Genomic DNA, 57,348 nt, shown 5'->3' on the forward strand with positions numbered 1-57,348 from the left:
CCGGGTGACCACGCAGCGCGAGTTCGCTGCTACGGTCGACCACTATTTCGGCAGCTTTTCCGGGGGCGGCTCGGTCGATGAGCTGCTGTCCGGCATGGACGAACCGGAGGCGGCGACGGAGAGCAGCGACGATGTTTCCGCAGCGGCCGACAACGAGCTGGTCCGTCTGGTGAACAAGATCATCGTCGATGCCTTTCAGCAGGGCGCCTCGGATATCCACATCGAACCCCGGCCAGGCAAGGAAAAGACCGTCGTCCGCTTCCGCAAGGACGGCACGCTGGTCAATTACATCGAGGTCCCCGCCGCCTACCGGGCGCCGCTGATCACGCGCCTGAAGATCATGTGCGATCTCGATATCTCCGAGAAGCGCCGGCCGCAGGATGGCAAGATCAAGTTCAAGAAATACGGCCCGCTGGATATCGAACTACGGGTGGCGACGATCCCGACAGCCGGCGGGGTCGAAGACGTGGTGATGCGCATCCTGGCTGCCGGCGAACCCATCCGGCTCGACCAGCTCGGCCTGTCGCCGCGCAACCACGAGAACCTGCTCAAGTGCATCGAGAAGCCTTACGGACTGTTTTTCGTCTGCGGCCCGACCGGTTCCGGCAAGACGACGACGCTGCATTCCGTGCTCGGCCACCTGAACACGCCGGACACCAAGATATGGACAGCCGAGGACCCGGTTGAAATCACCCAGAAGGGCCTGCGCCAGGTGCAGGTCAACAAGAAGGCCGGGCTTGATTTCGCGACGGTGATGAAGGCCTTTCTGCGCGCCGATCCGGACATCATCATGGTCGGTGAAATGCGCGATCCGGAAACCACCGGCATCGGCATCGAGGCCTCGCTGACCGGCCACCTCGTTTTCGCCACGCTGCACACCAATTCGGCGCCGGAATCGGTGATCCGCCTGCTCGACATGGGCATGGACCCGTTCAATTTCGCCGACGCCCTGCTCGGCATCCTCGCCCAGCGCCTGGGCAAGCGACTGTGCAAGGAATGCCGGGAAGCCTACACGCCGGACGCCGGTGAAATCGAGCATCTGCTCGACGAATACTGTGACGAATTACGCCACACCGCACACTGGCAGCGCGACCCGGTCGCCGCCCGCGAAGCCATCCGCAACGAGTGGCTGAGTCGTCATGCGTCGCCGGACGGCCGGTTCACGCTGCATCGCGCCAGAGGGTGCCCGGCCTGCAACGACAGCGGCTACAAGGGACGGGTTGGCCTGCATGAACTGCTGGTCGGCAGCGACCCGGTGAAGCGGCTGATCCAGGAGAAAGCCAGGGTTGCGGAAATTCTCGCCTGCGCGCTAAATGAAGGCATGCGCACGCTGAAAATGGACGGCATCGAGAAGGTCCTGCAGGGCATCACGGATCTGAAGCAGGTCCGCTCGGTCTGCATCAAATAGGAGAGAACATGGACACATTGAGCGATCTGTTCCGTCGCCTGGAACAACTCAACGACATCGGTGCCTCGCTCTCCGTCGAGCGCAATATCGATCACCTGCTGGAGAAGATACTGCTGGCCGCCAAGGGCATCACCCTGGCTGACGGCGGAACGCTTTACCAGCTCTCCGATGATGGTCAGCGACTGCATTTCAAAATTGTCCGCACCGACTCCCTGAACATCGCATTCGGCGGTTCGTCCGGTCAGCCCATTTCGGGCAGCTTCCCCGATCTGCCGCTGTACAAGCCGGATGGTTCGGCGAACGAAAGCATGATTGCCGCCTACGCAGCGATCACCGGCAAGACCGTCAATATTGCCGATGCCTACACCGCCGAAGGCTTCGACTTTTCCGGCACGCGCCGCTTCGACGAACGTACGGGCTACCGTTCGCAGTCTTTCCTGACGGTGCCGATGAAGAATCACGAAGGCGAGATCATCGGTGTACTGCAGCTGATCAATGCCATCGATCCGGTTAGCGGCAATGTCACCGAATTCTCGCCGGCCGACCAGCGTCTGGCCGAATCGCTGGCTTCGCAGGCCGCCATCGCCCTGACCAACCGGCAACTGATCGAGCAACTGGAAACGCTGTTCGAATCATTCATCCAGGTCATCAATCTGGCGATTGACGAAAAATCACCGCATACCGGTGGTCACTGCCAGCGCGTCCCGGCACTGACAATGATGCTGGCCGATGCCGTCGATGCCGTTGAAAAAGGACCGCTGGCCGGGTTCAAGCTCAGCGACAAGGACCGCTACGAACTGCGCATCGCCGCGCTGATGCACGACTGCGGCAAGGTTACGACGCCGGTGCACGTGGTGGAAAAAGCCACCAAGCTGCAAACCATCTTCGACCGCATCCAGTTGATCGACACGCGATTCGAAGTCCTGCGGCGCGACGCGGAAATCCGCAAATGGCAGGAAATCGCCGCCGGTGTTCCCGCCGCCGAAGCCGAACAGCGGTGCACCGAATATTGCGGTCAACTCGATGTCGACCGCGAATTCCTGCGCAAGGCCAACATCGGCGGCGAACGCATGCGCGACGAGGACGTCGACCGCGTCCGTCAGATCGCCGCCGCCTACCGCTGGCGCAACCCGGCCGGCGACGACGTGCCCTGCCTCGACGACGACGAGATCCTCAATCTGACCATCCGTGCCGGCACGCTGACTGCCGCCGAGCGCGAGATCATCAACCACCACATCGTCGCCACCATCCGCATGCTCGAACAGCTACCGTGGCCGAAACACCTGAAGAACGTCCCGGAATACGCCGGCGGCCACCACGAGCGCATGGACGGCAAGGGCTATCCGAAAGGCCTGAAGCGCGAGGAAATGAGCTGGCAGGCCCGGATGATGGGCATCGCCGACATCTTCGAAGCCCTGACGGCGAAGGATCGCCCGTACAAGGAAGCGATGAAACTGTCGCAGGCGCTGTCCATCATGGAAAACTTCCGCCAGAACGGCCACATCGACCCGGACCTGTTTGAAGTCTTCCTCCAGCAAGGCGTGCATCGCCGCTATGGTGAGGCGTTTCTCGGCGAAGGGCAGGTGGATTGCTGAGTATTGTCTGACTGCCGAAATTGGCGAGTGTCGACTGCCGAGAATTGTCAGTTGTTCGGCGTTGCAGGTCTGTTGAAACGTTCGGCTTGTTTATTAGGTCGTTGAATTTAATGGGGTTGTAGAAGGGCGCTTTGGGCTGGCACGGAATCTGTATGGTAATGATCAGCGGTTTTTCCCGCCTTTCCCAAAAAGGAGATTCAAATGCAAAAAGCTCAACAAGGTTTCACCCTGATCGAACTGATGATCGTTGTTGCGATTATCGGTATTCTGGCTGCTGTCGCGTTGCCGCAATATCAGAGCTACACAAAGAAGGCTGCTGAGAATGCTTGTTTGGGTGAGGCTGCGGCCTATACCAAAGCTACTGCAGCACTCCTGCAGGATATTCCTCCAGGTCCCACCGCTATTCCCACCGCTTCTTCGTGTGCGAGTTTCAGCTTGGCGGCAGCTCCGACCGCAGTAGCAACTTTTACCGCGGCTGCAAAGAGCCCTGGTACGAAGGGTGTGACTTGCGACCTGGGTACGGGTGCTTGCTCATTGACCGGTAGCTGATAGCAGAGTATCAGTCGGGGAAGGCCTTGTGGTATAGCTCGTTGCCTTCCTCTCTCCTGAAACCCCGGCCTAATCCGCTGGGGTTTTGTTTTTTATGGTTCGTAGAACTAAGCAAATTCAACCGGCGAGCTTCTACTCTTAAGCGCTTTCGCCAGATTCGAATTTTTCGGGAACAGTTGTCAGTACCTGCATGTCTTGCAGACAGAGGGCTTCCCTGAGTACGTTGGGTGCATGGTTATCAGGGCTGTGTCTGGACGCTGTGGTCGGTCTGTTAAAGGCCACAAGTGCCGTCAATTTTGCCAAATCCGAGCAGATTGATGTCGGCGCCAGCCACACGGAGTGTCAGCTTGTGTATTTCGCGGCATTTTGACAGCTGTTTTGCCTGCGCGTAACTTGTACTTTCACGAAAGGGTGACCATTTAAGGTAAACTCGGGATTTACTCATTTGGCATCAATTCATCACTCGCGATGATGTGGAATTACAGGTCGCGTAGCGCGAAACAGACGGTCTCATGAACATCCTTGGATTGAATATTAAACTAGATTTTTTGCCAAAAATAAACTTGGCAAATGCCAGGGTTTGTTTAAATTTCTGGCATATCAAAGATTAGTCGGGCTAAATATTCAAAATGAAGTTTCTCATTCGCCGAGTTGGTACGCACGTTTTAACTGAAGCGAGATGGAGACCGAAAGAGCTGGGGCTGATTTTGTTCATGCTGGGTGCCTGGTTGGCTGCACGGCCCTATGACGGAATCTGGCACGATAGTATTCTTTATACCGCCCAGGCCCTGAAAGTACTCAATCCGTCAACGTTTTCCAGAGATCTTTTTTTCTTTTATGGATCACAAGACCAATATACTATCTTCCCCGTTTTGCACGCCTACGCGATTGACGCGTTTGGAATTTACCCGGCAGCAAAAATTCTGACTGTTTTCGGGAAATTTCTGTGGTTTTTGTGCCTCGTTGTTTTCTATTTGTCATTCCTTTCTGGCGCTGCGTTTTGGACTGCTCTGGCCATCGCGACAAGCTACTCTCCATTTTTTGACGGGCACGAGGTTTTTTCCTACGGCGAACAGTTTCTGACCAGTCGCCTTTACGCTGAAGCTTTTGTGATGGGTAGCCTGGCTCTGTTTCTCAGGAATAGAATGCTGGCAGGCGCTATTGGAATTATTATCGCAGCTTTGTTGCATCCACTAATTGCGCTGATTGCTCCTGTTCTTGTGGGAATAATGGTTTTATTTCGCTCGGAGCGGAAAGCGGGAATCCTGCTTTTGTTTTTTATTTTTGCGGGCTTGATCATGGTCTTGGCAGCTTGCGGAATCTCTCCCTTCGAGCAATTGCTAAAAACCCATGATAGCGCATGGCTTACTGTTGTTAAAAATCGAAATCCCTATGTTTTCATTGGCGAATGGAGCGTAGAAGGAATATCACGTGTCGTAATGCTTGCGGTAGTGCTGTTGTTAACTTTCATGACCGTTGAACGTGGCAAAGGGGGGTTACTCGCACTTGCTGCTTTGGGTGCTCTATCACTGTTGCTGTTTGCTACATGGCTGGGCAGCGACGTCCTCAATAATGTTTTACTGACACAACTACAACTGTGGCGCGGTCTGTGGTTGATTCAACTTGTTGCTTGGGCTGGGCTTGGACATGTGATTATTTCCATGGCCAAAGGAGGCGATAATCAGAAAATGTTGGTTATTCTTCTGGTTAGCGCCCTCCTGCTTGCGGGGGCGGGGTCTGGTCCCCTCGCAATATTGGCCCTTCTATTGTATTTATGGATTGAGCGATACCATCAAAACTGGAAAGCTTCTGTTATTGCCAAGACCATCGTGCTGTTTGTTTTGGTGGTGTCGCTGTTAGTCAATATCCTGATGATGGAACTCTCTTTTCGCATATGGGATGGACCTTCTTGGCACATGCTGTTTTTCAATATGCTCAGCGTTGTTTTTATCGTAGGCGTTTTACTGATAAATTTCCGGAAAAAAATTGCAACGCTGATTTTCCCCGTTGGTGTTAGTGTTTTTTTTGTCGGTGCGGCATCCTTTATTGGAGAGAAGCCGAGTCACAATGCCACTGATCTTGCGGCAGTGGAAGAATTGCAGCGAGTTATCCCGCCGACGGCGACGGTATTCAAGCCGGGGGGGCTTGCATATAACTGGTTTTATTTGCAGCGTGCAAACTATGCCAGTGGCTTGCAGGCGGCGGGGGTGTTGTTTTCAAGGGAGACCGCAATCGAGTCAAATCGGAGGCTTGATCTCCTGTGGTCTGCAGGGTTTCATGATGGGAATCCCTATTGGCCCGGAATGAAAGAGTGGTCAACCGTGCTCTCGCAACTACCTGATGAGTTGCCGGCCCGGGAGGTAATCGAACACTTGTGTCATGACGATAAACTTGATTACTTGATTTTGCCGAGATCGGGATTGCATGAGCAGGTTTCTATGTACACCGCAAGCTATGAAGATAAACATCTTCGCTTATATGATTGCGCTCTGTTTCGAACTGGTCTTGATCTGAAAAAATCGACTTGACTCTGTATGCCAAAAGAATTTTTAAGGTATTTTGTCTCAAGTGGTTTGGCGTTTGTTGTTGACTATTTAACGCTCTATTCCGCGGTCCAGTTGCTGGGCTGGCATTATTTGGTTGGAGCGGCCATGGGTTTCTCTTTTGGGATTGTCTGCATATATTTTCTTAGCACTTGCTGGATTTTTGAGGCCCGGCGTTGCAGTGATCCCCGCCGCGAATTCTTTATTTTTATCATGATCGGTTTGCTTGGGTTGTTGCTGAATGTTATTGTTATGTTTCTAGGTACGGATATTTTTGGCGTTCACTACTTGTGGACGAAGCTATGGTCAGTTGCTGTTGTTTTTTTCTTCAATTTTGGCATGCGTAAGTATATTTTGTTTAGGAAGTAAAATGTCTCGGGATGCAGCTGGTAAAAAAAATGTGATAGTTATCGGTGCAGGTCCTGCTGGATTGACCGCCGCTCTGGAGTTGATGAGAAACTCCAATTTGCATGCCATTGTTTTTGAGGCGCTTGAAGGAACCGGAGGGATTTCCCGAACAGTTAACTACAAGGGAAATCGCATGGATATTGGCGGACATCGTTTTTTTTCCAAGAATGATTGGGTGATGGCTTGGTGGGGGAAGTTAATGCCAATCGCTCCTGTGTTTCTGAACGATGGAACGACGGAAATTCCAGAAGCAGATCGCTTCTTGTTGGTGCGTAATCGCCTGTCTAGAATTTATTTTCTGCGAAAGTTTTTTGACTACCCGATATCGTTGTCACTGAATACAATAAAAAATCTCGGTGTTTTCCGACTTTCCAAAATTGCCATTTCTTATATAAGGGCGTCAATATTTCAGAGAAAGCCGGAGCGTAATTTAGAGGATTTTCTGTATAACAGGTTTGGCAGCGAGTTATATCGCACATTCTTTAAAGACTATACAGAGAAGGTTTGGGGGGTTCGTTGCAAAGAAATATCACCGTCCTGGGGGGCTCAGCGTATAAAGGGCTTGTCGATTTGGAAGGCGATTGCACATGCCATAAAGGGCATGGTTTCTCGGTCCGGTACGGGAGTTAAACAGGAAAATATCGAAACCAGCCTGATTGAGCGGTTTTTATACCCTAAGCTGGGACCAGGGCAGATGTGGGATATTGCGGCTGAAGAGTTACAGAGTTTAGGTGGGGAAATCCATTTCCAACATCGAGTTATCCGACTGCGTCTTGATGGCTCACGGATTGCCGGTGTCGAAACGGAAACTGGCGATGGCCGGCGACAGTGGTGGGAGGCTGATCAAGTTATTTCGAGCATGCCGGTACGCGAACTGATTGACGCGATCACGCCGGAACCACCAACTGTCGTTCGAGAAGTGGCCAAGGGCCTGGTTTATCGAGACTTCATTACAATGGGTTTGCTGGTAAAGCGATTGAAAGCCCATGCCTCGGTGGAAAGCGCTCTAAATCTATTGCCTGATACTTGGATCTACGTTCAGGAGCCTGATGTACGTATCGGGCGGCTGCAGATATTCAACAATTGGAGCCCTGCTTTGCTCAAGGACCCGGAATCAATCTGGCTGGGTTTGGAGTACTTTTGTCAGGAGGGCGATGATTTGTGGTGTTTGGGCGACGAAGATTTTTCACGAATGGCCGTCGATGAGCTTTCCAGAATAGGAATTTTAGATTCTCGCGATGTGCTGGATTACCATGTGGTGCGAGTTCCAAAGGCTTATCCGGCGTACTTTGGAAGTTATGACCGGTTTGATGAAATTACGAGTTGGACGGATAGCATCCATAATTTGTTCCTGATCGGGCGAAATGGTATGCATCGTTATAATAATCAGGATCATTCGATGCTCTCTGCCAAGCATGCCGTCGATCTAATTCTTTCTGGTTCTGTAGACAAAAGCCAGATTTGGAACGTGAATGCCGATGAGCAGTATCACGAAGAGAAATGAAATATTCGATTGGTTGCTGCTGAAGTCCGCCTTTCTGAATACTATTGCTCAGCCATCCGGTCATGGGCTTTCAGCCAGTCGGCCAGCGCTGCCGGGATGTAGGTCACGAGGATTTCCTGTCTTCCCGCCACCCAACCGTGCGCGGCGGTGGCCGATTTTTGCCCGAGGGCTTCGTTGATCAGCAGTTCGGCGGTGACTTGGTCGTTGATCAGGCCGAGGGCTTCCTGCAGGCGGCCGAGTGCGGTGAGGTAGGTTTTCATGTGGCGGGTCGGCAGCAGCGGCGCCATGAATTCCATCGCGTAGCGTAGTTTCTTGAAGCGCAGGCGCATGATGTGCCGTTCTTCGGCGTTGAGGTCGGCGTATTGCTCGGCCATCTTGCGCGCGCTGCGGGTGTGGGCGGCGATGCGCTCCTTGGCGAAGGTTTTCAGGGCGACCGGGCGGCTGTCGGTGAGCGCGTGTACGGCGGCGGTGAATTCGACCATCAGGCGCGGATATTCCTTGACGGCGAGCAGTCTGACGATGGAGCGGCGAGCGGCCTTGACGCGCCGGCGGGCTTCGTTGCGCAGGCGATGAATGTCATGGTTGTGCGGGAAGGCGGCGTGGATCGGGGGCAGGGTTTCTTCGAGGAAGACGTCCCAGTTGCGGGCTTCGCCGAGGGCGCCGGCGAGTGTTTTCCAGCTTTGGCCATAGGCGGCGACGAAGTCTTCCGGCAGGACCGGGGCGAACAGTTTGATCGCCGAGCGCAGGCGGCGCAACGCGACGCGGGCCTGGTGGATGAATTCCGGCGCGCCGCCGGCGAGCAGCGCGGATTCGTTGCGCTGGAAGTGTTCGAGACAGCCGAGGGCGATGGTGCGGAAGGCTGCGACCGGTGTTTGTCCGGCGTGGATGGGCAGGGGTTTGGCGCGGAACGGGCGTTCGGGTTCGTTGAGGAACAGCCGGTAACCCCGCTCGGCCTTGCTGGCGATCGCCGGGTGCAGGTTAATGTGTTGCTGCAGTTGGCGGGTCAGCGTGAAGATGTCCTCGATGCGACCAGACAGCAGTTCGAGTTCGACTTCGCAAATGGCTTCGCGGCGGCCGCGGGCGGCAATGCCGCCGCGGTCGACGGCCATTTCGATCAGCGATTCGCCGCAGGGTACTTGCCACAGCTGACGGCGGAAGTCGGTGGTGAATACCGCTTCCAGGTCGTCGCGGGCCGTTTCCAGCATGGTCCTGAGTTCGGGGGCGTCGACATGGCTGAAGTCGAAAACGCCCGGCGTCGCGTTGGTTTCCCATTCGTTGCGTATCGCCAGCCCGCCGCTGGCCGGCTCCGCCGATTTTACGGTCAACAGCCATTGCCAGCCTTTTTTGCGGAAGCGCATGGCAATGCGTCGGGCACGCAGGGCGAGTTCCGGGGTGTCGTAATAGGTGTTGAGCAGGTGCTGCTTTTGCGAGGCGATGCCGGCAAGTACCGGGTGCGCCAGTAGTTTGCGGACGTTTTTCGGGTCGAGCCGGAGCTTGAGTTCGATTTCGGTGGCCATCGCGTCAGCCTCTCGGGACGGCCGGGCCGGTTGCGCCGTCGAAACCGAGTTCGGGCAGGATGTTCAGCTCTTCCACGCTTTGTACGCCTTCGGCGATGACGGTCAGGCCGATGTTGTGGGCGATGCTGCACAAACCCTTGAGGAAGGCCTGGTTGCCCGGTTGGCTGTCGATGGCGCGGATGAAGCTGCCGTCAACCTTGAGGTAATCGAGGCCGATGTCGTGCAGGCGGCCGATTTGGCTGAACTGGCGGCCAAAGTGTTCGATGCCGAGGCGGCAGCCGAGCGGGCGCAGCAACTGGGTGTAGGTGATGAATTCGTCGAAATGCTGGAAGGCGCCGGTTTCGGCCACTTCCAGCCAGAGTCGCGGCGCCAGTTCGCGCCGGCTGGCGATCAGGTCGTGCAGGCGCTGGCGGAAGCTGCGGTCGAAAACCGATTCGCCGGACAGGTTGACCGCAACCGAGGGGATGCCGATGGCCAGCCGCTCAAGCGCCAGGTTGACGGCGGCCAGATCGAGTTCGCTGGTCATTGCCAGGCGCGAGGCAACCGGCATGAAGCTGCCGGCGGCCAGCCATTCGCCATCTTCAACGGCTTGCAGGCGCAGCGGGCATTCGAGGTGGAGCAGCGTGCCGCTGCTGTTGGCGACCGGGAATTCGATCAGGCGCAGGCGGTGCGACTCGATGGCGCATTCGAGCACCTTCTTCCAGTCGGCATTGTTGTTGGCGCACTGCGCGTCGCCACTGTTGGCGCAACGCCAGCCCAGGCTGCCTTCGCCTTCGGCCGTGGCGATCGCGGCATCGACGCGGGAGAGCAGGCTGGCCAGGCTTTCGCCGTGACGATAGACGCCGCTGCCGATATGACCGATCTGCTCGCCGTCGATCAGGCCGGCCGAGACGAGGTCGCGCAGCAGCGCCAGCAGTCGGTCGGCAAAAGGTTCGGGATTGTCGTTGCCGGGCAGCAGCAGCGTGAAGTCGGCGCCGTTCAGGCGGGCGGCTGCGGCGCCGGGGTTTTCGGCGGCCATGGTGGTCAGGCTGGTGCCGATGCGGCGCAGCAGTTCGTCGGCGCTTTCGCGGCCGAGGCGGCGGTTGACGCCGGCCAGGTCGGCCAGCCGCAGCATGATCAGGCTGCCGCTGGGCGGTGCATCGTCGTCGTTGAGCGAAGCGGCCAGCTGGTTCATGAAATAGGATCGGTTGGCCAGCCCGGTCAGGCTGTCCAGCGTCGCTTCGCGGCGGACCTGTTCGAGGCGCGCCGCTTCTTCGTCGAACATGGCCTTGACCCGGCCGACCATGGCGTTCATCGCGCGCGCCAGGCTCTTCAGTTCCGGCGTTGCCGGTTCATCGATGCGGGTGAAACGGCGTTCGCTGATGGCTTCGGCCTGGCCGACGACGGCATCGAGCGGGCGCTTGATGCGCAGCAGGATCTGCATGCCGATCAGTCCCATGAGAACGCCGCCGACACCGAACCAGAGCAGCAGCTTGAAGGCGCCGTTCCATAGCTCGCGATAGGCGAACTGGCTGTGGCTGATCAGTTCGACGGTGCCGAACTGGGTCCAGCCGGTGGATACCTGAGCGCTGCCGGGATGCGACTCGATCGGGAACAGGCGGCTGAACCAGGCCGGAACGTCGCCGGCGGCCGGTGGGCTGATTTTTTCGATCATCGTTGCGCCGTTGGGGTCGATGACCCGGACGGCTGCGTACTGACCACTGTCGAAGACGGCTGCAACCTGCAGCTCGACTGTGACCGGGTCCTTGTCCAGTTGCGACATCGAGAGCGCCAGCGAGGCGGCGTTGTCGTTGTTCTTGATCGCCAGTTGCTGTTCGAGATAATCGCGCGCGGTCACCATGCTGACGATGAAGCTGCCGGCAAAGGCGATGATGGTGCTGGCGATGACCGCAAGCCAGAGTTGTCGGAACAGGGACATGGATTACCTCACTGGAAACCTTCGGCCCGGGCGCGTGCCAGCAGGTCCTGCCAGCGCGAGAGGTTGCTCTTGCTGGACTGGTTGCCGGTGCCTTGCCAGAGGCCTGCACTGTTGAAACTGAAAACCGGGGAAAGATCGTGCCGCTGCGATGCCGGCAGGATCTGCTTGTTCAGGTTGTCGAGAACCAGCGGGTCGGCATTGGGCCGGGCGTAGTAGGCCAGGACCATGTGCGCCTGCTGGATCGTGCCGCCGCCGGCCATCGGCTGCGTTGCCCGGACATAGACCAGGCGGAGTTTGTTCACCGGGACACCGAGATCGAGCAGGGAAAAATACTTGATGATCGAAAAGTCTTCGCAATCACCACGGCCCTGCGCCATGGTTTCCAGCGGCGTCGCCCAGTAGTCGCTCTGGCTCCACAGCGAGAAATCGTCGTCAAAGGCGATGCGTCGGTTGATGAAGTCGTTGACCCGACGAATCTTGTCCTGCTCGCTGCCGCCCTGACTGCTGCCAAGCATCTGCCGCCAGTCATTGAACAGGGCTTCGGGAGCCTGGCCGAAGCGGCTGGTCAATGATTGGTGGAGGCGCTCGAAATCCAGGCCGAGCGCCGACCCCAGCCCGATCCAGACGAGCAGGAAAAGTGTCGGGATGCGTAGCCGTTGGGGCATGGCGGCGCCCGGTGCTTACCCTGCCAGCGCCGGGTTGAGCGTGTAGGTGCCGGTCAGGCTGGCCTGGCCGAGGATGTGGCCCTGCATCGCCTGGCGGACTTCTGGTCCACCGAATTTGCCGTCAATCGGCAATTTTTCAATATCCAGGGCGTAGACCGTAAAAATGTAATGATGGACGATTTCATCGTTCCACGGCGGGCACGGACCGTCGTAGCCGTAGTAATCGCCGTTCATGTCGTGATCGTTGGCAAACCAGTCGGTGTAGTTGTTGATTCCCTGGCGGGCGCCGTGTGGAGCCTGCGGTCCAGGTTTGCCGCGCGGCGTGACCTGGTGGCTGAATTCGCCCTCGGCGATGGTATCGAGCGTGGCCGGCAGGTCAGCCAGCACCCAGTGGAAAAAATCGACACGTGGCAGCGATGCCGGCACCGTGCGACCTTCCTGATTGACGTCGTCGCCCTGGCTCGGCACATCGGGGTCGTGACAGATGACGACGAAGGATTGCGTACCTGCAGGGACCTCGCTCCAGGTCAGTTGCGGATTGAGGTTGCGACCCAGGCAGACGTGGTGTGCCGGGTCCGGTGTGCAGAAGGAATAGTCGCCGGGAATACGCTGGCCGTCGGCAAAGCTGGTGCTGGTCAGTTTCATGGGTATGTCTCCTGTCATTCTGCCGCCCGGCGGGTAAAGTCGCGCAAGCGGAAACCGAGTAACCATAGTGTAGCGAAATATGCCGTTGCGCCAAGGACTACCAGCCAGCCAAGGTGCAGGATTCTTGCGGTCAACGTGCTGCTGAGCCAGTTTTCTGCCGGGCCCATGGCAAACCACAATGCGCCGCCCATGATAAGCATGGCGACAGTCAGTTTGATGAAAAATGCCATCCAGCCGGATTGCGGCTGGTAGATGTTGGCCTGACGCAGGCCGCGGTAGAGCAGTCCGGCGTTCAGGCAGGCCGCCAGACCGATCGATAGCGCCAGCCCTGCGTGGGCAATCCAGCCGACGAAAGCGAGGTTCATGGCCTGCGTCGCTGCCAGGGAAATCAGCGCAATCTTCACTGGTGTCCGGATGTTCTGCCGGGCATAGAAACCCGGTGCCAGCACCTTGACCAGGATCAGGCCGAGCAGTCCCAGCGAATATGCCACCAGTGCCTGGCGGGTTTGCAGCACGTCGTGAGCGGTGAAGGCGCCATGGAAAAACAGTGTCGTGATCAGGGGTACGGCCAGGATCGCCAGCGCCAGCGCCGCCGGGGCGGCAAGCAGGAAGGTCAGGCGCAGGCCCCAGTCGAGCAGGCGCGAATATTCGGCGAAATCCTGCCGGGCGTGACAGCGCGACAGCGATGGCAAGAGGATGGTGCCGAGCGCCGCCCCGAGCAGGCCGGAGGGGAATTCCATCAGGCGATCGGCGTAATACAGCCAGGAAACGCTGCCGGTTTGCAGGAAGGAGGCAAAAATGGTGTTGATCAGCAGGCTGATCTGCGACACCGAGACGCCGAGCAGAGCCGGCAACATCAGCGTGGACACGCGGCGGACGCCGGGGTCGGCCCAGGCGGCCCGCCAGTTGATGCTCGGTCGCGGCAGCATCGAAATCCGGCGCAGTGCCGGGATCTGAATGAGCAACTGGAGCAGGCCGCCGATGAATACCGCCCAGGCCAGCGCCATGATCGGCGGCTCGAAATACGGGACGGCGAACAGCGCCATGCCGATGAAGGACAGGTTAAGCAGGACCGGCGTGAAGGCCGGCAGCGCAAAGCGGCTCCAGGTGTTGAGAATGCCGCCGGCGAGGGCGACCAGAGACATGAACAGGATGTACGGGAAAGTGACCCGGGTCAGGGCGACGGTCAATTCGAACTTGTCGGCATCGGCGGCAAATCCGGGGGCGGACAGCCATACCAGCAAGGGCGCCGCAGCGACGCCAATGGCGGTGATGAAAAACAGTGCTATGGCCAGCAGGCTGGCGACATGGTCCACCAGTGTCCGCGTATCTTCGGGGGTTCGCTGATTCTTGTATTCGCCGAGAATCGGGACAAAGGCTTGCGAGAAGGCGCCTTCGGCAAACATCCGGCGGAGCAGGTTGGGCAGTTTGAAAGCGACGAAGAATGCATCCGTCGCCGCACCGGCGCCGAAGGCGCGGGCAATGACGAAATCGCGGACAAAACCAAGAATGCGGGAAAGCAGGGTCATGCCGCTGACCGTGACCAGCGCGCGCAGCAGATTCATTTGTAAGAGCCTTGTTGCCTGATGGCAGGGGGAAAAGCTATAATTCTACGCTGTGCTGCTCGCAAGGGGAGTCACAGTGCCGTTGTAGCTCAGTTGGTAGAGCAACTGATTCGTAATCAGTAGGTCGAGTGTTCGATTCACTTCAACGGCACCACAAGCATTCAGCAGTCAGGCCAGTTCTTCGGGGCTGGCCTTTTTGCTTTCCGGCTCCGCCAGCTTTTCAGGCGTCGGGCCCATGTAGCTCAGTGGTAGAGCACTCCCTTGGTAAGGGAGAGGTCGGAAGTTCGATTCTTCTCATGGGCACCAGCCCCTTCAGGTTCGCCATGTTGGGTTCAGCAACACCATGTTGCGCCCCGCATGTTTGGCGGCGTAAAGACTGCTGTCAGCGGCTTGCAGCAGTTCCTGGGCATTCCGTTCCGGGGCCGGATGCGTACTGGCGACGCCAAAGCTGCAGGAAATCAATCCTTCGATGCCTTTTTCGTGCGGAATGCGCAATTCCCGCGTTGAAGCAAGCATGCGCTCGGCTACTGCAACGGCGCCAGCCGCATCTGTGCCGGGCAGGATGGCGGCAAACTCTTCGCCACCGTAGCGGGCAACGCTGTCTTCGACCCGGAACAGGGATTCGTTCAGTGCACTGGCAACGGCCTTCAGGCACTGGTCACCGGCCTGGTGTCCATACCCGTCATTGAACTGCTTGAAAAAATCGACATCGATGAGGATCAGGCTCAGCGGCGTTTCGGTGCGCAGGCAGCGTTTCCATTCGATGTTCAGGGTGTCATCGAAGTAGCGCCGGTTGGGCACGCAGGTCAGTCCGTCGAGTGTCGAGATCTGCTTGAGCCGCCGGTGTGCCGCGTGGATGTCGCGCTGCATGCCGACGATGCGCAGCATGGCGCGGATCTTTGCCAGCAGGATGACTTCGGAGACCGGCTTGTGCAGGAAGTCGTCGCCGCCGGCGATGATGCCCTGGGCGACGATGTCGTCATCCATGACCGAGGACAGGAAAATGACTGGCATCCACAGGGTCAGCTCGTCACTGCCGAGCAGTTCGCGATTACGGATCTTGCGGACGAGGTTGATGCCGTCCATGTCGCGCAGGTTCATGTCGACCAGGATCAGGTCCGGATGCGCACCGGCTATCAGGTCAATTGCCTCGCCACCGTCGGCTGCGAGCAGTACATCGACGTCATCGAGCTGGGCGAGGCATTCGCCGATCAGCGTACGGTTGGCGCTGGAACTGTCTACGACGAGAAGTTTGTACTTGCCGGCGGGCATCAAATGCTGAGGAAGATGATATGGGCAAATCATAGCATCGGGATGTGTCAGCTGGATTCAGCTTTTTTTACGACGCCCGGCCGGTTAATATGCTGTCTCGGTCCATACGCTACCGTCTGGTGTGGGCTGGCTGATAATTAAAGGAGAAAGCATATGCAGTTGAATAATAAAGTTTTTGTGGTGACCGGTGGTGGTTCTGGTTTGGGTGCGGCGACGGCGCGAGGTCTGGTCGAGGCTGGTGCCCGCGTGGTGCTTGCGGACGTCAATCGTGCTGCCGGTGAGGCGCTGGCGGCGGAGCTGGGTGCTGCCGCGTTGTTTGTCGAGACTGACGTCAGCAGCGAGACTTCTGCGGTCAACACCATCCAGACGGCAATTTCTTCCTTTGGCGCCCTGCATGGTCTGGTCAATTGCGCCGGTATCGCGCCGGCGGAGAAAGTAGTCGGCAAGGAAGGGCCGCATCGTCTGGAAAGTTTCTCCCGGGTGATCAACATCAACCTGGTTGGCACCTTCAACATGATCCGCCTGGCAGCTGAGGCGATGATGAAGAATGAGCCGGATGCCGGCGGCGAGCGTGGTGTGATCGTCAATACCGCGTCGGTGGCCGCTTACGAGGGGCAGCTCGGTCAGGCCGCCTATGCGGCATCGAAGGGCGGTATCGTCGCCCTGACGCTGCCGGTAGCACGTGAGCTGGCACGTAGTGGCATCCGCTGTCTGACGATTGCCCCGGGGATCATGGAAACCCCGATGCTGCTTGGCATGCCGCCGGAAGTGCAGGATTCGCTGAACAAGATGGTTCCCTTCCCGACGCGCATGGGCAAGCCCGCCGAGTACGCCGCACTGGTCCGGCACATCGCCGAAAATTCCTATCTGAACGGTGAGGTCATTCGCCTGGATGGGGCGATCCGGATGGGCGTCAAATAATCTATACTAAGCACCCGTCCTAATCCAAAAAGGCACTCCGGTGCCTTTTTTGCTGCATGTTCCAAGCTTCCTGCTATCACTGTGGTCTGCCAATTCCTGAAGAAGTCGATCTGCCGGTTGTCGTCAATGGCGAGCAGCGGGCAATGTGTTGCTATGGCTGTCAGGCAGTGGCGCAGTCCATCGTGGATAACGGCCTGGAAGACTACTACCGCAGTCGTGATGCCCTACCGGAGTCGCCGCGCGAAGCCATGCCGGCGATCCTGGAACAGATGGCATTGTTCGATCATGCCGATTTCCAGAAGAGTTTCGTCAAGGATCTGGGCGAGAACGAGCGCGAAGCTTCGCTGTTGCTCGAGGGAATCACCTGTGCTGCCTGCATCTGGCTGAACGAGCAGCACATCGGCAAGTTGCCGGGGGTGACCGCGGTAGACATCAACTATGCATCGCGCCGTGCCCGTGTCCGCTGGGACGAGTCGCGCATCAAGCTGTCCGATATTCTGCGCGCCGTGGCGGCGATCGGCTACCGGGCCTATCCCTACGATGCAGCGAAGAACGAGGAAATTTCCCGCAAGGAGCGACGTGGCGCAATGTGGCGCTTGTGGGTGGCGGGTTTCGGGATGATGCAGGTGATGATGTACGCCTATCCGGTGTACATTGCCGACGGCGACATGACGGCGGACATCGAGTTGCTGATGCGCTGGGCGAGCCTGATTCTGACGCTGCCTGTCGTGTTTTATTCTTCCGCACCGTTTTTCCGCAATGCCTGGCGTGATCTCAAGCTGCGCCGGGTCGGCATGGACGTGCCGGTGGCGCTGGGGGTCGGTGTGGCATTTGCCGCCAGTTGCTGGGCGACGCTAATCCAGGGAGGCGAGGTCTATTTCGACTCCGTGACCATGTTCGTTTTCTTCCTGCTGGGCGGACGCTATCTGGAAATGACAGCGCGCCAGAAGGCACTCAGCGTCACCGAGGCGTTGACCAAGTTGCTGCCGGCTTTCGCGCAAAAACTGCCGAATTTTCCGGTCGACCGCGAAACCGAGCAAAAAGTGGTCGCTGATCTGAACGTGGGCGACTACGTTCTGGTTCGGCCTGGTGATATCGTCCCGGCGGATGGGCGGGTTATCGAAGGTGTCAGTTGTGCCAACGAGGCGCTGCTCACCGGCGAAAGCCTGCCGGTACCGAAGCAGCCGGGAGATCCGGTGACCGGCGGTTCGATCAACGCGGAGAGCCCGCTGGTGGTTCAGGTCGAAAAGGTCGGGCAGGGCACGCGCCTGTCGGCGATCATCGAATTGATGGAGCGGGCTTCGCTGGAGAAGCCGCGGATCGTCGAAATGGCGGACCGGATTGCCAGTTATTTTGTCGCCTCGCTGCTTGTTGTTGCCGCCTTGACGGCAATCGGCTGGTATTTCGTCGATCCCTCGCGGGCGCTATGGATTACCGTCTCCGTGCTGGTCGTGACCTGTCCATGTGCGCTGTCGCTGGCGACGCCGATTGCCTTGACCGTTGCCGCCGGGTCGCTGGCGCGCGACGGTTTGCTGGTGACGCGCGGGCATGCCATTGAAACCCTGGCCCGGGCAACGCATTTTGTTTTCGACAAGACCGGTACGCTGACGACGGGGCAGATGCGCCTGCAGGACGTTCGGCCCCTGGGGGGCATGTCGCGGGACGATTGTCTGAACCTGGCTGCCGCATTGGAACAGGCTTCGGAACATCCGCTGGCCATGGCGCTGCGCCATGCGGCACCAGGCGATGCGCGTTTCCAGGCAGTCGACTCGCTCAGTGAGCCGGGGCAGGGGATCGAGGCGGAGATCAGCGGGCAGCGTTATCGTATCGGTCGTCCGCATTATGCCTTGGCACTGAGTGGCACTGTCTTGCCGGATTCTGCGGTCGACTGGCTGGAAAGCGGCGATACCGTGGTCTTGCTGGCCGATGCGCAGGGGGCGCTGGCGCTGTTCCGCATCGGTGATCAATTGCGGCCGGAGGCCAAAGGCCTGGTTGACGAGTTGCAGAAGGCCGGCAAGCACGTGGTGTTGCTGACCGGCGATGCGCCGGCGGTGGCTGCTCGGGTGGCCGCCGAGTTGGGTATTGTCGATGTCCGGGCTGGCGTAACGCCGGCCGGCAAATACGCGTGTGTGACCGGCTTGCAGTCCGAAGGTGCCGTCGTGGCCATGGTTGGTGACGGCGTCAACGACGCGCCGGTGCTCGCCCAGGCCCAGGTGTCCGTGGCGATGGGGAGCGGTGCTCAGTTGGCCCGCACGCAGTCGGATTTCGTGCTGTTGTCGGAAAACCTCGGGCATCTGCACAAGGGCTTGGGGCGGGCAGGGTTCAGCCTAGTCGTCATCCGCCAGAACCTGTGGTGGTCTTTCGCCTACAATATTGTCGCTCTGCCGGCAGCGATTGCCGGATACGTCACGCCCTGGATGGCCGGCATCGGCATGTCCCTGAGTTCCGTGCTGGTCGTTGTCAATTCACTGCGTATTCAGCGTCTGGAGAATGATTGATGGAAAGTGTTTACCTGCTGGTGCCGATTTCTGTCCTTCTTGTTTTCGGGATTGCTGCCGCTTTCTGGTGGTCGGTGAAGAGCGGCCAATTCGATGATCTCGAAGGGCCTGGGTTCAAGGTCTTGATGGATGACGATGAGGCGCCTCAGGGCAAGATCGCTGAACAAGAAGAGAAATCCGGCAAGATTTGACCTGCGTCAACGCAGCGGGCGTTGGTCGCTGGCAATATCCGACCCCATGTGAGGCGAGTGCCTCGCGATGATTCTCTGTTGGGGTTGGGGTGCGTTGCGACGCACCCTTTTTTTGTCTACCGTTTTCTGCTTTTTCTGGTTCCTGGTAGCAAGGGGCTGCGCATGACGATTACTTGTTGTTGGCGCACTTTTGCTGTTTTTGAAAATTCCGCCGAGGCCGGAAAACGCTTGTCTGGTGTAGGAATATCACCCATTCACACGCCAGATAGTCGGTACCTTGATCTAGGTCAAAACGCCCCTCATCAACTAGAATACCATCCGCTTTTATGTGCCCCCTTGGGTTCAGGGAGGTGGGCATTCCGTTTTTCACTAACGAGAGGTGGGTTCATGTCTGGAACACAAACCACATACAACGATAAGGTCGTACGGCAATTTGCCGTCATGACTGTCATCTGGGGCATCGTCGGCATGCTTGTCGGTGTCATCATTGCGGCACAACTGGTCTGGCCGGAGTTGAATATCGGTCCCTGGTTGACTTACGGGCGTCTGCGCCCGCTGCATACCAACGCGGTTATCTTTGCGTTTGGTGGCTGTGCGTTGTTTGCAACATCCTACTGGTGCGTTCAGCGTACCGGTCACACCCGCCTGTGGGGCGGCCCGCTGATTCCCTTTACTTTCTGGGGTTGGCAAATTGTCATTCTGCTGGCAGCCATTACTTTGCCGTTGGGTATCACCCAAGGTAAGGAATATGCCGAGCTGGAATGGCCGATCGACATTCTGATCACCTTGGTCTGGGTGTCTTATGGTCTGGTCTTCTTCGGTACCATCGCCAAGCGTACGGTTTCCCATATTTATGTGGCCAACTGGTTCTTCGGCTCCATGATCATTGCCGTCGCCCTGCTGCATCTGGTTAACAGCGCTGTCGTTCCGGTGTCGCTGACGCGTTCCTACTCGGCCTACTCCGGCGTTCAGGATGCAATGATCCAGTGGTGGTACGGTCACAATGCCGTCGGTTTCTTCCTGACTGCAGGCTTCCTTGGCATGATGTACTACTTCGTGCCGAAGCAAGCTGGTCGTCCGGTCTATTCCTACCGACTGTCGGTTGTGCACTTCTGGGCACTGATCTTCACGTACATGTGGGCGGGTCCGCACCACTTGCACTACACCGCACTGCCTGACTGGACCCAGTCCGTCGGCATGATCTTCTCGCTGATCCTGCTGGCGCCGTCTTGGGGTGGCATGATCAACGGCATCATGACCCTGTCGGGTGCTTGGCACAAGCTGCGTGACGACCCGATCCTGAAGTTCCTGATCACCTCGCTGTCCTTCTACGGTATGTCGACCTTTGAAGGTCCGATGATGTCCATCAAGACCGTCAATGCCCTGTCGCACTACACGGACTGGACCGTTGGTCACGTGCACTCCGGTGCTCTCGGCTGGGTGGCCATGGTTTCCATCGGTTCCATCTACTACCTGCTGCCGCGTCTGTTCGGCAAGAGCGAGATGTACAGCACCAAGCTGGTGACGACCCACTTCTGGATCGCAACCATCGGTACGGTTCTTTATATCGCTTCCATGTGGATCGCCGGTGTGATGCAGGGTCTGATGTGGCGTGCTGTCAATGCTGACGGTACCCTCGCGTACAGCTTCGTCGAATCGGTCAAGGGCTCCTATCCGTTCTGGGCGATCCGCTGGTTGGGTGGTGTGCTGTTCCTGAGCGGCATGCTGTTGATGGCCTACAACATGTTCAAGACCATGGCGGGCGGTAACACCAAGGATGCGCCGGTGATCGCTCCGGTTGCTCATCACGCCTGATTAGGGAGAGAAAACAATGCTTAAGCATGAGCAAATTGAGAAGAACGTAGGCCTGCTTTTCGTTCTGACCTTGTTTGTGGTTCTGTGGGGCGGGCTGCTTGAAATCGTGCCGCTCTTCTTCCAGAAATCCACCACAACGCCGGTCGAAGGCCTCAAGCCTTACAGTGCGGTTCAGCTCGCAGGTCGCGAAGTTTATCTGCGTGAGGGTTGTTACAACTGCCATTCGCAGATGGTCCGTCCGTTCCGTGCAGAAACCGAGCGCTATGGTCACTATTCGGTTGCTGGTGAGTTCGTTTATGACCATCCGTTCCAGTGGGGCTCCAAGCGTACCGGCCCGGATCTGCATCGTGTTGGCGGCCGCTACTCTGACGAGTGGCAGCGTGCCCACCTGACGAATCCACGTGACGTCGTGCCGGAATCCAACATGCCTGCCTATCCTTTCCTGGCAAATACCAAGGCCAAGGATTCGGTTGCTGCCGATATCGAAGCAAAGATGGGTGTGATGCGTGGCTACGCCAACCTTCGTGGCATCCCGACCTATTCCGACGAGGATATCAAGGGCGCCAAGGCTGCGATTGGTGACATGAGCGAAATGGATGTTCTGATCGCCTACCTCCAGGGTATGGGGACGGCACTGAGCTCGATGAAGTAATGGCCATGGACATCAACGATCTGCGCTCCCTGATCACTGTTGCCGGTTTGCTTTGCTTCTTGGCAATCGTGTGGTGGGCCTACGGCAAGAGCAGCAAGAAGGGGTTCGAAGAAGCTGCCAACCTGCCGTTTGCAGAAGGTGATGATGATGGTGCGGCGTCCCGTACGTCGCACCCGCGCTGAAATAAAGGAAAGCAAATGAGCGATTTCGTTAGCGATTTTTGGAACCTGTACGTCATCGTGATCGTGCTTGCCAGTATTCTGGCTTGTGCGGTCCTCCTGATCGTCCAGGGCAAGGCAACCTTCACGCCGGGCAAGACCATGGGTCACGTCTGGGATGAAACCCTCGAGGAATACAACAATCCGATGCCCAAGTGGTGGAGTTGGATGTTTGTGATCACCGTGGTTTTTGCCCTCGTGTATCTGGCACTTTATCCGGGTCTCGGTAACTTCAAGGGTGTCCTGGGGTGGACCTCTGTCGGACAGCACACCGCAGAAGTGGCCAAGGTCGATGCTGCAGTCAAGCCGTTGTACGACAAGTACATGGCAATGGACCTCAAGGCGGTTGCCGGCGACAAGCAGGCAATGGAAATGGGCAAGCGTCTGTATTTGACCTACTGCATGCAGTGTCATGGTGCTGATGCGCGTGGTGCGAAGGGCTTCCCGAACCTGACCGATGCTGATTGGCAGTGGGGTGGTGAGTCGGAGCAGATTGTCGAGACGATTTCGGCTGGCCGCATGGGTGTCATGCCCCCGCATGCTCAGCTTGGCGACGAGACGATCAAGGATCTGGCCAGCTACGTTCGCTCGCTGTCCGGTCTGCCGCACGACTCCGTTCGTGCCGGCAAGGGTCAGACTGCGTTCAACGAAGCAGGCTGTGTTGGTTGCCACGGTGTCGACGGTACCGGCATGCAGGCGCTTGGTGCTCCGAACCTGACCGATAAGGTCTGGTTGTACGGTTCTTCCGAAGCGACCATTGTCGAAACCATCACCAACGGCCGTCAGAACAAGATGCCGGCGTGGAAGGAATTCCTTGGCGATGCCAAGGTCCATCTGCTGGCTGCTTATGTGACGAGCCTGGGTGGCAAGTAAGTAGGTAATTGAACGAGGGGGGGCTTTGGCCTCCCCTTGTTTTTCAGCGCATGCTGATTTATCAAAATTGTGTTGTTTCCATGAAACAAAGCGTGGCATCAGCGCAATTTTGATAAAGAGATACCCCATGAAATCCAACGAAGATCAAAGACAGGAAACACAGGGCGCCCAGGCGGCTGCAGTTTCTTTCTACGAAAAGCACAAGAAAATCTACGTTCGTGACATTCAGGGGCGCTGGACTGCTTGGCGCTGGGCTTTCGTCTGGCTCACCCAGATTCTCTTCTATGGGGCGCCGTGGCTGGTATGGAACGATCGTCAAGCCATCCTGTTCCATCTCGTAGAGCGCAAGTTCTATCTGTTCGGGTTGGTGTTGTGGCCGCAGGATGTTTTCTATCTGGCGGTTCTTCTGATTGTTTCGGCATATGGCTTGTTCCTGTTCACGGCCATTGCTGGGCGCTTGTTCTGCGGCTATGCCTGTCCGCAGACGGTCTATTCCGAAATATTCATGTGGGTCGAGAACCGCATCGAAGGTGATCGCTCGGCTCGCATGAAGCTCGACAAGGGGCCGCTGACGGCGCGAAAGCTTCGACTGAAGCTGACCAAGCACGCGCTGTGGATAGCTATTTCATTATGGACCGGTTTCACGCTGGTCGCTTATTTCACCCCGGTTGAGGAGCTTTTGGCTGCTTTGCCGTTCGGCCTGTCCGGCTGGGAGATTTTCTGGACCTTTTTCTATGCGGGGTTCTGCTACATGCAGGCCGGCTTCCTGCGGGAACAGGTGTGCAAGTACATGTGTCCGTATGCGCGTTTCCAGGGGGTGATGTTTGATCCTGATACGCTGGTGATCACCTATGATCCCGAGCGTGGCGAACCCCGGGGGGCACGTAGGAAGGATGCTGATCTGTCGGCGCTTGGTGATTGTGTCGATTGCGGGCTGTGCGTTGTCGTCTGCCCGACCGGGATCGATATCCGCAAGGGTATTCAGTATGAGTGCATTGGATGTGGTGCCTGCATCGATGCTTGTGATCCGGTCATGGAGAAAATCGGCAAGCCACGCGGGTTGATTCGCTATACCACCGAGAATGCGCTGGAGAAGCATTTTGGTGCCGCCGAGGTTGTCGGGCACATAATGCGACCGCGCATCATCCTGTACACAATCATCCTGATACTGATCTGTGCTGCAACGGCGTGGTCGCTGGCGACCCGCGTCCCCTTGATGGTCGACGTCATTCGGGACCGCTCGACGTTGTCGCGTGAGGCGGATGACGGATCGATCGAAAACGTTTATAACCTGAAATTTATGAACACCACGGAAAAGTTGCAACGTTACCGGGTTGCAGTAGATGGCCTGGAAGGCGTGAAACTGGCCGAAGATGTTCCCGTGGAAGTGGCGAGCGCCGAGAATCGTGAAGTTACCGTAGTCGTTCGTGTTCCTCCTGAGGCTGGCGCAAAGGGAGCACACACGATCTATTTCAATATCAAGGCCGAGGGTGACGAAAAAATCGCCATCCGCGAAAAGGCCTCTTTCCTGATGCCCTGAGATGAATGCAAGCATGACACTGAAAACAGGTAGCAAGCCTTGGTACAAGGAACCCTGGCCGTGGATATTGATGGCTGGTCCTGGTCTGGTTATCGTCGCCGGAATCATCACCACATGGATTGCGGTTGTGAGTGCCGATGGCTTGGTGAGCGATGACTACTACAAGCAGGGGCTGACGGTTAATCAGCGTTTGCAGCGCGACCATCAGGCTACGCAGTTGGGTTTGCATGCGGACGTGATGCGCGCCGGCCTGAACCTTCGTTTGTTGATTACGGCCAAGGATAGCGCTGTGTTACCCGACGCCATTACCCTGCGTCTCGCGCATCCGACGATTGACGGCAGGGATCAGTTGGTTGAAATGAAATCCGAAGGTGCGGGTTTCTATGGGGGCGTGCTGTCCGCTAATGTGGATGGGCGCTGGCATGTCACGCTGGAAGATCCTGCAGGTCAATGGCGATTGCAGGGGGTTTGGCATGCCGATCTTGAGGAGCCGTTTCGCCTTGATGCGAAGGCGGATTGATTTTTTTGTTACTGGGAGGTGACTTATGGCTTGGGAATTGTTGTTTACGAGTGATATCGGCTTGATGAGCCTGGTGGTAATCGTCGGTGTTCTGGTTATCGGGGCCTATATGGGGAAACTTTACTCGAACAAGATGGATGAGGAATTGCGCGCCAAGGGCAAGTAATTTCCTGGCGTTCTGCACATGGATAATCCCCGCTGTCTCCCTGCGAGCTGCGGGGATTGTCTTTTCTGCTTGCGCAACACGCTTTGTATTTCGCTGGTCCTGCATGTGCTGCTGTTCGTGCTGCCCATACATGATTGGGCTCCGCATTCCGGGGCAGGAAGTATCAAGAATCGCCTGCCCGTTTTGCTGGTTCGGGAAGATATTCCCGAAATGCCGGGCGTTTTTTCGGCAGCGGGTAGCCCTGTCAGAGAGAGTCTGCCCCGCCATGAAAAGCTGAGGCGTGGGGCGTCAAATTTGCGGTCAACCCCGCAAAAGTTGGAAAAAAGAAAAAGCGCCAACCGGCATGAGGTTTCTCGCGTCGATGAATCCACGGTGTTTCCGGATGGGGTTGATGCCGCTGCCTATCGTCTGGCAGTAGGGCGTTCCGCCAGTCGTCTTATTGCTGCTGCCAACCTGTCGAGCCTGTCGCCCGGTGAGATCGTGTTTGTTTTGCATCGTCAGCCTGGCCAGGTCCATCCCACGCTGCTCCTGTCCTCGCAGTCCGCGGCGATGATTTCTGCAGAAAGGCTGCTGGAAATCATGCGCGTTGCCGTAGAGCAGACGCCGCTGCCGCCGGCCTGGGGCGGAAGATTTCGTTTTTCCCTGCGTCTGCAGGTGCTGCCAAATCAAAGTGCCCCTGGGTCAGGATGAAGTTCGTGCTCATGAAAGCCGAAGTTGCCGCAGCGACGGTCTGCCAGATAGGCTTCGAGACAGAGTTTGACGCTGCGGAACGACAGGTCATGCCAGGGGATGTCGTCCGGCAAAAATAATCCTACCTCCAGGCTTTCTTCCCCTGCCTGATAAGCAGGAGTCCGCATCTGTCCACGGTAGAAAAGATGAATCTGGTTGATGTGGGCGATACTGACGATGGCGAAGGCAGCATCGATATCGACCTGTGCGCCAGCTTCCTCGATGGTTTCACGCCGAGCGGCATCAGCTGTGGTTTCGCCATTTTCCATGAAGCCTGCAGGTAGCGTCCAGTAACCCAGGCGCGGTTCAATGGCGCGTCGACAGAGGAGGATGCGGCCTTGCCACTCGGCGATGCAGCCGACGATCAGCCGCGGATTTTCATAGTGGATGTGGCCGCAGTGGCTACACACCTGCCGTGGCAGATTGTCGCCGGGAGGAATTCGCAGAAGTGTGCCGGCACCGCAAAGAGAGCAAAACGACATTGGAAGTTATCGGTAACTGTGGTGAAGGTGCAGTCTATCACTGCGTAATCCCGCACAATAAAGGCGGATTTGTTTGCCAACTTCCTTTGCGCTTCCCGGAAGCCTGTGGATACAATAGCGGCAACCAATAAAACGGTATATCCGTACGCCGCTATCGGCGCTAAAAGGGGCTCCACATGTTTTTGATCGTCGGCTACGTCATCATCCTGGCTTCATCGCTCGGCACCTATGCCGTGCATGGCAGCTTGCTGGCGCTGTGGGTCCCGCTCGAATACGTGGCCATCATCGGCCTGACCATTGGCGGCTTTGTTGCCGGCAACAGCATCAAGGTGATAAAGGCAACAGTGGCTGCCTTGCCCGGCGTACTCAAGGGGTCGCCATACAACAAGGCGTATTACGTCGACGCGCTAGCCTTGCTGTTCGAGATTCTCTCCAAGGTCCGCAAGGAAGGCCTGATGTCGATTGAAGGCGATGTCGAGAATCCGGAAGCCAGCCCGATCTTCACCAAGTACCCCAATATCGTTTCCGATCACCATGTGCTCGAATTCATGACCGACTATTTGCGCATGATGGTTGGCGGCAACCTGAATACCGTCGAGATCGAAAGCCTGATGGATGTCGAACTGGAAACACACCATCACGAAGCGGCTGAGCCTGCTCATGTGGTGGCGAAGGTGGGCGATGCGACCCCGGCTTTCGGTATCGTCGTGGCCGTAATGGGCGTGGTGAACGTGATGGGTTCCGTTGGTGAGCCGCCAGCGGTGCTTGGCAAGATGATCGGGGGGGCGCTGGTCGGTACGTTCCTTGGTATTCTGGTTTCCTACGGCTTTGTTTCGCCGGTAGCAGGTTTGCTGGACCAGAAAGCCCAGGAGTCGGGAACCATTTTCAAGACCATCAAGATGGTCCTGCTCGCATCAATGTCGGGTTACGCTCCCCAGGTTGCCATCGAATTCGGGCGCAAGACGCTCGGTTCCCATGATCGTCCGAGTTTCCGTGAGCTTGAGGAAGAGCTCAAGGCGCGCAAGGGTAAATAAGCGTGCTCATCTCGAACGGACTGAACCACGATGAGTGACGACTCGACACGCCCCATCGTCATCAAACGCAAGAAAGTTGTTGCGGGCGGTTCGCATGGTGGAGCGTGGAAAATTGCTTATGCCGATTTCGTGACGGCGATGATGGCTTTTTTCCTGCTGATGTGGCTCCTCGGGTCGACAGCCAAGGGAGATTTGCAGGGGATTGCCGACTATTTCCAGAATCCGATGAAGGTTTCGATGTCCGGTGGGGCCGGTTCTGGCGATGCAACCAGTATCCTCAAGGGCGGTGGGCAGGATTTGACGCGTCAGTCCGGACAAGTCAAGAAGGGCGATGTCGAGGCCAAGAAAACCACCTTCTCCAAAGCAGCGCAACAGGAATTCCGGCGCAAGGAGCAGGAGCGTCTGGAGTTACTGAAAGCAGATATCGAAAAAATGATCGAGCAGAGTCCCCAGTTGGCTCAGTTCAAGAAACAGTTGCTTCTCGACATCACCTCCGAAGGTCTACGCATACAGATTGTCGATGAACAGAATCGGCCGATGTTCGATTCCGGTGGTGCCGAAGTAAAGCCCTACACCCGGGATCTTTTGCGTCAGATCGGCAAGGCACTGAATGGCGTTTCGAACCGGATCAGTCTGGGAGGCCACACTGATGCGGCCCCGTTTGTCGGTGGCGTTCAGGGCTTCTCCAACTGGGAGCTTTCCGCCAACCGTGCCAATGCGTCGCGGCGCGAACTGGTTGCCGGTGGTATGGAAGCGCACAAGATCATGCGGGTTGTCGGTTTGGGTTCGACGCTGCTGTTCGACAAGAATGACCCGCTCAATCCCGTCAATCGACGGATCAGCATCGTTGTTTTGAATCAGCGTACCGAACAGGCGATCCTCAACGAGGAGGGCAACAGTGCTGATGTCGAGAACGGCGACGAAGTGCCTGCGGTACTTGATTTGCCAACGACACCCAACGGCCGCTCGGGTTAGTTGTTTTCTACCTGGATGTGAACTCGTTACGCTTGCATCGTCGCAGGTTTGTGCCGGTGATGAAATTGAATTGTTCTGATTGAGAAATGAGGGAAAAATGGCCAAAACCATTCTTGCAGTTGATGACTCCGCGTCCATTCGCCAAATGGTCTCCTTTACGCTGAAAAGCGCTGGCTACGAGGTGGTCGAAGCTGTTGACGGACAGGATGGTCTGGATAAGGCCAAATCGCGGAGCGTGAATCTTGTGCTGACGGACCAGAACATGCCGCGCATGGATGGATTGACCTTGATCAAGAGTCTGCGAGGCCTCCCGCAGTACGCCACGACCCCAATTCTGATGTTGACCACCGAGTCGTCTGATGCAATGAAATCTCAGGGGCGCGCGGCTGGTGCTACTGGCTGGCTGGTGAAGCCGTTTGATCCGCAAAAGCTTATCGAGGTCGTACGCAAGGTTATCGGCTGATTTCCCCCCGTTCGGCCGGCCTGTGTCTGGTCGTATCTGTTTCCGGTCACACGTTGGCATCGTGACCGTCTGAGGAGGAAGCATGTCAATCGACATGAGTCAGTTTTATCAGGTGTTCTTCGAGGAGTCGGAGGAGCACCTGGCGGCTATGGAATCGTTGTTGCTTGAACTGGATGTCGGTGATCCGGACCTTGAACAATTGAACGCTATTTTCCGGGCCGCCCATTCGATCAAGGGAAGCGCCGGCACCTTCGGTTTTACTGACCTCGCTGAAACCACGCACATCCTGGAGAATCTTCTCGACCGGATTCGCAAGATGGAACTGCCGCTGCGGGCAGATATGGTTGATGCCTTTCTGCAGGCGGGCGATGTGTTGCGCAGCATGCTGGATGCCCATCAAGGTCGGGGGGCGGTCGACCAGATGGCCGTAATCGCCATTTGCGACCGCTTGCGCCAGCTTTCCAGTGGCAATGCCGCACCGTCGTTGCCCGTGCCTGCACAGGCCGCAGAGGATGAAGTGGCCGTGCGGATTCCGGAAGATACTGGACGCCGTCTTTTTGATATCCAGTTCGTGCCGACCGACATCGCAGCCAATGGCGTCGGGATAGAGAATCTGCTCGATGAACTGCGCTCCTTGGGGGATCTGGAGATTGTCAGCCGCCCAGCGCCAGGAGAAACCGGCCCCGCCTACTGGGACCTGCGTTTGCTGACCGATCAGTCGCGAGAGGTGTTTGCCGATCAGATCGATTTCATCGCCGAGAATGGTGCGTGGCGGATTGTCGAAGACAAGGCGGTTGCTGCCGATGGAACAACGGCATTCGGGTTTTTTCCGGATTGCCCGGGCGTCCCTGACGAGCTGCGCGGCTATGGTTTCTTCCGTGGCAGTGGGCAGCGAAATGAAGCGGCGAAAGAGGAGGACGATGCCTACGGGTTTTTCGAGCCGCTGCCTGCCGTTGCTGCTGCACCGGTTGAGGACGACAGTTTCGGATTTTTCGAGCCGTTGCCTGCTTCTCCGGTAGCCAGTGAAACCAAGGACGACGGATACGGCTTTTTTGAACCCCTGCCGTCAGCGCCTGCCGTTATCGAGGAGGGGGAAGGTTTCGGATTCTTCGTGCCGATTCCGCCGCCGCCTGTACCCGCTGAAGTGCCCGTGGCCAGTGTGGTGGCCGAGCCGGCGCAGGTGGCGCTCGGCAAGCCGACAGAGCGTCAGGCTAAAACCGCTGTTGCTGCTTCTGGCGACTCATCGATCCGGGTCAGCATCGAGAAGGTCGACCAGTTGATCAATCTGGTCGGCGAACTCGTTATCACCCAGGCCATGCTGTTGCAAACCTCTGCCCAGATGCAGGAAACGGCACCGGAAAGGTTGCTTAACGGACTTGCCCAGCTGGAGCGCAATACGAGGGATTTGCAGGAGTCCGTGATGTCGATCCGGATGATGCCGATTTCCTTTGTCTTCTCGCGTTTTCCGCGCGTTGTTCGCGATCTGTCGGCAAAGCTCGGCAAACAGGTCGAACTGAAAACTCTCGGCGAGACCACGGAACTCGACAAGAGCCTGATCGAGCGCATCACCGATCCGTTGACCCATTTGATCCGCAACAGTCTCGACCATGGTATCGAGTCGCCGGAGAAACGTGTGGCGGCAGGCAAGAGCCCGACCGGTACGATTACCCTGAAAGCCTATCATCAGGGGGGCAATATCGTCATTGAAGTGGGTGACGATGGTGCCGGTCTGCCGCGCGAGAAAATCCTGCAGAAGGCGCGCGAGCGCGGCTTGCCGGTTTCCGAGCAAATGACCGACCAGGAAGTGTTCCACCTGATTTTCGAGGCCGGTTTCTCGACAGCCGATCAGGTGACCGATGTGTCCGGGAGAGGGGTGGGCATGGACGTCGTCCGCCGCAATATCCAATCGATGGGGGGGCGCGTCGAAATCGATTCGATGTTCGGCATTGGTACGCGCATGACGGTACGTCTGCCGCTGACGCTGGCAATTCTTGACGGCATGTCGGTAGCGGTTGGCGATCAGATTTATATTCTGCCGCTTTCTTATGTGCTCGAGTCACTGCAGCCGATGCCCGGTGACATCAAGACCTTGTCCAACCAGGCACGGGTGGTCCAGGTTCGCGGAGAATACCTGCCTGTTGTCGTGCTGCATGAAATGTTCCGTCTCAAGTCGGCATGGAATGACTTCACGCAGGGCATCATGGTCGTTCTTGACGCCGACGGCGCGCGGGTCGCATTGTTCGTGGACGCGCTGCTCGGACAGCACCAGGTGGTCATCAAGAGTCTGGAGGCGAATTACCGCAAGGTGCCGGGGATTTCAGGTGCGACCATCATGGGCGATGGTCATGTGGCGCTGATCCTGGATGTCTCGGCGATTGCCGGGATGGCCAGAACAAATATGCAGAAAGCCGGATAAACGGCAGATGAGGAGCGAATGATGGAAGTCATGATGCAGGGGGCGGCGGCCGGCGAGGATGATCTGGTGGCCAGTGAATTCCTGACCTTCACGCTGGGCAGCGAGGAGTATGCAATCGATATCCTGAAAGTTCAGGAGATCCGCGGCTACGAGACGCCAACGCTGATCGCCAATGCGCCACCCTTCATCAAGGGGGTGATCAACCTGCGCGGCATCATCGTCCCCATCGTTGATCTGCGTATCAAGTTCAATCTTGGCAAGGTCGAATACACGCCCTTCACCGTGGTCATCATTCTCAATATCGCAGGGCGGGTGATCGGGGCCGTCGTAGACAGCGTTTCCGACGTGTTGTCCTTGACCTCGGCGCAGGTCCGTCAGGCGCCGGATTTCTCCGGTTCATTCGACACCAAGTACATTCTGGGGCTGGCCAGCATCGATCAGCGCATGTTGATCGTCACCGATATCGAGCGTCTGATGACCAGTGCCGATATGGAACTGATCGAGGCCGCTGCCGAGTGAGCGGATACCTGAGGGAGGCAAAATGTTGAATGTGCGCAATTTCAGGATAGGCAGCCGGCTGATCGCAACGACGGTGGGCGCGCTTGGCTTGATGATCGCCTTTGTACTTGTCGCTTTGATCAGCCTAGGGTTGATTGGTGACAAAGTGCAGACGATTGCGGTCGACAACAACCAGGGCATGGAATTGGCTCGCGAAATGCAGGGCCATATTGACAGTCTTGGCCTGCATGCGCGCAATGCGCTGCTCTACGAGGAAATTGTCCGTCAGCGGGAAGAGGAGCAGGGGGTGGCGAGTGCCTTGCTGCGCTATCGGGAAAGTGCCGGGCAATTGGCTGGGATGCAGTTGGCCCCGCAGGCCCGGGAGATCCTGGTCCGCTTGCCGGCCTTCGCTGCTACTGCCGAAGATGCCCTGAAGCGATTGTTCGTGCTGGTCGGGGAGGGAAATCAGCCAGCAACGCAAGCACATTTCGCCGAGGTACTTGGTCCGAACCTGCAGGCCTGGGAAGCAGGTGTGACCGAATTGGTCGCCGCACAGAAGGCGGCGAACCTCGCGGCACTTGATGAAATCGGTGCGATTCGCGGCAACGTGCAAATGATCCTGATCGGCCTGATCGTGCTTGCCGTGGTTGTGATGATTCCGTCTGGTCTGTGGGTGACCCGGGGGATCACCAACCCCCTGTCGGCCGCGGTTGATGTTGCTGAGTCGGTTGCGGCAGGGAATTTCGACAATCAGGTCGACTCGGACGGCAAGGATGAACCGGCCCATCTGCTGCAGACGCTGGCGCGCATGCAGGCCGATCTCAAGGTTCGCAGTACCAGCGAACGCCGGATAGCGGCCGAGGCCATGCGAATCAAGGTGGCACTGGATGTCGGTTCGAACTGCGTGATGGTTGCCGATAACGATGGCATCATCATTTATTGCAATCGCGCAGTCCTGGAAATGATGCGCAGAGCTGAGTCGGATATCCGGCGGGAGCTGCCGGATTTCAGTGCTGATACCATTCTCGGTGCCAATTTCGACATTTATCACCGGAATGCTGCGCATCAGCGAAACCTGCTGGCGGGGCTGAGCGAGCCCACCAGAAGCCAGATCAATGTGGGAGGTAGAACCTTTCTCCTGGTTGCCACGCCGGTTCTTGGCGAGCAGGGCGATCGTCTCGGAACGGTGGTCGAATGGCTGGATCGTACTGGTGAGGTGGCAATCGAACAGGAGGTGAGCGACATCATCGAGGCCGCGGCTGCGGGCGATTTTTCGCGGCGTATCGCACTTGGCGACAAGCAGGAGTTCTTTTTGAAGCTGTCGACCGGGATAAACCGCCTGCTCGAAGTGAATAGCCAGGCGCTGGAAGAGGTCGGTCGCATGTTGTCGCGTCTGGCTAGCGGGGATCTGACCGAGAAGATCGAAACGCCTTATCAGGGTTTGCTGGGTCGGGTTCGTGATGATGCGAACGGTACCGTCGACAATCTTCAGGAAATCGTGCTTTCGATCAAGCTCGCAACGGATGCGATCAATACCGCGGCGATGGAAATTGCCCAGGGCAATCAGGATCTTTCGGGGCGTACCGAGCAGCAGGCCTCCAGCCTCGAAGAAACAGCATCGAGCATGGAGGAACTGACCGGTACGGTGCACCAGAACGCCGAGAATGCGCGTCGTGCCAACGAACTGGCCGGCAATGCCCAGCGTGTTGCCGAACAGGGCGGGGAAGTCGTTGGTCAGGTGGTGACGACGATGAGCGCAATTCAACAATCAAGCAGCCGGATTGCCGACATCATCGGGGTCATCGACGGCATTGCCTTTCAGACCAATATCCTTGCATTGAACGCAGCAGTCGAGGCTGCGCGGGCCGGTGAGCAGGGGCGCGGTTTTGCGGTGGTTGCCACCGAGGTGCGCAACCTGGCCCAGCGCAGCGCGGCGGCGGCCAAGGAAATCAAGGGTTTGATTGCCGATTCCGTCAGCAAGGTCGCAGTCGGCAACAAACTGGTTGATCAGGCCGGTTCAACGATGAATGAGGTGGTCGCGAGCATTCAAAGCGTGGCGAGGCTGATGGGCGATATTTCCGGGGCGACCCGGGAGCAGAGTTCGGGGATCGAGCAGGTTGGCCTCGCCATCAATCAGATGGATGAGGTGACGCAGCAGAATGCGGCCCTGGTCGAGCAGGCCGCGGCAGCTGCAGAAAGCTTGCAGGAGCAGGCGCAAAGCCTGGCGCAGGCGGTTTCAGCGTTCCGTCTGTCGGCGGTGGCGAAGCCGGCACTGCCGCTGGTCCCGGCAGCCTTGAAACGGGAGCGGGATGTCCGTCAGGTTCTCGGGAAAAAGCTTGCTCCAGCGATGTTGACCGCAAAAAAACCACAGAAATTGACGTCGGGGCGTATCCCCGTCGTGTCCGCCCGTGAAGACGGCTGGACAGAGTTCTAATTCAGAAGAAGGGCAGATCCATGCGTAATAACCAGCCTGTTAGCCAGAACGAAATCTTGTTGACTGCCACCAGCCTGATCGTCTCCAAGACTGATCTGAAAGGCCAGATAACCTATCTCAACAAGGATTTCATCGAGATCAGCGGTTTTTCGGAAGCGGAACTGATCGGGCAACCGCACAATATCGTTCGCCATCCGGACATGCCGGCGGAAGCTTTTGCCGACATGTGGCGCGATCTCAAGGATGAGCGCCCATGGACCGGGCTGGTGAAAAACCGCTGCAAGAACGGTGACTTCTATTGGGTTCTCGCGACTGCCACGCCGATTCGGGAAAACGGCCAGGTAATCGGTTACATGTCCGTGCGTCGTCAGCCGACCCGGCAGCAGGTCGAGGCTGCTGAAAGCGCCTATCGTCTGTTCCGCGAAAAGCGTGCCGGCGGTCTGCGCATCCGCCATGGCGCGGTTGTCAACGGCGGGGCCGGGCTGTTTGCCGGTTGGTCGCTGCGACAGAAACTGTTTGCCGGTTTTGCGACCATGCTGCTGGCGATGGTGCTGGTTGCCGGTCTGGGTGTCTGGGGTATCGGACAGACCCATCAAAGCTCGGTGAATCTGAATGATGACGGTATCAAGCCGACCCAGGCGCTTGCCGTGATCGGTCGTCTGATGGCGGAAAACCGCAGCCAGGTACTGTTGACCCTGCAGCACGATCCCGAAGGTCGTTACGCCAGTCTGCATGATCACAATGTCGAATTCCATACCCGGCAGATCGATGCCAACATTGCCGAAATATCCCGGCAGTGGGCGTTGTTTACGCAGCAGATATCCTCGGAAAGCCAGCAGAAGCTGGCGGATGAGTTCCAGGAAGCACGCATGCGCTATGTCAAGGAAGGCCTGTTGGCCGCCAAGGAGGCTTTACTCGCCGGGCGTTTTGATGAAGCAAACATGATCACGCTGGGCAAGATCAATCCGACCTATACAGCCGCGGCGGCCAAGGCTGAGCTGCTCTTTCAGAAACAGGCAGAGGATGCGCAACAACTGGTGGCGGATGGCGAGGCCTTGTATCGCACCGAACTGACCTGGATCGTTGCCATCCTGTTGCTGGCGCTGATCGCCGGTGTCTGGATCGCAACGGCGATCACCCGCTCGATCACGCGGCCGATCAACGACATCATTGCCACCTTCCAGTCGCTGGCAAACGGCGATTTCACCCGAAACGTCGATATCTCGCGCAACGATGAAATGGGCAAGATATTGCAGGGTCTGCAGTCCATGCAGATCCAGCAGGGCTTCAATGTGGCGGAAGCACAGCGTGTCGCCAACGACAATCTGCGGATTCGTATCGCGCTGGATTGTGTCAGTTCGAACCTGCGTATTGCCGATGATGATGGTGTCGTGCTTTATGCCAACAAGGGTTTGCAGAGTACCCTGCGCCGGATCGAGCCGGCGATGCGCGAGCGCCAGCCCGGTTTCTCGGTCGACCGCTTTGTCGGCAGCAATATCGGTGATTTCTACGCTGATCCAAAGGCTGCGCTACGCAGCTTGCGTGAATTGCAGGGGACGCGGAACACGGAAATGGAAATCGGCGGACGAATTTTCAATGTCGTCACTAATCCGATCGTTAACGATCGGGGCGAACGTCTCGGTACCGTGGGTGAATGGCTGGACCGGACGGCGGAGCTCAATGCGCAGCGACTGGTGGCTGACCTGATTCACCAGGCATCGGCGGGGAATCTGGAGGCTCGTCTTGATGCCGAGTCGCTGGAAGGGTTCTACAAGGAGCTCGGCAGCGGGATCAACAGCTTGCTGGGAACGACGGCATCGGCGGTCAATGAAATTGCCGATCTGTTGTCGCGTATCGCTGCCGGCGATCTGATGCATACGGTCGACACCGATTATCAGGGAACTTTCGGACGCCTGAAAACCGATGCCAACCAGACAGTCCTGCGTTTGCGTGAACTGGTCGGCGGCATTCAGGGGTCGGCCGAAATGATCAATGTTGCCGCCAAGGAAATTGCTTCCGGCAACCAGGATCTGTCAAGCCGTACCGAAGAGCAGGCAAGCAGCCTCGAAGAGACTGCTTCCAGCATGGAAGAGCTGACGGCCACCGTCAAACAGAACGCCGAAAATGCCCGTCAGGCCAACGAGCTGGCTGGTGGTGCCCAGCGTGTTGCCGAGCAGGGTGGCGAGGTGGTTGGTAAGGTGGTCGATACCATGGGTTCGATCCATCAGGCCAGCGCCAAGATTGCCGACATCATCGGGGTCATTGACGGAATCGCTTTCCAGACCAACATCCTCGCACTGAATGCCGCGGTGGAAGCGGCACGGGCCGGTGAGCAGGGACGTGGCTTCGCGGTGGTGGCGACCGAAGTGCGCAATCTGGCGCAACGCAGTGCTGCTGCAGCCAAGGAAATCAAGGGGTTGATCTCCGATTCTGTCGGGCGCGTCGAGGCTGGCAGCAAGCTGGTCAACCAGGCCGGGGCGACGATGACCGAGATCATGAGCAGCATCAAGCGGGTTGCCCGGATCGTTACGGATATTGCCGAGGCCAGCCGTGAGCAGAGTGCAGGTATCGAACAGGTCAGCCTGGCAGTCAGTCAGATGGACGAAGTGACACAACAGAATGCCGCGCTTGTCGAGCAGGCTGCCGCCGCTGCGGAGAGCCTGGAAGAGCAGGCCGAGTCGATGGCGCGAGCCGTATCGGTCTTCAAACTTTCCGCCGAACGTGCCCCAGCTTTGTCTGCGCCTGCGGTTGCTACCATCGAGCACCGCACTCCTCCGCGTGAAAAAATGCGCAGCCTGCCAGCCAGTCTTGACGATGAATGGGAAGAGTTCTGAGATGACCATCGATCCGAAACGACCGCTCCCGCCGATTGGTGGCCTGCGCAGTGAGTTGAGCAAGGCCTTGCCGCCCCGGGAAAGCGCCACGCGCGAGTTTGCGTTTTCCGATGCGGATTTCGAGCGCGTACGCAAGCTGATCTATCAGCATGCTGGGATTTCCCTGTCGCCGGTCAAGAAGGACATGGTCTATTCGCGTCTGGCGCGACGCCTGCGGGCCTTGAACAAGGCCAGTTTCGGCGACTATCTGGATGGACTTGAACGCAACGGTGGCGATGAATGGGAGCGTTTCGTCAATTCGCTGACCACCAATCTCACCTCGTTTTTTCGCGAGCCACATCATTTCCCGATCTTTGCCGAACATCTGCGCAAACTGGGAACCCGCCGTCCGATCAAAATCTGGTGTTCTGCAGCGTCGACCGGGGAAGAGCCTTACTCGATCGCGATGACAGTTGCGGAAACCTTTGGTACCGAGGCTTCACACGTCAGCATTATTGCCTCAGACCTCGATACCAACGTGCTGGCGACGGCACAAAAAGGTGTCTATGCCATGGATCGTCTGGACAAGATGTCACCGGAGCGACTGCGGCGTTTTTTCCTGCGTGGTACCGGCAACCAGGATGGCTTTGCCGCTGTGCGCCCGGAATTGAAGCGCCTGATCGAGTTTCGCCGGATCAATCTGCTGGACTCAAGCTACCAGGTGAAAGGTCCGCTCGATGTCCTGTTCTGTCGCAATGTCATGATCTATTTCGACAAGCCGACGCAGTACAAGATACTGTCCCGTTTTGCCCCGATGATGCAGCCGGATGGTCTGATGTTTGCGGGGCATTCGGAAAGCTTCCTGCATGCGGCTGACTTGTTCAAGTCGCTGGGCAAGACAGTTTACGCGCTGGCCGGGGCTCGCTGAAAAAGGACACGCGTGCAGCACGCTTACGACGAACATCTGGCGACCAACCGCTACTTTGACCGGCATTTCGAAGCAGATGCAGCCAAAATATTGCCTGGGGAATATTACGTTTCCGACCAGGGCATGCTGTTGGTGACCGTCCTTGGCTCCTGTGTGGCGGCGTGTATCCGTGATGTCGAGGCCGGCATCGGCGGCATGAATCACTTCATGCTGCCGGACGACGGCGGCCGCAGCGAAACCGTGGGTACCTCGGCGCGCTATGGTTCCTACGCCATGGAAGTCTTGATCAACCATCTGCTGAAGATGGGAGCCCGGCGCAATCGCCTGGAAGCCAAGGTTTTTGGTGGCGGCGCAGTAATGGCCAGTCTGGCGAGCAGCAACGTCGGTGTGCGTAATGCGGAATTCGTCCTCAATTACCTGAAGACGGAAAAAATTCCCATCGTCGCCAAGGATCTGCTCGACTCGTACCCGCGCAAGGTTTATTACTTTCCCCAAAACGGGAGGGTGCTGGTCAAGAAACTTCACCGCGTGCATAACGAAACCTTGTTCAGTCGCGAGCGCGATTACAAGGCGCGTCTCTCCGGTTCTTCACTGGAAGGCGATGTGGAGTTGTTTATCTGATGTTTGGAATTTGTTTCGGTGCCGGATGATGACGAAAACCCGTGTCCTGATTGTGGATGATTCTGCCTTGATGCGCGGCTTGCTGAGCGCGATGATCAATGGCGTTGCCGACCTGGAAGTGGTTGGTGCGGCACCGGATGCACAGACCGCGCGCGAGTTGATCAAGACGCTCAATCCGGATGTCCTGACGCTCGACGTGCACATGCCGGGTATGGATGGGCTCGAATTCCTCGACCGCCTGATGCGCCTGCGACCCATGCCGGTTGTCATGGTCTCGTCGTATACCAACGCAACATCTGAAACCACGCTCAAGGCGCTGGAACTGGGGGCGGTGGATTTTATTGGCAAACCGCGCACCGACGCAGCCCAAACGATGGAGCTCTATGCAGAAGAACTGGCTGAAAAAATTCGGGCGGCGCGTACGGCGCGTGTCCGGGGACGTTCCTTTCCCCATTCAACTTCTTCCGTGCCACCGGCGCAGCGCACCGTGCCAGTAAGTACGTCGAGCCACGCCCCTGCCGGTATGGCGTCCGGATCCGGGAAAATCATCTTTCTGGGGGCGTCGACCGGAGGAACCGAGGCTATCAAGGAATTTCTCCTGGGGATACCGGCCAATTGCCCTCCGATCCTGATCGTTCAGCACATGCCGGAAACTTTCACTTCATCGTTCGCCCGTCGTCTTGATGGACTGTGTGCTCCCCGGGTGATTGAAGCACAGGGCAACGAGCGTGTTGAAGCCGGGACCGTATATATTGCACCCGGGCACTCGCACATGCTGATTCGCAGGACTGGTGCTGGTCTGGTGACGGAGTTGTCTGCTGCTGAACCGGTCAATCGTCATCGGCCATCAGTCGATGTCCTGTTCGATTCGGCGGCTCAGGTCGTTGGCCGGCAGGCCATCGGTGTCATCCTCACCGGCATGGGGAAGGATGGTGCTCAGGGCATGCTGCGGATGCGTCAGGCGGGAGCCAAGACCTTCGGCCAGGACGAGGCCAGCTGCGTTGTTTACGGGATGCCGCGCGAGGCATTTTTGATTGGCGCCGTCGAAGAGCAATGTGCCCTCGACGACATGGCGCGCCGGGTGATTGCAGCGGTTCCCCGCTGATATTTGAAGACGGGGCTTGCTGGAATCGACGAAAGTATTAAACTAGGTCGGGATTTGGTATTTTTTAGGAATTGCAATGCAGACAAACGTCAAGCAGGAATCGGGGATGGCCACAATTTCCCTGGTCGGTCGGTTCGATTTCAATACCCACAGGGATTTTCGTGCCGCCTATGAGCCGCTGGTTACCGACGAGGCTTGTCGGGCGATCACGGTGGACTTCGCGGGCGTCGATTATCTGGACAGTTCTGCGCTTGGCATGTTGCTGATGTTACGGGACAAGATGGGTGGTTGTGGCAAGGATGTCGTGCTCAGTGGTGTTCAGGGGAATGTCAAGCAGGTCCTGGAAATTGCGAATTTCAGCAAGTTGTTCCGCATCGCCTGAATGCTTTTCGGTGCGGTGGAACAGGAGTAGCGGGCAGTGTGCAGGATGGCGTGTTTGGCCTAACGGCCGGTTGCGTGTTAGCTTTACTCGATGCGAACGTCGGGCAGCGTGTCAGGCGAGGGGATAATAATGTCGGAATTGTTGAAAAATATTGATGCGCGGACCAAGCTTGCGGGGACCAACAAGCTTGAAATATTGCTGTTTTTCCTCGGCGTTGACCAGCGGACGGGGCGCCGTGAAACCTACGGCATCAACGTGTTCAAGGTACGTGAGGTCATGCGCACGCCAGCGATTACTGCCGCTCCCGACATGCCCTCCTCAGTCGAGGGAATGGTCAGCTTGCGCGGCGCTCTGGTGCCGGTGATCGATCTGGCGAAATATTCGGGAATTTCTGCCGAAACGCCCCGCGAGATCATGATTGTCACCGAGTACAACGGACATACTCAGGGCTTCCTGGTTGAAGGCGTAGACACGATCCTGCGTCTGGACTGGAGCAAGATGCGTGTGCCGCCGGAAATGCTGACAGCCCAGACCGGTGGTCTGGTAACCGCGGTCACCGAGCTTGAAGACAATCGCCTGGTGATGATGATGGACGTGGAAAAGGTACTCGCCGAGACGACCAGCATCGAAAATGAAATCATGTTCCGCAGTGTGGTTACGGTCGACCGTCCTGATGTCACGGTTTTCTATTGCGATGACTCCAGTGTTGCCCGCAAGCAGATCGAGCGTACGCTTGATGCCATGGGACTGAAGGGTTTGAGCGCGGTTAACGGGCGGCAGATGTGGGATGAGATGGAAAAAGTCGCAGCTTATGCGAAGTCAGTGGGCAAGCCGGTTTCCTCGATCATCAATCTGGTGCTGACCGATATCGAGATGCCAGAGATGGACGGTTATATCCTGACCAAGCGGATCAAGTCCGATCCACGCTTTGCCAACATCCCGGTGATCATGCACTCTTCACTGTCCGGGATGTCCAACCAGAAACTCGGGCAGTCGGTCGGTGTTGACGAGTACGTGCCAAAATTCGAGCCGCAGCGGCTTTCGGAAACACTTGCCCGGCGGTTGGGGGTCGGTGGTGACGAATTGGTCGCCAGGACTTGAGCTTCGGGGAGACAAAAAATGAATCTGGTCGAAAACAAGAATCTGCTCGATAGTGTTGATGCGCGGACCCGCCTCGCTGGTTCCAACAAGATGGAGATCTTGTTGTTTTCCCTCGGGACCCGTGAGATTTTTGGCATCAACGTCTTCAAGGTGCGTGAAGTCGGACGGACGCCGCACATCACCAAGACGCCAAACATGCCGCGTGGTGTTGAAGGCTTGATTTCCCTTCGCGGCAACGTGATCCCGGTGCTTTCCCTGGCGCCGTTCATGCAGCTGGATGGTGTTCCTCCCGGTCTGGGAAAGACCATGATGGTTGCCGAGTACTCGAAGCGTACCCTGGGCTTTCTCGTTCACGAAGTTGACCGGATCATCCGGGTAGATTGGGAACGCGTGAAGGCACCGGAAAGTGTCTTGACGGCAAATCATGGTTTGATCACCGCGGTGATCGAATTGGAGGGGGGCGGTCTGGTCTCCATTCTCGATGTCGAGCAGATTCTTGCCAATGCGTTCGGCGAAGCAATGATCGTGGATATCACGCCGGCTCGCGTCGATCCGGATACCAGCATATTCTTTGTCGACGACTCGGTCGTTGCCCGGCGCAAGATTTCCGAAGTACTCGACAAGCTCGGTGTGCGGCACAAGCATGCCACCAACGGCATGGAGGCGTGGACGCGCTTGCAGGGTATCGCTGCACATGCCTTGCAGATCGGCACCAATATCCGTGATGAAATCAGATTGATTCTGGTGGATGCCGAAATGCCGGAAATGGACGGTTACGTGCTGACCAAGAACATCAAGTCCGATCCCCGCTTCGAGGGCGTTCCGGTTGTCATGCACTCCTCGCTTTCTTCCGAAGCGAACCGGGCGATGGGCAAATCGGTCGGCGTGGATGCCTACGTAGCAAAATTTGACGCCGAGGCGCTGGCGGATACCTTGCGTCCGCTGATTGAGCGATAACAGAAAACATATTGGAGTGTTGCATGGCTGCTGATCCCAAAACGAGGTTCCTGGTGGTGGACGATTTTTCGACCATGCGCCGTATCGTTCGCAACCTGTTGAAGGAGCTTGGTTTTACCAATGTCGACGAAGCCGAGGACGGAGCAATTGCGCTGCAGAAGCTGCAGGGTGGTGGTTTCGAATTTGTCGTTACCGACTGGAACATGCCGAACATGGATGGTCTGACCTTGTTGCAGACCATCCGCGCGACGCCTAATCTGAAGCATTTGCCGGTTCTGATGATCACGGCGGAAGCCAAGAAGGAAAATATCATTGCGGCAGCTCAGGCCGGTGCCAGCGGCTATATCGTCAAGCCTTTTACGGCCGGAACCTTGTCCGAGAAGCTGAACAAGATTTTCGAAAAATACGGTCAGGCGTAAGGAGGTAGCATGTCAGCAAGTAATGATTCCTCCGATCTCGAAGCGCTCTTTGACTCGATTGCTACGGATTATCAGCCGGTTGCGCCGACACCACCAGCGCCCGCACCGGTTGCGACACCTGCCAAATCGGTTGATGGTGACAACGATGACCTGCAGGCCCTGTTCGACAGTGTTGCAGCCGAAAGCGCCGTCCCGGTTGCCAAAGGTGTGTTAGCCGCAGCGGCGCAGGCCCAGGGCGAGAACTGGTCACAGCAGGAAGTCGTGTTCAACCGCATCGGTCACATGGCCCGTGCGCTGCATGACACACTGGGGCAACTCGGCTACGACAAATTGATCGAGAAAACGGTATCGGCATTGCCGGACGCAAAGGATCGTCTGGCCTATGTGGCGAACCTGACCGAACAGGCGGCGTGCCGGGTGCTCAATGCAACAGATATCGCCGGGCCGCTGGTCGATGACATGGCGGCGCGCTCGAAGACTCTGGGCGCATCATGGGACAAGGTCTTTGCCAATCAGATGACGCCCGAGCAGTTCAAGCAGCTGGCTGTGGAGACGCGGCAGTTTCTTAACCAGCAGATGCCGGAAAAGACCCAGGGAACGCATGCTCAGTTGACTGAAATCATGATGGCTCAGGATTTTCAGGATCTGACTGGCCAAGTGATCAAGAAGATCGTTGCCTTGGCTCAGGATCTTGAAAGTGGTCTCATGGGGTTGCTCATCGAAGTGTTGCCCGATGCCAAGCGGACCGAGGAAGTAACCAGTTTGATGAACGGGCCTGTCGTCAATGCGGAAGGTCGCACCGATGTCGTGGTGAATCAGGAGCAGGTGGATGACCTGCTCGATAGCCTCGGGTTCTGAGGAGGATCGAAAATGAGTGATTTTTCGGGAATGGAAGATCTTCTGCAGGATTTCCTGCAGGAAGCCCACGATCTCTTGTCCGATGTCGACAACAAGTTGGTCGACCTGGAGAAGACGCCTGATGACAAAGGTCTGCTGAATGATATTTTTCGCGGCTTTCATACAGTCAAAGGGGGGGCCGGATTTCTCAATGCGAGCGAACTGGTTACGTTGTGTCATCTGACGGAAAACCTGTTCGACCGCTTGCGTAATGGCGAACTCGAGCTGACTGCCGAATTGATGGATGTCATCATGGACGCCACCAAGGGCGTTCGCGAGATGTTCGGTGAGTTGGGGCAGGGCGTTCAGCCGCAACCGGCCGAGGCGAGGGTGATTGCTGCGCTGCAAGGTGCGCTGAGTGGTGAAGCGCCGGTACCGGTAGCGCCAGCAGTTGCCGAACCGGAGAGACCGGCCGCAGTGGCCGCAGCTTCTGGCGAACCGGACTGGGCTCAGTTGCAGGCTGCGGTTACTGGCGAATCTGTGCAGGCGGCGGCTCAGGGGGAATTGATTACCCGGGCCGAAGCTGCGCCTGCTACGCCGGTCGTGGCGCCTGCTGGTTCTGTCAAGGACGCCCAGGCGCCTTCTCCTTTCGGGCGCCGGGTCAGCGATCGGCCCTCAGGACAGGCCGGAGCTTCTCGGCGCGCTGAGGAGCGGGGCCGGGAGAACACGATTCGAGTGGATACCTCGCGTCTTGATCAGGTGCTGAATCTGTCCGGTGAAATTGGCTTGACGAAGAATCGTCTGACCAGCTTGCGAGCAGATATTCTCGCCGGCAAGAGTGACTCGGAAACACTGCACGCGCTCGATCAGGCGGTTAGCCAGCTTGATTTGCTGGTGTCGGATTTGCAGAACTCCGTGATGAAGACACGGATGCAGCCAATCGGGCGCCTGTTCCAGAAATATCCGCGGATTGCCCGTGATCTTGCGCGCCAGCTTGGCAAGGATGTCGAACTGGTGCTGGCTGGTGAGGAAACGGAAGTCGACAAGACGATGATCGAGGATCTCGCCGATCCCCTGATTCACCTGATTCGCAATGCCGTCGATCATGGCGTGGAAATGCCGGAAGAGCGTGCAGCGGCTGGCAAGCCGGCAAAGAGCCTGGTGCGTCTCGAAGCCCGTCAGGAGGGCGATCATATCGTTCTGATCATTGCCGATGACGGCAAGGGGATGAGCGCCGAACGGATTCGTGCCAAGGCTGTGGACAAGGGTCTGATTTCCGAGGAAGAAGCCAATACTCTGGATGAGCGTCAGAGCCTGAACCTGATTTTCCTGCCCGGTTTCTCGACCAAGACACAGATTTCCGATGTCTCGGGTCGAGGTGTCGGGATGGATGTGGTCAAGACCAACATCCAGAAACTCAACGGCTCTGTAGAAATTCGTTCGGAACCGGGTAAGGGTTCGGTTTTCCTCATTTCACTGCCGTTGACCCTAGCAATCTTGCCGGTTCTTCTCGTGCTTCTTGGCGATCAGCCCTTTGCGCTGCCTTTGTCCTTGGTCCGCGAAATCCTGCCGATCGATCAGCAGCGGATTCAGGAAGTCGGCGGTAAGGAAACCCTGGTGGTTCGCGGCGAAGTGCTGCCTGTCATTTCTCTGGCCAGGATGCTCGGCTGGCCGCTGGATCGTTCCCCTGAGTACGGGGTGTTCATGCAGACGGCAGAGCGCAGTTTCATTCTCGGCGTTGACAGCTTTGCTGGTCGCGATGATGCAGTTATCAAGTCGCTTGAAGATTTTCGTCCCAAGGGCGTTGCTGGCGTAACCACATTGTCGAATGGCCAGATTGTCCTGATTCTGGATATGAAGGAGTTGTTAACCGATCTGGGGCAGCACACCGATGCGGGTACAGCCATCCGGAATTTTGAATTTTCCTGACGATACTTAATTCCTTGCAGGTCAACGAGTTAAAGAGGGGGCTTTGCCCCCTCTTTCTTTTTTGGTGTTTACCTGTCTGTCATTGGCTTGCAGGGTTTACCTCGAAACGGAATAAAAAAACAGCGCTACCTATTTAATTTTCTTGGTTTTTTTCTATAATAGCCACAACTTTGTTAGATAACGGTCATGGCTGAAGATAGCGATCTCGAGAAAACTGAAGAGCCTACCGGCAGGCGGATCGAGCAAGCTCGGGAAAAGGGGCAGATTCCCCAGTCCCGCGAGCTCGGTACGTTTCTGGTGCTTATCGTCGCTGCTTCGACGTTGTGGATGATGGGTGGGTGGTTCATGGAGCGAGCCATCGAGATCACCCGCAAGGCCTTTTCTTTCGAGCCGCGCTACATGCATGAACCGGCAATGATGGTGCCGCGCCTGGCCGAAGTTTCCGGGGATGCCTTTTTCCTGTTTGCACCCCTGTTCGGTCTGCTGGTTCTGGCCTCGGTCTTGCCTCCCTTCTTTTTGAATGCCTGGGTTTTTTCACCTACTGCTCTTGTTCCTGATATCAAGCGAATGAATCCGCTCGCTGGTCTGGGTCGGATGTTTTCCTGGAACAGTCTGATGGAACTCGGCAAGGCTATTCTCAAGGCGCTTCTGGTCGGCGGTGTTGCCGTCTTGCTGATATCAAGTCAGCGTGACGAAATTTTCGGCCTGCTGGCCGAGCCGCTGGAGACGGCTCTGGCGCATGCAGGCAGGATGGTTTTGTTCGCATTTCTGATGTTGGTTCTGACGCTGTTTCTTGTCGTGGCGGCGGATGTGCCCTTCCAGTTATGGCATTACTACCACAAGCTGAAAATGACCAAAGATGAGGTCAAGCAGGAAATGAAGGAAATGATGGGCGATCCGCATGTGAAGGGGCGGATTCGCAGTCTGCAGATGCAGGCGGCAAGACGGCGCATGATGCAATCTGTGCCTCAGGCAGATGTGATCGTGACCAACCCAACGCACTTTTCCGTAGCTCTGTCATACAAGGCCGGAATGGCAGCGCCCAAGGTGGTGGCCAAAGGGACGGGGGCGGTTGCCATGAAAATCAGGGAAGTCGCTGCCGAGCACGCCGTCCCGACACTTGAGGCCCCGCCGTTGGCGCGGGCGCTGTACAAACATGCCGACCTCGACAAGGAGATTCCTGCTGCGCTTTACAACGCGGTTGCCGAGGTGCTCGCCTATATCTATCAGCTGGCTCAGTGGCGACAGGCGGGTGGTGCTTATCCGGTGCCTCCCCGGCAGTTGCCGGTGCCCCCTGAACTTGTTCCGGAGGCTGCATAAATGGCTGCAGGTTCCATGGGTATTCAAAGTCTGTTCGGCCGTTTGAACGTCATCCAGATGGCGTCGCCGATTCTCATCCTCATGGTCTTGTCCATGATGGTGCTGCCGCTGCCGCCTTTCATTCTCGACCTGCTGTTCACTTTCAATATCGCAGTTTCAGTGCTGATCCTGATGGTTGCGGTCAATACCCGGAAAACGCTGGATTTCTCGGTTTTTCCGACCGTTCTTCTGGTGACCACCCTGTTGCGTCTGTCGCTGAATGTGGCGTCGACGCGCATCGTTCTGCTCGAGGGGCATGGCGGGACCGATGCTGCGGGCAAGGTTATCGAGGCTTTCGGGCATTTTCTGGTTGGTGGTAATTTTGCTGTCGGGATCATCGTATTCCTGATTCTCGTGGTCATCAATTTCATGGTGATCACCAAAGGTGCTGGTCGTGTCGCGGAAGTTTCGGCGCGGTTTACGCTGGACGCGATGCCTGGCAAACAGATGGCGATCGACGCTGACCTGAATGCCGGTTTGATCGGTGAGGATGAGGCACGGCAGCGGCGGTCGGATATTTCCCGCGAGTCGGAGTTCTACGGCTCCATGGACGGTGCGTCGAAATTCGTACGGGGTGATGCGATTGCCGGCATCATCATCACGCTGCTCAATATCGTCGGGGGGTTGATCGTTGGCATGGCTCAGCATGACATGCCGATCGGTGAGGCTGCCAGGGTCTATACCCTGCTGGCGATTGGTGATGGTTTGGTTGCACAAATTCCCGGGTTGGTGATTTCTATTGCTGCCGGCCTGGTGGTTACGCGGGTATCCGATGAGCGCGACATGGGGCAACAGTTTGTTGCTCAGATATTCAGCAATGCCAAAGTGTTGGGCATTACGGCAGCAATCATCGGGTTGATCGGCATCATTCCAGGAATGCCCAATCTTGTGTTCCTGCTGATTGGTGGTTCCCTCGCCTGGTTTACTTGGAAGTTAGCCAATACGCAGCAGCGCGTCGTCAATACGCCGGTCAAGGTTGCTCCTCCCTCGATGCCCGAAGCACTTGATGCCAGCTGGAATGATGTGGCGCCTCTGGATGTGCTTGGGTTGGAAGTCGGTTACCGCCTGATTCCGCTGGTCGACAAGTCGCAAGATGGTGAATTGCTGCGCCGTATCCGCGGTATTCGCAAAAAGTTTGCCCAGGAGGTCGGTTTTCTCGTGTCGCCAGTACATATCCGCGACAACCTCGAATTGAAGCCGAATGCCTATCGCATTCAGCTCAAGGGGGTGGAGATTGGCTCGGGCGAAGCGTTTTCCGGGCAGTTTCTGGCAATCAATCCTGGGCGCGTGGCTGGTACGCTGAATGGGACTGCAACCAAAGACCCGGCTTTCGGCTTGCCAGCCATCTGGATTGATGCTTCACAACGCGATCAGGCACAAGCCTATGGCTACACCGTTGTAGATGCCTCGACGGTCGTTGCGACGCACCTCAATCACCTGATTCTGACGCATGCCGGTGAATTGCTGGGGCGACAGGAAGTGCAACAACTACTGGATCATCTGGCGAAAGAAATGCCGAAGCTGGTCGAGGACCTCGTACCCAAGGCCCTGTCCTTGGGTGTCCTGCAAAAAATCCTGCAGGGCTTGCTGGAAGAAGGCGTCCATATCCGCGACATGCGGACGATCATCGAAGTCGTCGCAGACCACGCAACGCGTACCCAGAATGCGGACGAACTCATCACCCAGGTACGTATCGCGCTCGGCCGGGCAATCGTCCAGCAGATGTTCCCGGGTACCGGGGAAATGCAGGTCATGTCGCTCGATCCCACGCTGGAGCGACTGCTCGCCCAAGCAGTCGCCGGTGGTTCGGAGAATACAAGTTTCGAACCCGGACTGGCCGATACGCTAGTGCGCGAAACTGCAGCATCGGCAGGGCGCCAGGAAAGTCTCGGCTTGCCGCCGGTGCTACTGGTTCCATCAAGCCTGCGCTTGCTTCTATCCAGATTCCTGCGTCGTACTGTTCCTCAATTGAAAGTGCTGTCGCACAACGAAGTTCCAGAAAATCGAATCATCAAGGTGACCTCGATCATCGGAGGTAAAACATGAACGTCAGAAAATTCATCGCCGCCAACGCCAGGGATGCCTTGCGTAAAGTCAAGGAAACCCTGGGCAATGATGCGATCATTCTGTCCAACCGTGGAATTCCGGGAGGCGTGGAAATCATGGCGGTCGCTGCGCGCGACATGGCAATGATCGTGCCGACGCAAACCGGAGAAATTGCCCCGCCACCGGTCGAGCGCAAACCTCAGATAGCCGATGACGAAGATTATCGGGTGCTGCTCAGTTCTGCGCGTGCCAGGGTTAGTGGTGCAGCGTCCGTGCCGTCCCCTTCTGCTTCCGCGTCAGTGGCACCACGTCCGGCAGCTCAGCCACAACGTCCTGTGGGTCAGGTGAACGCCGGCATACCTCGGACCGGAGCGCTTCGGAATGGCGAGATGCCTCGCCCGCAAATGTCTGGCGCGATACCGGCAAGGCCGGCGCCTGCATCCCAGACTCAGGCAACTGCCACACGAAAAGTGGAGGCGGAGGTCGTCCCGCAGGTGGTGATGGACGAAATACGCTCCCTGAGGAAAATTGTGGAGCAGCATCTTGCAGGGTTTGCCTGGGGGGAAGCCGCACGTACGGAGCCGGTCAAGACCGAGGTTCTGAGACAGATGCTGGATGCAGGTTTTTCGCCCCAACTGGCGCGTGATTTGCTTGCTGATCTGCCGCAGGAGATGGATAGCGTCCAAGCCATGGCCTGGGTCAAGGGGGCTGCTGATCGTTCGCTTTTGACGGTAGGCAGTGAAAGCGACATCGTTGATCGTGGTGGTGTCTATGCACTGGTAGGACCGACGGGGGTCGGTAAAACCACAACCACCGCCAAGCTGGCTGCCCGTTGTGTGTTGCGTCATGGTCCGAGCAAGGTGGCGCTGGTGACTACTGACGGCTACCGGATCGGCGCGCACGAGCAACTGCGTATTTACGGACGTATCCTTGGGGTTTCGGTTTATCTGGTCAAGGATGCGCTGGAGTTGCGCCAGACGTTGTCCGAACTGCAGCACAAGCACATGGTCCTGGTTGACACCATGGGGATGAGCCAGAAAGACAAGCTGGTGCCCGAGATGACCGACATGCTGGCAGGTTGCGATGTGCAGCGCTTGCTGTTGCTTTCATCCACTTCGCGTGGCGATACTCTGGACGATGTGGTGCGTGCCTATTCGGGTGATAATCTTGCCGGCTGTATTCTGACCAAGATTGATGAGGCGGCCAGTCTTGCAACGCCTCTGGATGTCATTATGCGGCATGGACTGGCGCTGTACTACGTCTCGAATGGTCAACGTGTTCCGGAAGACCTGCATCTGCCGAACCGTGGCTATTTGCTGCATCGCGCATTCAAGGATGTGCCGGAAACCTCGCCCCACAAATACAATGGCGTCGAACCCGGTCTGATGATGGCCAATGCTGGCATGCTTGCAGTGGGAGGCCGTCGTGGCTGATTTTCGGGTTGATCAGGCGGCTGGTCTGCGTCGCTTGCTTGGAGGCTCGGGTTTGCAGGTCATCACTTTCGTTGCTGGCTGCGAGGGGGTCGGGCGAAGTGTGACTGTGGCCAATCTTGGCGTGGCACTGGCGCGCCTGGGCAAGGAAGTGCTGATCATCGACGAGCATGTTCCTGGTGACGATATCGCTGCATCGTTCGGTCTGCAATCGGCGCATGACCTGCTGAACGTGGTTCAACGTGAGTTGCTCCTGACGCAGGTGCTGTTGCGCCCGATGAACGGGCTTTCCATCTTGCCTGCGGCCAAAGCCGCCCGGAAACTCGGTCGCCTGTCACTGCATCAACAACAGACGCTGGTTGATGCGATGTCTGGCCTGGAGCGTTCGATCGATGTCATCCTGGTTGATGCCAGCATGGCACACCCAAACGGGTTTTCACCATTCGGCCTGGTGTCCCAGGAGACGGTAGTGGTCTTGTCCGGAAATAGTGCATCCATAACCGAAGCCTACGCACTGATTAAAAAAGTTAGTCACGCTTTTTCGCGCCGCCATTTCCGGATCCTGGTTAACAAGGTGCGCAGCCAGGCTGATGCGCGATCGATCTACGAAAATATCGCCCAAGTGGCGACCCAGCGTGGTGTAGCGACGCTCGATTATGCGGGGGCTATTCCTTTGGACGAATCATTGCGGCTATCCAGCCAGTTATGCCGCCCTGTCCTTTTTCAGGCGCCGGATTCACCATCGGCGACAGCGTTCCGTGACCTTGCCGCCGATCTGCAGTACTGGCAGCAGAGTCAAGGCGAGCAAGGCGGGGTCGAACATTTCCTCCAGCAACTGCTACACTTGAGCCAACGTATAACACCGAACGTATTAAGAGCCTGATGTACACTGCAGCGGGGCAGCCAGACCGGAATGAGTTGGTTCAGCGCTTCGTGCCGCTGGTGAAGCGTATCGCCTATCACCTGATGGCGCGGTTGCCAGCTAATGTCCAGTTTGATGATCTGGTTCAGAATGGCATGCTTGGCCTGCTCGATGCTATAGACCGTTTCGAGGAAGGCTTTGGTGCGCAGTTTGAAACCTATGCGACGCAGCGCGTGCGTGGTGCGATGCTTGATGGTCTGCGGGCCAATGACTGGCTGCCACGCAACATGCGGCGAGAGTTACGGCGGATAGAGCAGGCCATCAATCAGCTGGAACATGCACACGGCCGTGCTCCTTCTGAACAGGAACTGGCCGATGCTCTCGGGATGACTCTGACTGACTACCAGAAGGTGCTTCAGGACGCGCGAGGTCATCAACTGGTGTACTACGAAGATTTCGGCGGTGATGATGACGAGGACTTTCTTTCGCGTCATTTCACGGATTCTGAAGGCGATCCAGCGGGAATACTAGAAGACAAGGATATCCGCGAAAATCTGGTTCGTGCGATTTCCCGCTTGCCGGAGCGCGAGAAGCTGATGATGGCGCTTTATTACGAGCAGGATCTCAATTTGCGGGAAATCGGCGAGGTCATGGGGGTCACCGAGTCCCGTGTCTGCCAGTTGCACAGTCAGGCGATTGCCCGTCTGCGAGGGCAGCTGGTCGGCGATGTCCAGGTCGCCGTCAGCAAGCGCCGCAAGGAGAAGACGCTTGGATAAGATCAGCATAGCCGGCCTGCTTCTCGGGTTGGTTGCAATCATCGGCGGTCAGATACTGGAGGGGGGGCACGTGGGCTCGCTGGTTCAGCCAACCGCCTTGCTGATCGTCCTTGGCGGGACGCTGGGGGCGGTGCTGCTGCAAAGCCCGTTTCATGTTTTCAAGCGCGGTTTGAAAATGACCAAGTGGGTCTGGGTGCCACCAGTCATCGAGCAGAAGCGGACAATCGACCAGATACTCAACTGGAGTCAGTTGTCGCGCCGCGAGGGGTTGCTGGCGCTGGAGAACTTCATTCCTGGCATCAAGGACGAATTTACCCGGAAGGGGCTGCAACTTCTGGTGGATGGAGCCGATCCGGAGCGTATTCGGGAGCTTCTGGAAGTGGATATTGATACCTTTGAGGATGAATGGCGCCAGTCTGCGAAGATATGGGAATCTGCCGGCGGTTACTCGCCGACCATCGGAATTCTTGGCGCAGTCATGGGGCTGATTCACGTCATGGAGAACTTGTCCGATCCGACCAAACTGGGGCCAGGTATCGCGGTGGCCTTTGTCGCAACGATCTATGGGGTTGGTCTGGCCAACCTGATCTATCTTCCGATTGCCGGCAAGCTGAAGTACTACATATCCAGGATGGTTGCATCACGTGAAATGATGATCGATGGTCTGGTTGGTATTGCGCTTGGTGACAACCCGCGCATCATCGAAAGTCGCCTGAAGGGTTATTTGCGCTGATGGCCCGCCGGAAGCGACGGGAAGAAGAGCATGAAAACCACGAGCGCTGGCTGGTTTCCTATGCGGATTTCATCACCCTGTTGTTTGCATTCTTTGTCGTGATGTATGCAATTTCTTCGGTCAACGAAGGAAAATACAAGGTTTTGTCCAACTCGCTGGTTAACGCCTTCAAGAATACAACCGGTGAAATTGGCGGGCAGCCGATGGCGATCCTGCAAGGGGCCCCAATTTTGCCGCCGAAACCAGTGACCAAGCCTGATCGTCTGATGGAGCAGCAGAAGCTTGACGAAACAAAGGCGGTCAAGCGGGAAAAAATGCGCGATGTTGCCGGAGACATCATGCAGGCCTTGCAGCCACTAGTCGCCCAAGGCAAGGTTCGGCTGCTTGAAACCAGCCGCGGCGTCACGATTGAAATCAATGACAGTATCCTGTTTTCCCTGGGGCAGGCGCGTCTGCAGTCGGAGTCAATCAATGCATTGCAGGCGGTGGCAATTGTGCTCGCCGATTCGGACTTTCCCATAACAATTGAAGGGCACACCGACAATGTGCCTATTGCGACGGCTCAGTTTCCTTCGAACTGGGAGTTGTCGGCAATGCGGGCCACAACCGTGTTGCGTTTATTCAATGACGCAGGCGTTGGTGCCGAGAGGTTGACTGCGATTGGTTACGGCGAAACGCGACCGGTGGAAACCAATACCAGCATTGAAGGGCGTGCGCGGAATCGTCGGGTCAGCATCCTGATAGACTCCGAAAGACCGGAAGAGCCCACCGAATTGACCAGTCAGGCCTTGGTGCAGCCTGCTCAGTAAATGACTGGCGGGGTCAGGCGGAGTCGACGATGCGGCTGCCCGTGCCGCTTGCCGCCTGCCCATTGCTGCCGTAGAGCGCGGCTTCCTTCTGGCGTTGAGTCAGGATGTCTATCGCTTCGGAGGTCTTGCTCAGATGCATCGCGATCAATTCGCCGTTCATTTCGTGCAATTGCCGTGCTTCCCTGGCGAGATCAAGAATCTCTTCCCACAGCAAGCGAGCGGATTTTTCTGCAGGGTGGCGTAGCAACCAAGCTTTCATTTCTGCCTTGCCGTTGCCGGTAGAGCTTGCCGCAATGAATGCGCCTCTTGCCGCTTCTGCGGTGTTGAGGGTGTCAATCAACTCAAGCTTGGTCTGGTTCAAGACGCTCAAGGTCTCGGCAAGACCCTCAACGAGAGCAGATTGCTCTTCGCGAAGGAGATCCAGAAAACGGGTTACCAAACCCTTTTCTGTCTCGAGTAACTGCTGCAGTTCCGACATCAGGCCTTGCGCTGGCTGTTGACCAAATCTCGGGCAGTTTCGATCAGCCCGTCTGCGATCGATTCCGGATTGATCTTGAAGCGGCCCTGAGCAATCGCATCCTTGATTTCCTGGATTTTTGTAGCGTTGACCGGTGGTTTTTCGGTGCCTTGGGTCGGGGCGGCCGGCGCGCTCAGACTGACTGCTTCAGCGGTGCGAGCAGCATTGTCGGCAGTTTTCTGGGGGGGGGGGTGGTACGCAGTGGCGGCGACTTGAAGGTCGAAGTGTCGATTTTCATGATTGAACTCGCATTACTTTAAGTGTTGTTCGATATTACGGTCACTGCGGCTGAAACTTTAGCTCAATTTGCCAAAAGAATGGAGCCATCCTGTTGTGCAATGCCACTCAAGGTTTTTCCTGAGAGCATGCGGGCACGAGCGAGTTCACCTTCCGCTGCATTGTTCATTGCCTTGCCATCAGCTTTGACGAGAAAGCCCGGGCCGCGGGAGACAACCTTGACATTTTGCCCTTGGCGAATAACCAGAGGGGCCTGCAGTTGATCAGCACGCAATGCTTGTCCGGCGCCAACTGAGTTGCGCAGGGTCTTGCCGATAGCGCGGTCGATACTGATAACTGTGCCTGTGGGTAGTGTGGACAGGTCGCCGGAGCTGATAACCAGGTCGCTTGCCCGCAACGTTTTGCCCGCCAGCAACGAGCGACTGGTGCGTACGTAGTCGCTGATGATCGAAATGCGTACGGGAACCAGGATATTCCAGTTGGCTGATTCTTGGCAGCGTACCCCGATGTGGGTGCGTCCAATAGTGCGGGTGTTGGGGGGGGTATAAGTTTCCAGGGTGGCGCATGGAATCAGACGGCTGGTATCGATCGGGTCTGCAGCAATGCGGATTTCTCCCGGCTGTCCCTCGACCAGTTGCCGGGCGTGCCGTTCTGCGGCTTCGATGACCGGATTCGCTTCGCTCGCCCAAAGGGCTGGGGCTGCGAGAAGAAGGAGAATGGTGCGAACTATCATGGCGTGATTGTGCCCCAGCTTTGTTAATGCGCGAAACCAAAATCCTGGCATGAACCATGCTTTTATAACGTCAGATTTAGATCAGAAAGGCATGAGATGGCAGATTACAGCAGTCACTTCGGGGTTTACAGCAAGGCGCTCGATTTGCGTGCTCAGCGCCATCAGGTGCTTGCCTCCAATATCGCCAATGCCGATACACCCCAGTACAAGGCTCGCGATTTTGAATTCTCTTCAGCCATGGCGAATGCAATGGCCGGGCGCGAAGCGGGTGGTGCTCTGACTATGGCAACCACGGCGCGTGCTCATATCGCTGGCAGCGGCAGCACCGGGGCAGCCCACTTGCAGTTTCGCAGTGAGACGCAATCGGCTGTCGATGGCAACACAGTCGACATGGATGTCGAAAGAGCCCAGATCGCCGAGAACGCCATTCAGTACCAGATACTTACCCAATTGATCGGTGACAAGTTCAAGGGGCTGCGCACGGCAATGAGCAGTACCCAAGGTTAACGGAGAAAAATCATGAGTCTTTTCAACGTCTTTCAGGTTTCCTCCAGCGCGATGACCGCGCAGTCGATGCGCTTGAACACCGTCGCTTCGAATCTTGCAAATGCGGACAGCATCGTCTCTTCGGACGGGCAGCCGTATCGGGCCAAGCAGGTTGTCTTCGAGGCAACTCCGATGGGGGGCGCCGGGGAGATGTCGAAAGGAGTTCGCGTGCGAGGCGTGGTTGATAGCGCGGCGCCTCCCCGGATGGTCTATGACCCGAAAAACCCGGCTGCAGACGAAAAGGGCTACGTGGCCTTTTCCAACGTCAATGTGGTTGAGGAAATGACCAACATGATTTCCGCGTCGCGTTCATATCAGACCAATGTTGAAGTCATGAATACTGCCAAAAGCCTGATGCTGCGGACCTTGCAGATTGGTCAGCAAGGCTAAACAGATAAATTCTAGGAGTTGATCATGTCCAGTGTTTCCAATACCACCTCAACTACGCCGGCAGATTTGTTTGCGTCCCTGGCGGGCAAATCCGAAACCAAGGCAAGCGGTGCGGCTGCCGATCTTGAAGGCCGCTTTCTGACCCTGTTGATGGCTCAGATCAAGAATCAGGATCCATTGAATCCGATGGATAACGCCCAGGTGACCAGCCAGATGGCTCAGTTGAATACGGTCAGCGGGATCGAGAAGCTGAATACCTCGATGACTCAACTGCTCAATGGATACAACGAGGCGCAGGGGATGCAGGCGGCAGCGATCATCGGCAAAAATGTCATGATTGCCGGCAACAGCTTGCCGCTTGCCGATGGCAAGGCCTTCGGCGGCATAGCGCTCGTTGGAAATGCGGATTCGGTCAAGGTGACCATCAAAGACGCCAGCGGCAAGGAAATACAGACCGAAGAGCTCGGTGAGCACAAGGCCGGGACCTTCTACTTTGCCTGGGATGGCAAGGACGCTGACGGCAATGCCGTGCCTGATGGCAACTATTCTTTTAGCGTTACTGCGACTTCGGGTGGAAAGGATATTGAGGCTGCCACTGCGCAGGTTGGCACGGTTTCTGCTGTTGTAAGAGGGAAGAATGAATTTCTCCTTGATCTTGGCGGCATGGGAATGGTGCCGATCAAGGACGTGCAGCAGATACTCTGAGCGAGGTTAGAAAATGGCTTTCCAGCAAGCACTCAGCGGCCTGAACGTGGCCGGCAAGGCGATTGATGTCACCAGCCACAATATTTCCAACGCAAGCACGGTTGGTTACAAGGCAGCGTCGGCGCATTTTTCGGACGTCTATGCAGCATCCCTCAGCGGTGCCGGCGCCAGCCAGGTTGGCATCGGGGTTAATCTGGCAGCAGTTCAGCAGCAGTTTACGCAGGGTAACATCACTGCCACGAACAACCCGTTGGACATCTCGATCAACGGTTCCGGGTTTTTCCGGATGGATAGTAATGGTGCGACGACGTTTACACGCAATGGCCAGTTCCATCTCGACAAGAACGGCTACATCATCAACGACCAGTCAATGCGTTTGACCGGTTATGCCGCGCTGTCCGGGATCATCGTCCCGTCTACGCCAATGCCCTTGCAGATATCCTCTTCCGATCTGGCTCCTGTAGCTACCGGCACCAATGACAGCAGCACGTTTCGAGGCGTCAAGGCCGTTCTGCAGCTCGATTCTCGCAGCGTAGTGCCGGAAATTCCATGGGTGGACGCGGCGGTGCCGACTGGCGCAGATATCACTGCCGGTGTCACGGCTAGTGGTGGTACGGCAGGTCAGGCAACTGCTGGTGCTACTGCTTATGATGCGGCGATTGCTGCCAGCAGTACCCAGGCGGAAGCTTCCCAGGCTGCCTACGACGCGGTAATCGGTGCTGGTGGCTCTGTGCTTGCAGCAACCGCTGCACGCACGGCGGGGATGAGAGGTGCCAATTATACGCCGGACCCGCAGTCCTACAACTATTCCACTGCTCTTTCGATTTTTGACAGCCTAGGTAATGCCCATACCCTGACGATGTTTTTCGAAAAAACTGCAGCTTCTGGCGAGTGGAATGTCGCATTCAACGTGGACGGTACCAGTAATCAGTATGTTACGGTGACGCCGGCCAACGCACTGCAGTTCAATACCTTGGGGCAGATTGCCAGTGGCAACCCAATGAGCTTGCAGATCGATTTGAATAACGTGATGGGAGCGCTGGGGACGACCAACGGAGCCGATCCGGTCATAAGCTTCGAAGTTGACTTCACCGGAACA

General features: G+C 57.1%; 53 protein-coding genes, 2 tRNA genes and 1 pseudogene (2 of these 56 only partly in view). 46 read left to right on the top strand and 10 right to left on the bottom strand.

The genetic code is table 11. The annotated features are described in order from the left end of the window. The 6 genes from BJN45_RS03865 to BJN45_RS03890 form a co-directional block, all read left to right on the top strand. Positions 1-1,408: the 3' portion of a GspE/PulE family protein gene (locus BJN45_RS03865; protein ID WP_076092209.1), read on the top strand. Its footprint begins 920 nt before the window's first position; only the last 1,408 of its 2,328 coding nucleotides appear in the window; its start codon lies beyond the left edge, outside the window; it ends in the stop codon at positions 1,406-1,408. 8 nt (positions 1,409-1,416) lie between these two features. Next, positions 1,417-3,003: a GAF and HD-GYP domain-containing protein gene (locus BJN45_RS03870; protein ID WP_076092211.1), complete on the top strand. Its 1,587-nt coding sequence runs from the start codon at positions 1,417-1,419 to the stop codon at positions 3,001-3,003. Positions 3,004-3,204: 201 nt separating this feature from the next. Continuing rightward, complete coding sequence (locus BJN45_RS18120; RefSeq protein WP_076092213.1) at positions 3,205-3,552, top strand: pilin; 348 nt, start codon at positions 3,205-3,207, stop codon at positions 3,550-3,552. A gap of 629 nt (positions 3,553-4,181) precedes the next feature. Beyond that, a complete protein-coding gene (locus tag BJN45_RS03880) occupies positions 4,182-6,080 on the top strand; it encodes a hypothetical protein (RefSeq protein ID WP_076092215.1) in 1,899 nt (632 codons plus the stop codon). A gap of 6 nt (positions 6,081-6,086) precedes the next feature. Next, on the top strand, positions 6,087-6,464 hold the full coding sequence (locus BJN45_RS03885) for a GtrA family protein (protein WP_083650772.1): 378 nt from the start codon (positions 6,087-6,089) through the stop codon (positions 6,462-6,464). A gap of 1 nt (position 6,465) precedes the next feature. Next, complete coding sequence (locus tag BJN45_RS03890; protein ID WP_076092219.1) at positions 6,466-8,007, top strand: NAD(P)/FAD-dependent oxidoreductase; 1,542 nt, start codon at positions 6,466-6,468, stop codon at positions 8,005-8,007. A 41-nt stretch (positions 8,008-8,048) separates the two neighbouring features. Here the strand turns inward: BJN45_RS03890 and BJN45_RS03895 are convergent, their stop codons facing one another. Genes BJN45_RS03895 through murJ form a run of 5 tightly spaced genes read right to left on the bottom strand, consistent with a single transcriptional unit; the run spans position 8,049 to position 14,317 of the window. After that, complete coding sequence (locus BJN45_RS03895; RefSeq protein WP_076092221.1) at positions 8,049-9,524, bottom strand: CYTH and CHAD domain-containing protein; 1,476 nt, start codon at positions 9,522-9,524, stop codon at positions 8,049-8,051. Positions 9,525-9,528: 4 nt separating this feature from the next. Then, positions 9,529-11,442 carry a bifunctional diguanylate cyclase/phosphodiesterase gene (locus BJN45_RS03900; RefSeq protein ID WP_076092223.1) on the bottom strand — a complete coding sequence of 638 codons (1,914 nt, stop codon included), beginning with the start codon at positions 11,440-11,442 and terminating at the stop codon, positions 9,529-9,531. A gap of 8 nt (positions 11,443-11,450) precedes the next feature. After that, positions 11,451-12,107, bottom strand: coding sequence for a transglutaminase-like cysteine peptidase (locus tag BJN45_RS03905; RefSeq protein ID WP_083650774.1), 657 nt, complete (start codon positions 12,105-12,107; stop codon positions 11,451-11,453). Positions 12,108-12,122: 15 nt separating this feature from the next. Beyond that, on the bottom strand, positions 12,123-12,752 hold the full coding sequence (locus BJN45_RS03910; protein ID WP_076092225.1) for a YbhB/YbcL family Raf kinase inhibitor-like protein: 630 nt from the start codon (positions 12,750-12,752) through the stop codon (positions 12,123-12,125). 14 nt (positions 12,753-12,766) lie between these two features. Further along, entirely contained in the window at positions 12,767-14,317 is a 1,551-nt protein-coding gene (gene murJ / locus BJN45_RS03915; RefSeq protein WP_076092227.1) for a murein biosynthesis integral membrane protein MurJ, read from the bottom strand. Between the two features lie 78 nt (positions 14,318-14,395). Between murJ and BJN45_RS03920 the strand changes: the two genes are divergently transcribed. Continuing rightward, a tRNA-Thr gene (locus BJN45_RS03920) sits at positions 14,396-14,471 on the top strand. A 77-nt stretch (positions 14,472-14,548) separates the two neighbouring features. Beyond that, positions 14,549-14,623: transfer RNA gene (locus BJN45_RS03925), tRNA-Thr, on the top strand. 6 nt (positions 14,624-14,629) lie between these two features. Here BJN45_RS03925 and BJN45_RS03930 read toward each other — a convergent pair. Continuing rightward, the gene (locus tag BJN45_RS03930; protein ID WP_076092229.1) at positions 14,630-15,589 is read right to left on the bottom strand and encodes a GGDEF domain-containing response regulator; all 960 of its coding nucleotides are present in this window, start codon (positions 15,587-15,589) and stop codon (positions 14,630-14,632) included. Between the two features lie 153 nt (positions 15,590-15,742). Between BJN45_RS03930 and BJN45_RS03935 the strand changes: the two genes are divergently transcribed. The 11 genes from BJN45_RS03935 to BJN45_RS17580 all read left to right on the top strand — a co-directional run bounded on the left by BJN45_RS03935 (position 15,743) and on the right by BJN45_RS17580 (position 25,673). Continuing rightward, positions 15,743-16,510, top strand: a complete 768-nt coding sequence (locus BJN45_RS03935) for a 3-hydroxyacyl-CoA dehydrogenase (protein ID WP_076092231.1) — start codon at positions 15,743-15,745, stop codon at positions 16,508-16,510. 56 nt (positions 16,511-16,566) lie between these two features. Next, positions 16,567-19,008 (top strand): heavy metal translocating P-type ATPase, encoded by a 2,442-nt coding sequence (locus tag BJN45_RS03940; RefSeq protein ID WP_076092233.1) that lies wholly within the window; start codon positions 16,567-16,569, stop codon positions 19,006-19,008. Next, positions 19,008-19,199 (top strand): cbb3-type cytochrome oxidase assembly protein CcoS, encoded by a 192-nt coding sequence (gene ccoS, locus BJN45_RS03945; protein ID WP_076092235.1) that lies wholly within the window; start codon positions 19,008-19,010, stop codon positions 19,197-19,199. Before BJN45_RS03940 ends, ccoS begins: the two co-directional genes overlap by 1 nt. A 387-nt stretch (positions 19,200-19,586) precedes the next feature. Next, positions 19,587-21,014, top strand: a complete 1,428-nt coding sequence (gene ccoN, locus BJN45_RS03950) for a cytochrome-c oxidase, cbb3-type subunit I (protein WP_076092237.1) — start codon at positions 19,587-19,589, stop codon at positions 21,012-21,014. A gap of 16 nt (positions 21,015-21,030) precedes the next feature. Then, the gene (gene ccoO, locus BJN45_RS03955) at positions 21,031-21,666 is read left to right on the top strand and encodes a cytochrome-c oxidase, cbb3-type subunit II (RefSeq protein WP_076092239.1); all 636 of its coding nucleotides are present in this window, start codon (positions 21,031-21,033) and stop codon (positions 21,664-21,666) included. Between the two features lie 5 nt (positions 21,667-21,671). Further along, positions 21,672-21,848: a cbb3-type cytochrome oxidase subunit 3 gene (locus BJN45_RS03960; RefSeq protein ID WP_076092550.1), complete on the top strand. Its 177-nt coding sequence runs from the start codon at positions 21,672-21,674 to the stop codon at positions 21,846-21,848. 15 nt (positions 21,849-21,863) lie between these two features. Then, positions 21,864-22,757, top strand: coding sequence for a cytochrome-c oxidase, cbb3-type subunit III (gene ccoP / locus BJN45_RS03965; RefSeq protein ID WP_076092241.1), 894 nt, complete (start codon positions 21,864-21,866; stop codon positions 22,755-22,757). Between the two features lie 127 nt (positions 22,758-22,884). Further along, on the top strand, positions 22,885-24,297 hold the full coding sequence (ccoG, locus tag BJN45_RS03970) for a cytochrome c oxidase accessory protein CcoG (protein ID WP_076092243.1): 1,413 nt from the start codon (positions 22,885-22,887) through the stop codon (positions 24,295-24,297). 13 nt (positions 24,298-24,310) lie between these two features. Beyond that, positions 24,311-24,817: a FixH family protein gene (locus BJN45_RS03975; RefSeq protein WP_240494483.1), complete on the top strand. Its 507-nt coding sequence runs from the start codon at positions 24,311-24,313 to the stop codon at positions 24,815-24,817. Between the two features lie 25 nt (positions 24,818-24,842). Further along, positions 24,843-24,983: a DUF3149 domain-containing protein gene (locus tag BJN45_RS03980; protein ID WP_083650777.1), complete on the top strand. Its 141-nt coding sequence runs from the start codon at positions 24,843-24,845 to the stop codon at positions 24,981-24,983. A gap of 69 nt (positions 24,984-25,052) precedes the next feature. Next, the gene (locus BJN45_RS17580; RefSeq protein ID WP_139326281.1) at positions 25,053-25,673 is read left to right on the top strand and encodes a hypothetical protein; all 621 of its coding nucleotides are present in this window, start codon (positions 25,053-25,055) and stop codon (positions 25,671-25,673) included. Here the strand turns inward: BJN45_RS17580 and BJN45_RS03990 are convergent. After that, positions 25,649-26,194, bottom strand: coding sequence for an NUDIX hydrolase (locus tag BJN45_RS03990; RefSeq protein ID WP_076092249.1), 546 nt, complete (start codon positions 26,192-26,194; stop codon positions 25,649-25,651). The two genes, BJN45_RS17580 and BJN45_RS03990, sit on opposite strands and share 25 nt — an antisense overlap. A 176-nt stretch (positions 26,195-26,370) precedes the next feature. Between BJN45_RS03990 and motA the strand changes: the two genes are divergently transcribed. The 23 genes from motA to motD all read left to right on the top strand — a co-directional run bounded on the left by motA (position 26,371) and on the right by motD (position 53,121). Then, on the top strand, positions 26,371-27,228 hold the full coding sequence (motA, locus tag BJN45_RS03995) for a flagellar motor stator protein MotA (RefSeq protein ID WP_076092251.1): 858 nt from the start codon (positions 26,371-26,373) through the stop codon (positions 27,226-27,228). A gap of 30 nt (positions 27,229-27,258) precedes the next feature. After that, complete coding sequence (gene motB / locus BJN45_RS04000; protein WP_076092253.1) at positions 27,259-28,203, top strand: flagellar motor protein MotB; 945 nt, start codon at positions 27,259-27,261, stop codon at positions 28,201-28,203. A 97-nt stretch (positions 28,204-28,300) separates the two neighbouring features. Beyond that, the gene (locus BJN45_RS04005; protein ID WP_076092255.1) at positions 28,301-28,666 is read left to right on the top strand and encodes a response regulator; all 366 of its coding nucleotides are present in this window, start codon (positions 28,301-28,303) and stop codon (positions 28,664-28,666) included. 82 nt (positions 28,667-28,748) lie between these two features. After that, positions 28,749-31,082: a chemotaxis protein CheW gene (locus BJN45_RS04010; protein ID WP_076092257.1), complete on the top strand. Its 2,334-nt coding sequence runs from the start codon at positions 28,749-28,751 to the stop codon at positions 31,080-31,082. Positions 31,083-31,100: 18 nt separating this feature from the next. Continuing rightward, positions 31,101-31,601 carry a chemotaxis protein CheW gene (locus BJN45_RS04015; protein WP_088179032.1) on the top strand — a complete coding sequence of 167 codons (501 nt, stop codon included), beginning with the start codon at positions 31,101-31,103 and terminating at the stop codon, positions 31,599-31,601. 22 nt (positions 31,602-31,623) lie between these two features. Then, positions 31,624-34,014, top strand: coding sequence for a methyl-accepting chemotaxis protein (locus BJN45_RS18125; protein ID WP_076092259.1), 2,391 nt, complete (start codon positions 31,624-31,626; stop codon positions 34,012-34,014). Positions 34,015-34,073: 59 nt separating this feature from the next. After that, positions 34,074-36,848: a methyl-accepting chemotaxis protein gene (locus tag BJN45_RS18130; RefSeq protein ID WP_276205198.1), complete on the top strand. Its 2,775-nt coding sequence runs from the start codon at positions 34,074-34,076 to the stop codon at positions 36,846-36,848. A gap of 1 nt (position 36,849) precedes the next feature. Further along, a complete protein-coding gene (locus tag BJN45_RS04030; RefSeq protein WP_076092263.1) occupies positions 36,850-37,755 on the top strand; it encodes a CheR family methyltransferase in 906 nt (301 codons plus the stop codon). Positions 37,756-37,767: 12 nt separating this feature from the next. Then, positions 37,768-38,376 (top strand): chemoreceptor glutamine deamidase CheD, encoded by a 609-nt coding sequence (gene cheD, locus BJN45_RS04035; protein WP_076092265.1) that lies wholly within the window; start codon positions 37,768-37,770, stop codon positions 38,374-38,376. Positions 38,377-38,401: 25 nt separating this feature from the next. Continuing rightward, a complete protein-coding gene (locus BJN45_RS04040) occupies positions 38,402-39,481 on the top strand; it encodes a protein-glutamate methylesterase/protein-glutamine glutaminase (RefSeq protein WP_276205199.1) in 1,080 nt (359 codons plus the stop codon). 76 nt (positions 39,482-39,557) lie between these two features. Further along, positions 39,558-39,863, top strand: a complete 306-nt coding sequence (locus BJN45_RS04045) for an STAS domain-containing protein (RefSeq protein WP_076092267.1) — start codon at positions 39,558-39,560, stop codon at positions 39,861-39,863. A 129-nt stretch (positions 39,864-39,992) separates the two neighbouring features. Then, positions 39,993-40,964 (top strand): chemotaxis protein, encoded by a 972-nt coding sequence (locus tag BJN45_RS04050; protein WP_076092269.1) that lies wholly within the window; start codon positions 39,993-39,995, stop codon positions 40,962-40,964. An 18-nt stretch (positions 40,965-40,982) separates the two neighbouring features. Next, a complete protein-coding gene (locus BJN45_RS04055) occupies positions 40,983-41,921 on the top strand; it encodes a chemotaxis protein (RefSeq protein WP_076092271.1) in 939 nt (312 codons plus the stop codon). A gap of 23 nt (positions 41,922-41,944) precedes the next feature. After that, positions 41,945-42,340 carry a chemotaxis response regulator CheY gene (gene cheY, locus BJN45_RS04060; protein ID WP_076092273.1) on the top strand — a complete coding sequence of 132 codons (396 nt, stop codon included), beginning with the start codon at positions 41,945-41,947 and terminating at the stop codon, positions 42,338-42,340. A 9-nt stretch (positions 42,341-42,349) separates the two neighbouring features. After that, entirely contained in the window at positions 42,350-43,198 is an 849-nt protein-coding gene (gene cheZ / locus BJN45_RS04065; protein WP_076092275.1) for a protein phosphatase CheZ, read from the top strand. A 12-nt stretch (positions 43,199-43,210) separates the two neighbouring features. Beyond that, positions 43,211-45,106 (top strand): chemotaxis protein CheA, encoded by a 1,896-nt coding sequence (locus BJN45_RS04070; RefSeq protein ID WP_170873016.1) that lies wholly within the window; start codon positions 43,211-43,213, stop codon positions 45,104-45,106. Between the two features lie 186 nt (positions 45,107-45,292). Next, positions 45,293-46,426: a flagellar biosynthesis protein FlhB gene (flhB, locus tag BJN45_RS04075; protein WP_076092280.1), complete on the top strand. Its 1,134-nt coding sequence runs from the start codon at positions 45,293-45,295 to the stop codon at positions 46,424-46,426. After that, the gene (flhA, locus tag BJN45_RS04080; RefSeq protein ID WP_076092282.1) at positions 46,427-48,511 is read left to right on the top strand and encodes a flagellar biosynthesis protein FlhA; all 2,085 of its coding nucleotides are present in this window, start codon (positions 46,427-46,429) and stop codon (positions 48,509-48,511) included. It begins immediately after the preceding gene. Then, positions 48,508-49,944: a flagellar biosynthesis protein FlhF gene (flhF, locus tag BJN45_RS04085; RefSeq protein WP_076092284.1), complete on the top strand. Its 1,437-nt coding sequence runs from the start codon at positions 48,508-48,510 to the stop codon at positions 49,942-49,944. The genes flhA and flhF overlap by 4 nt, the downstream gene beginning before the upstream one ends. Then, complete coding sequence (locus BJN45_RS04090) at positions 49,937-50,824, top strand: MinD/ParA family ATP-binding protein (protein WP_076092556.1); 888 nt, start codon at positions 49,937-49,939, stop codon at positions 50,822-50,824. Before flhF ends, BJN45_RS04090 begins: the two co-directional genes overlap by 8 nt. Next, positions 50,824-51,579 (top strand): RNA polymerase sigma factor FliA, encoded by a 756-nt coding sequence (locus tag BJN45_RS04095; RefSeq protein WP_076092286.1) that lies wholly within the window; start codon positions 50,824-50,826, stop codon positions 51,577-51,579. The genes BJN45_RS04090 and BJN45_RS04095 overlap by 1 nt, the downstream gene beginning before the upstream one ends. Further along, entirely contained in the window at positions 51,572-52,312 is a 741-nt protein-coding gene (locus BJN45_RS04100; protein ID WP_076092288.1) for a flagellar motor protein, read from the top strand. The genes BJN45_RS04095 and BJN45_RS04100 overlap by 8 nt, the downstream gene beginning before the upstream one ends. Further along, entirely contained in the window at positions 52,312-53,121 is an 810-nt protein-coding gene (gene motD / locus BJN45_RS04105) for a flagellar motor protein MotD (protein ID WP_076092290.1), read from the top strand. Before BJN45_RS04100 ends, motD begins: the two co-directional genes overlap by 1 nt. A gap of 13 nt (positions 53,122-53,134) precedes the next feature. Here motD and BJN45_RS04110 read toward each other — a convergent pair whose 3' ends face one another. The 3 genes and pseudogenes from BJN45_RS04110 to flgA all read right to left on the bottom strand — a co-directional run bounded on the left by BJN45_RS04110 (position 53,135) and on the right by flgA (position 54,608). Then, positions 53,135-53,599, bottom strand: coding sequence for a flagella synthesis protein FlgN (locus BJN45_RS04110; RefSeq protein WP_076092292.1), 465 nt, complete (start codon positions 53,597-53,599; stop codon positions 53,135-53,137). After that, positions 53,599-53,778, bottom strand: a pseudogene (gene flgM, locus BJN45_RS18235) (flagellar biosynthesis anti-sigma factor FlgM); the annotation flags it as partial. The pseudogene flgM and the gene BJN45_RS04110, both read right to left, overlap by 1 nt. Before the next feature lie 161 nt (positions 53,779-53,939). After that, positions 53,940-54,608 carry a flagellar basal body P-ring formation chaperone FlgA gene (flgA, locus tag BJN45_RS04120; protein ID WP_076092294.1) on the bottom strand — a complete coding sequence of 223 codons (669 nt, stop codon included), beginning with the start codon at positions 54,606-54,608 and terminating at the stop codon, positions 53,940-53,942. A gap of 96 nt (positions 54,609-54,704) precedes the next feature. Here flgA and flgB point away from each other — a divergent pair, with 96 nt between their 5' ends. The 4 genes in view from flgB to BJN45_RS04140 are tightly spaced (at most 24 nt apart) and all read left to right on the top strand, a layout consistent with a single transcriptional unit that may run on beyond the window. Continuing rightward, the gene (flgB, locus tag BJN45_RS04125) at positions 54,705-55,115 is read left to right on the top strand and encodes a flagellar basal body rod protein FlgB (protein ID WP_076092296.1); all 411 of its coding nucleotides are present in this window, start codon (positions 54,705-54,707) and stop codon (positions 55,113-55,115) included. Between the two features lie 12 nt (positions 55,116-55,127). Next, positions 55,128-55,544: a flagellar basal body rod protein FlgC gene (flgC, locus tag BJN45_RS04130; protein ID WP_076092298.1), complete on the top strand. Its 417-nt coding sequence runs from the start codon at positions 55,128-55,130 to the stop codon at positions 55,542-55,544. A 24-nt stretch (positions 55,545-55,568) separates the two neighbouring features. Further along, positions 55,569-56,249 carry a flagellar hook assembly protein FlgD gene (locus BJN45_RS04135; RefSeq protein ID WP_076092558.1) on the top strand — a complete coding sequence of 227 codons (681 nt, stop codon included), beginning with the start codon at positions 55,569-55,571 and terminating at the stop codon, positions 56,247-56,249. A gap of 13 nt (positions 56,250-56,262) precedes the next feature. Further along, positions 56,263-57,348 carry the 5' portion of a flagellar hook protein FlgE gene (locus BJN45_RS04140; RefSeq protein WP_076092299.1) on the top strand. 411 nt of this gene lie beyond the right edge of the window, so only the first 1,086 of its 1,497 coding nucleotides appear in the window; its start codon is at positions 56,263-56,265; its stop codon lies off the right edge, out of view.

Source organism: Azonexus hydrophilus (assembly GCF_001956855.1).
Taxonomy (GTDB): domain Bacteria; phylum Pseudomonadota; class Gammaproteobacteria; order Burkholderiales; family Rhodocyclaceae; genus Azonexus; species Azonexus hydrophilus_A.

Coding starts and splice junctions, on each gene's coding strand:
- flhF (WP_076092284.1), top strand. CDS start 48,508: ATGAACGTCAGAAAATTCATCGCCGCCAACGCCAGGGATGCCTTGCGT.
- BJN45_RS04005 (WP_076092255.1), top strand. CDS start 28,301: ATGGCCAAAACCATTCTTGCAGTTGATGACTCCGCGTCCATTCGCCAA.
- ccoP (WP_076092241.1), top strand. CDS start 21,864: ATGAGCGATTTCGTTAGCGATTTTTGGAACCTGTACGTCATCGTGATC.
- flgA (WP_076092294.1), bottom strand. CDS start 54,608: ATGATAGTTCGCACCATTCTCCTTCTTCTCGCAGCCCCAGCCCTTTGG.
- BJN45_RS03870 (WP_076092211.1), top strand. CDS start 1,417: ATGGACACATTGAGCGATCTGTTCCGTCGCCTGGAACAACTCAACGAC.
- cheZ (WP_076092275.1), top strand. CDS start 42,350: ATGTCAGCAAGTAATGATTCCTCCGATCTCGAAGCGCTCTTTGACTCG.
- flgB (WP_076092296.1), top strand. CDS start 54,705: ATGGCAGATTACAGCAGTCACTTCGGGGTTTACAGCAAGGCGCTCGAT.
- cheY (WP_076092273.1), top strand. CDS start 41,945: ATGGCTGCTGATCCCAAAACGAGGTTCCTGGTGGTGGACGATTTTTCG.
- BJN45_RS03960 (WP_076092550.1), top strand. CDS start 21,672: ATGGACATCAACGATCTGCGCTCCCTGATCACTGTTGCCGGTTTGCTT.
- BJN45_RS04010 (WP_076092257.1), top strand. CDS start 28,749: ATGTCAATCGACATGAGTCAGTTTTATCAGGTGTTCTTCGAGGAGTCG.
- BJN45_RS03885 (WP_083650772.1), top strand. CDS start 6,087: ATGCCAAAAGAATTTTTAAGGTATTTTGTCTCAAGTGGTTTGGCGTTT.
- murJ (WP_076092227.1), bottom strand. CDS start 14,317: ATGAATCTGCTGCGCGCGCTGGTCACGGTCAGCGGCATGACCCTGCTT.
- BJN45_RS03990 (WP_076092249.1), bottom strand. CDS start 26,194: ATGTCGTTTTGCTCTCTTTGCGGTGCCGGCACACTTCTGCGAATTCCT.
- BJN45_RS04015 (WP_088179032.1), top strand. CDS start 31,101: ATGATGGAAGTCATGATGCAGGGGGCGGCGGCCGGCGAGGATGATCTG.
- flhB (WP_076092280.1), top strand. CDS start 45,293: ATGGCTGAAGATAGCGATCTCGAGAAAACTGAAGAGCCTACCGGCAGG.
- BJN45_RS03900 (WP_076092223.1), bottom strand. CDS start 11,442: ATGTCCCTGTTCCGACAACTCTGGCTTGCGGTCATCGCCAGCACCATC.
- flhA (WP_076092282.1), top strand. CDS start 46,427: ATGGCTGCAGGTTCCATGGGTATTCAAAGTCTGTTCGGCCGTTTGAAC.
- BJN45_RS04110 (WP_076092292.1), bottom strand. CDS start 53,599: ATGTCGGAACTGCAGCAGTTACTCGAGACAGAAAAGGGTTTGGTAACC.
- ccoG (WP_076092243.1), top strand. CDS start 22,885: ATGAAATCCAACGAAGATCAAAGACAGGAAACACAGGGCGCCCAGGCG.
- BJN45_RS04135 (WP_076092558.1), top strand. CDS start 55,569: ATGTCCAGTGTTTCCAATACCACCTCAACTACGCCGGCAGATTTGTTT.
- BJN45_RS04095 (WP_076092286.1), top strand. CDS start 50,824: ATGTACACTGCAGCGGGGCAGCCAGACCGGAATGAGTTGGTTCAGCGC.
- motD (WP_076092290.1), top strand. CDS start 52,312: ATGGCCCGCCGGAAGCGACGGGAAGAAGAGCATGAAAACCACGAGCGC.
- BJN45_RS03930 (WP_076092229.1), bottom strand. CDS start 15,589: ATGCCCGCCGGCAAGTACAAACTTCTCGTCGTAGACAGTTCCAGCGCC.
- BJN45_RS04055 (WP_076092271.1), top strand. CDS start 40,983: ATGAATCTGGTCGAAAACAAGAATCTGCTCGATAGTGTTGATGCGCGG.
- BJN45_RS04045 (WP_076092267.1), top strand. CDS start 39,558: ATGCAGACAAACGTCAAGCAGGAATCGGGGATGGCCACAATTTCCCTG.
- flgC (WP_076092298.1), top strand. CDS start 55,128: ATGAGTCTTTTCAACGTCTTTCAGGTTTCCTCCAGCGCGATGACCGCG.
- BJN45_RS03975 (WP_240494483.1), top strand. CDS start 24,311: ATGACACTGAAAACAGGTAGCAAGCCTTGGTACAAGGAACCCTGGCCG.
- ccoN (WP_076092237.1), top strand. CDS start 19,587: ATGTCTGGAACACAAACCACATACAACGATAAGGTCGTACGGCAATTT.
- ccoS (WP_076092235.1), top strand. CDS start 19,008: ATGGAAAGTGTTTACCTGCTGGTGCCGATTTCTGTCCTTCTTGTTTTC.
- BJN45_RS04070 (WP_170873016.1), top strand. CDS start 43,211: ATGAGTGATTTTTCGGGAATGGAAGATCTTCTGCAGGATTTCCTGCAG.
- BJN45_RS03905 (WP_083650774.1), bottom strand. CDS start 12,107: ATGCCCCAACGGCTACGCATCCCGACACTTTTCCTGCTCGTCTGGATC.
- motB (WP_076092253.1), top strand. CDS start 27,259: ATGAGTGACGACTCGACACGCCCCATCGTCATCAAACGCAAGAAAGTT.
- BJN45_RS18125 (WP_076092259.1), top strand. CDS start 31,624: ATGTTGAATGTGCGCAATTTCAGGATAGGCAGCCGGCTGATCGCAACG.
- BJN45_RS03890 (WP_076092219.1), top strand. CDS start 6,466: ATGTCTCGGGATGCAGCTGGTAAAAAAAATGTGATAGTTATCGGTGCA.
- BJN45_RS03910 (WP_076092225.1), bottom strand. CDS start 12,752: ATGAAACTGACCAGCACCAGCTTTGCCGACGGCCAGCGTATTCCCGGC.
- BJN45_RS03980 (WP_083650777.1), top strand. CDS start 24,843: ATGGCTTGGGAATTGTTGTTTACGAGTGATATCGGCTTGATGAGCCTG.
- BJN45_RS04030 (WP_076092263.1), top strand. CDS start 36,850: ATGACCATCGATCCGAAACGACCGCTCCCGCCGATTGGTGGCCTGCGC.
- BJN45_RS03880 (WP_076092215.1), top strand. CDS start 4,182: ATGAAGTTTCTCATTCGCCGAGTTGGTACGCACGTTTTAACTGAAGCG.
- BJN45_RS18120 (WP_076092213.1), top strand. CDS start 3,205: ATGCAAAAAGCTCAACAAGGTTTCACCCTGATCGAACTGATGATCGTT.
- motA (WP_076092251.1), top strand. CDS start 26,371: ATGTTTTTGATCGTCGGCTACGTCATCATCCTGGCTTCATCGCTCGGC.
- ccoO (WP_076092239.1), top strand. CDS start 21,031: ATGCTTAAGCATGAGCAAATTGAGAAGAACGTAGGCCTGCTTTTCGTT.
- BJN45_RS03940 (WP_076092233.1), top strand. CDS start 16,567: ATGTTCCAAGCTTCCTGCTATCACTGTGGTCTGCCAATTCCTGAAGAA.
- BJN45_RS04040 (WP_276205199.1), top strand. CDS start 38,402: ATGATGACGAAAACCCGTGTCCTGATTGTGGATGATTCTGCCTTGATG.
- BJN45_RS03935 (WP_076092231.1), top strand. CDS start 15,743: ATGCAGTTGAATAATAAAGTTTTTGTGGTGACCGGTGGTGGTTCTGGT.
- BJN45_RS04050 (WP_076092269.1), top strand. CDS start 39,993: ATGTCGGAATTGTTGAAAAATATTGATGCGCGGACCAAGCTTGCGGGG.
- BJN45_RS03895 (WP_076092221.1), bottom strand. CDS start 9,524: ATGGCCACCGAAATCGAACTCAAGCTCCGGCTCGACCCGAAAAACGTC.